Source organism: Mesorhizobium sp. DCY119 (assembly GCF_003590645.1).
Lineage (GTDB): Bacteria > Pseudomonadota > Alphaproteobacteria > Rhizobiales > Rhizobiaceae > Mesorhizobium_M.
Genome location: NZ_CP031834.1, coordinates 3,905,514 through 3,962,257 on the forward strand (window position 1 = coordinate 3,905,514; position 56,744 = coordinate 3,962,257).

A 56,744-nucleotide genomic window follows, 5' to 3' on the forward strand; every position below is an offset into this window, starting at 1 on the left:
TCGACGCCTTGGTCGAGCAGAAAGGCACTCACCGCGAGGTCGACCGCCTGCTCCGTCATTCCCGGATGGACCGCCGCCAGCCCCGCAGCCGCTGCTGCCTTTGCGATCGTCTGCGCTCTGACGAGACCCGCGGGGGGCACGTCCGAGACATCCGGTCCGGGCCTGTAGGTCCAGGCCGGAACGACACGTCGGGAGGAAGCGGCGGCGCTCATGCGGTCAACTCCTTGTCGGGCTTACTGGGCGAGATACTGGTTTGTATAGTAGGCTGAAGGTTCGAGAACCTCTGACACGACCTTGAACTTCTTCAACGCGTCGAGCAGCGCCACCCAGTCGGCTTCGTTCGAGACCATCAGGTCCGGTCCGATTTCACCGAAAAGCGGAACCGTATCCTTCCACTGCTGGGTTATGAATTTCTCGTCATAGGCCTTGGAATAGAGATCGAAGAAAGCCGCAACGCCCTCGTCGGGATGAGCAACAGCGTATTCGATGCTCTTTTGGGTCGCGCGCAGAAACGCCTTCGCCAGATCCGGATTGGCCTTCAGCCAATCGTCATTGCCGGCAATCATGAAGATCGGTGTGTTGGGCACGCCGTGCGCGGTGGCGGGAAGAAACTCGGCGCGCTGGCCGCCGGTGGTGGCCATGCCGGTGCCTTCCGCATTGGTGATGCCGGTAATCGCATCGACCTTTTTCTGGAGCAGAAGTGGCACGGTATCGTCGGTCGCCGCGACCGTGCTGACGTCATCGAGCGTCAGGCCGGCATCGGCGAGCATCATGGTCAGCTGCGCCTTGGTCCAGGCATCGTTGTAGATGCCGATCGTCTTGCCCTTGAGATCGGCAACAGCAAGAGGTGTCCCCTGCGGGCTCAGAATGCCCCAATTGTTGCCACGGCCATAGCGCGCGATCGCCGTTACGGGCGCCTGCTGCTCCTTGGCGAAGATTACGTCCATCACGGTCGTGAAGGCCACCTGCGCGCGACCGGTGCCCAGGAATTTCATCGTGTCGGCAACGGTCGGCGGCGTGACGATCTCAAGCTCGATGCCCTCTTCCGCGTAGAAGCCCTTCTTGCTTCCCAATATCCAGGGAACCCAGAAGCCATCGGGAACCGGCCATTCCTGAATGAAGGTTAGTTTGGTGAGGTTCTGTGCTGAGGAAGGTGATGGGGCGACTGCGAAAGCTGCCATGGCAGCCAACGCATAGCCGAAACTGCGGCGGGTGAGGTTCATGTCGCGATCCTTTGCGCTTGTCCGGTCGGCAATATCTATGGCTTGATATTGAACCGGTTCAATATTGGTTGTCAACGTCGATAGAATGAATTATTTCTCCGTTGCATTCGTGACTGAAGTCGTTCAGAACTTACGAATTGAACCGGTTCATTTTATCCCGCGCCCTGGAGATGCCAGCGCCGCGGTTGCGACGTAAGGGAGTATCCGTCTTGGCGAAATCCAACAAGAAAGTCTTGCTTGTCGGCGAGACATGGATGAGCTCTTCGACCCATTTCAAGGGCTTCGATCAGTTCGGCAGCGTTACCTTCCATTCAGGCGCCGAGCCTTTAATGAAGGCGTTGGAAGGCAGCCCCTTCGATCTTACCCATATGCCTGCGCATGAGGCGGTGGAAAAGATGCCCTTCAATCTGGAGGGTCTCAACGCCTACGACGCGATTCTGCTTTCAGACATAGGCGCGAACTCGCTGCTCCTGCACCCCGATGTCTGGTTGCGCGGAACCACCGTTCCAAACCGGCTCCAGCTTCTCAAGCAATGGGCGCAGGCTGGCGGCGGCCTCGCCATGATCGGCGGCTATTTCAGCTTCCAGGGCATTGACGGCAAGGCACGCTGGCACCGCACGCCGGTCGAGGACGTGCTGCCGGTGGAATGTCTGCCTTATGACGATCGGCTGGAGATTCCCGAAGGGTTCGCCGCTGCGATCGACGCCAAGAGCAAGCATCCCGTCCTTCAGGGCCTGAATGGCGAGTGGCCGTTGCTGCTTGGCGCAAACGAAGTGCGCGCAAGGCAGCGCCCTGATGTCGAGGTGCTCGCCCGGCTTCCGGAAGCCCAGGGCGGTCATCCGCTGCTGGTAACCGGGGAGTACGGAAAAGGCAGGACGCTCGTCTGGACATCCGATGTCAGCCCGCACTGGCTGCCGGCTTCCTTCTCCGACTGGCCGGGTTATGCCACGCTCTGGCGCAACGCTCTTGGCTGGCTCACCAGGAGCTGACCGGACAGACTGCAACACGGAGAAACACCATGCCCAAGCAGGACGAGGAAGCAGCCGTCACCGTCGCCGTCATCCAGATGGAACCTCGTTTCGGGGAGACAGCGCACAACGTCGCGCGAACCGTCGCCTTCATGGAAGAAGCGGCTGACAAAGGCGCGCAACTCGTCGTCCTGCCGGAGCTTTGCAACACGGGCTATGTCTTTCGCAACCGGGCCGAAGCACGCTCGCTTGCGGAAGAGATTCCCGAAGGAGCGACGACGAAAGCCTGGATGGAGGCGGCTGCGCGGCTTGGCCTTCACATCGTCGCCGGCATCACCGAACGTTCCGGTGAAAATCTGTTCAATTCGGCCGTCATCATCGGACCGAATGGATTGATTGGCCGCTATCGCAAGATGCATCTATGGGGCGACGAAGCGCTCTACTTCACACCGGGCGATCTCGGCTTTCCCGTGTTCGACACCCCCCTCGGACGCATCGGCTGCCATATCTGCTACGATTGCTGGTTCCCCGAAAGCTTCCGCCTGGCCGCCCTGCAAGGAGCCGAGATCATGTGCGTGCCCACCAACTGGGTGCCGATTCCCGGCCAGGACCCCAAGCGCGAGGCGATGGCGAACATCATCGTTATGGGCGCTGCCCATTCTAATTCCGTTTTCGTCGCCGCAGCCGACCGCGTCGGCACCGAACGCGGCCAGCCATTCATTGGCCAGAGCCTTGTCGTCAGCCACACCGGATGGCCGGTCGCCGGGCCGGCTAGCGCGGACAAGGAAGAAATCCTGATCGCCAGGGTCAATCTGGCCGATGCGCGGCGCAAGCGAAACTGGAATGCCTTCAACCAGGTTCTGCGCGATCGCCGCACCGACGCCTATGACGAGATGCTCGGCAGCGGCCAGCGGCCGGGATGGTATTGAGGGACCTGACGTGAGCGCGATCCACGCAGTAACGCTGACGCAGGAACTCGTACGCTTCGACACGCGCAATCCGCCGGGCAGCGAAGCACAATGCGCTGCCATGCTGGCCGATCTGCTGAGCAGCCACGGCCTTTCCGTGACTATCCACAATTTCGGCTCGGGCAGGAGCAACCTTGTCGCGCGGTTCCCCATCCGCGCATCGAAGGCAACGCAACCTCCGATCCTGTTCACCGGTCACATCGACACGGTTCCGCTTGGCCTTGCCGCATGGTCGCGCGACCCGTTCGGCGCGGAAATCGTCGATGGGCGACTTTATGGGCGCGGCTCCACCGACATGAAAGCCGGCGTCGCAGCGATGGTCGCTGCCGTCGTGGCAGAGGCAGACCGCCTGCATGAATGGTCGAACGTCGTACTGGTGATCACCGGCGGCGAGGAGACCGGTTGCGAAGGTGCCGCCGCATTAGTGAGAGACAGGATGCTCGATCCGGCGAGCCTGCTTGTGGTGGGCGAGCCCACCGGCAACAGCTTCGTCGCCGGCCACAAGGGCGCGCTGTGGCTGAAGGCCTGCTGCAGCGGGCGGACGGCGCATGGCGCAATGCCGCACCTTGGCGATAACGCCATCTACAAGGCGGCGCGCGCCGTGACAAAACTCGAATCCTTCGGGTTCAACGCCGCGCAACATCCGGTCCTTGGGTCTGCGACGCTGAATGTCGGGACGATTGCCGGCGGTTTGAACATCAACTCGGTGCCCGACCATGCCGAACTGACGATCGACGTGCGGACGCTGCCCGAAATGGACAGCGCCGCCCTCGCCGACCAGCTGTCTTTCACGCTCGGCAGCGACTGCAAAGTTTCGACGATCCTCGACCTGCCGGCGGTGTGGAGCGACCCGAAAAGTCCCGCCATGAAGCTCTTTTCCGAATGCCGCGACGCTGCCGCAGGCTGGACATCCGCTGCGGGCGGCGCAAACTTCTTCACCGACGCCTCTGTCTTCACTCCGGCGCTCGGCGGCGTTGAAACGATCATTTGCGGACCTGGCGACCCGGAAATGGCGCACAAGACCGACGAGTATTGCGAAGTGGCCAGAATCGGCGAGGCGGTAGAAATCTATCGCGCGATCATCGCACGGACTGGATTACAGGAAACGCCCTGACTGCCTTTTCGCAAGGCTTGCTTACTCGAAGCCTTCACTGAACTTAAATCAGTGCACAAACGAGACACGGATAGGCTATCTGGAGACGATAGCGCGAGTTTTTCGAAGACCGCCCGTCGCTCATCGACCGAGTTGGAAGTGTGACCTCAAGCCGCGTTCTTGAACCCATCCATCTGCGCCTTCATTGCCCGCTGAAATGCAGGTCGCGCTTCACAGCGCCGCTTGTAGGCGCTTAGCTGGGGATATGCATCGACGAGATTCGTGTGATCGAGAATGCGCAACACATCGGCCATCATCAGGTCGCCAACTGTGAAACTTCCTTCAAGATACTCTTTCCCATCGAGAGCACTCTCAAGCATCCCTAGACGATCGCGCAGTCGGATCGGAAGGCCCCTTCCTTGTTACGACAAAAGAACAAAATAGGAACAAATGCGTTGCGTCGATAAGCCGATTCGTGAGAGAAGTCCCTTCCTCAAGGAACTTTCACATGACCGCACCCAAGGCGACGGACGGCGAAGCTATGTCCAAATTGGAAACGGCTGCAGACCAAGCCATAGATTCATGTAGCGGCGATGCCCGCGCCGCTGTCATTACGTTTCTTACTGCAAACCGTTTTCTAGAACGTGAGTTCAAGTTGGTACAAGTCGCTGTTTCGTCAGGCTTTTCCCGCGGCTGGCATCACAGGAATCATTGATGAGCAGCAAACGCAACAGCTTCACTCCAAGCGTAAGCGCAAGCGTCATCGATCAGAAATGGCCTTATCAGGTGGCTCTGCCCGATGATATCTGCACTCAAGACAATTTCACCATCATCCTTGAATTCTTCGTCGCGCGCGGTTGGCGATACTTCACGCGCAACGTGCAAGCCATTTGGCCAAACGGGAAGTATCAGAGCATGCGGTTGTACTGTTTCGCCGATCGAGCTTCGGCAGAGGTATTTCAAGCTCATTTCGGGGGAGAATTCTTTGATCCAGCTCATGATCGTGACGGAAGTCGGGTCCGTGGTACATGGCGGCGAGACGGCGTATGGACTCGTCTTTTGGAAAGCGGCCCGCTGAAAGTACCACCCATCTTAAGAGACTGAGATACGCAGTTGACGCACAGACTAGTGTCGCCTCACTTCCAAAATTCGCAAAGAAAATCTCCTTCGAACCCGTCGCAATTTCACCGCCTTTTCCGCGGCAATCGCCCGCAAGCTTTCCAAACGGATCACCTGCTCTACCCAGGCGACGATCTGGCCATCGGAAAACTGACCGCCACGGCGAGACCAGGGTGACGGTCTTCAAGCGAGACGGACGCTCCGTGCAAATCCGCAATCGCCTTCACAAGGCTGAGCCCGAGACCGCTGCCGGGCGTCGATCGGCTATGATTCAGACGGTAGAGCCGTTGGAACACATTTTCGCGTTCTGCGTCCGGAATTCCGGGACCATCGTCGTTGACACTTGCAACAATGCGGTCATCTCGTCTGGTGACTGACAATTCGATTGCCGTGCCTTGGGGACAATGTCGAAGTGCATTCTCGACCAGATTGGCAAACAGCTGGGTCAACAGTTCCCGATCTCCGAGAATGCGTCCTCCCCTTTCGTCGGGAATCGTCGCCAAAAGCAATTTGCCGTCGTCTTCGGCAACGTCGGTGTAGATTTCAGCGATGGTCTTGATGACCTCATTGAGGTCGACTTCGGTGAAGCGCTCCTTGCGGGCGCCGGCCTCGATCTGGGTGATGCGCAGGAGGGCGTCGAACGTCTCGTTGATCTGGAGGCTTTCCGCACGCGCGTCCGCCAGATCGTCCGAAACCGCGCTCCCCGACGCTGCCTTTTCCGATGCGGCTTCCAGGATCATCTGAAGGCGGTTCAGCGGTGTCTTGAGATCGTGAGCGATGTTGGCGCTGACATTCTTCATACCGTCAACCAGCGCAGAAAGGCGTTCGAGCGCCGCGTTTACCTGACGCGAGACATCGTCGATATCGTCGCCATTTCCTAACAAGGGAATGCGCGCGTCGAGCCGACCGTGGGACACATCCACCATGGTCGCGGCAATTCCATCGAGGCGGCGCTGGATGCGCGATGCGAGCAAGGCTCCGCCGGTAATCGCCAGACCGGTGATTATCAGCGTCGACCAGCCAAAGCTCATCAACATGATCGACTCCAGCTCTTCGGTCTCCGAAAGGCTGCTGGCAACGATCAAACTATTTTCGCCGACCGGGCCGGAATAAGCCCTGAACATGGTCCCTGAAGGCGCTCCAGCCGCGACCCCGTCGAACATCGAAAAGCCGTGGGGAAAATCTCCAGCAGAAAAATTTCCTGCCAAATGTTTGCCATCCGGACCCGTCAGCGAGAAAAGCTGATCCTTTTTCGGGCTGAGTTGCGCGTGGTTGTCGACGCTGGACACAAGATCTTCGAGATCGCCTCCGGCATAGGTTGCCGACACGACCGCGTAGGTTTCCATGATGGACTGATCCAGCCTGTCCGCGAGATTGGCGCTCATCAGCCGATAGACGACAGCGCCGGACAGGACGAAGGCAAGCACGAACAGGAATGCGAAGGTCAATGCCAGCCGGAAAGGCGTGCTGCGAAGCAGGCTAAAGCGGCGCATGCAAGCTGTAGCCGGTGTTGCGGACAGTGTGGATAAGCTGGGTGTCGAATGGCTTGTCGACCTTGGTACGCAGGCGGCTGATATGTGTTTCGACCACACTGGTCCTGGGATCGAAATGAAAATCCCAAACGCGCTCGAGCAGCATCGTCCGCGTGATGATGCGTCCTTCACCGCGCATCAACACCTCCAGCAACCTGAATTCCCGCGGTTGAAGGTCGATCGCCTGACCCTTCCGCACCACGCGCCGCGTGATTAGATCCATTTCGAGATCGGCAACCCGCAACATCGTCTTCTGGTCCTGCGCTGGCGGCCTCCGGCCAAGAGCATTTATGCGGGCCAGCAGTTCCGAGAACGCGAAAGGCTTGACCAGATAGTCGTCTCCGCCGGCTTCAAGCCCTTCCACGCGATCGTCGACACCGCCCACCGCGGTCAGAAAGATCGCCGGCGTGCGAACGCCGGCCGCGCGAACCGCCCTGATCATCGACAGACCGTCCAGCCCCGGGATCATTCGATCCGCCACGATCACGTCATAGGCGCTACGGGTTGCGGCAAAGAGCGCGTCATGTCCGTTTTGAAGCAGGTCGCAGATATGTCCGGCCTCGGTCAGCCCCCTGACGATATAGTCGGCCGTTCTCTGGTCGTCCTCAACGAGAAGAAGTCGCATCCCAGCTCCGCCCTACTGCCGGCACATCTCAAAACCTAGCGCTTGCGCAATAATATATCCATCCATCGCGCTACGACCTGTGAAACCCCAGCAACGGCTCCATGAGTTCGAAGGTCCGATCCATCGCGTATGTTCCCACGAACGGGATCGCGACATGGCCAAACCAGAGCGAAAGCTGCCCTTCGGATGTTTCCTCTCCTGCCTGAGCGATCGCAGCGAGGTAGAGCGCTGCCGCCAGGCCGCTTCGGTCGGACCCCGCCCGGCAATGAATGAGCACGGGCTTGGGCACAGACTTCATCAGATCGATCAAAGCCAGGGAGCGGTCGGGCGTCAATTCCTCGCGAGCCGACATGGCAAAATCGATATGCTGGATGCCGAGATTTTTCGCGGCCTCAATCTCGGCATTGTACCATGCACTGCCTGTGCTCTTGCCGCGCAGATTGATGATCGTCGCAATATGATAGTGATCACGATACGTCCTGATTTCGTCGGGCGTCGGCTGCGCAGCCCGATAGGCCTCGCCGACAACGATTGCGTGGAAATTATCGTTCAGGTGAGTGCTAGCAAGCACGCAGCCGACAATCACAGCCGCGCCTATGAGCAGAACACACCAAGTATTGGCCCAACTTTGCCGCGATAGCCCCATGTAATCGTCTTTCTGACTGACGGATGACCAGCTTTCATTCGGTTTCAAGCAGGATCGCGTCGGCTTCGTCGGAAGCCCTCTTCAGTGTCATGTAGACAACGAGGGCAATGATGCAGCCAAGGAAGATCAGACTGGTAAAGGTGGTGCCGAAGCCAAGTCCGCCATATTCGGGCGGCTGCGAAAGCAGATCGCCGAACGAGGCGCCAAGCGGCCGCGTCAGGATATAGGCGAGCCAGAACGCCAGGATGCCGTTTAGTTTGAAGCCATAGTAAGCCAGAGCGATAAGCGCGATGACGCCGCCGAACATCAGGCCGGTGGTGAGGTAACCCATGTCGAAGGTTTCAGCGACCAGATCGCCGGCGGCAGTACCCAGCGAAAACGTCAGGAGTATAGCCAGCCAGTAGAAAATCTCACGCTTGGTCGTGAAGATGGTGTGGATCGACAGCGTTCTCTCGCTGGCATACCAGAGCGCGAATGTCGCGGCGAGCGCGACGCTGAACGCAATGGTCGTCGTTTCAAGCCGGACGCCGAAATTGTCGACGAGATTGTCGGTGATCAGTGTGCCGACAACGCTGATGAGAACGACGGCCAGCCAGTATGCCCAGGGCACGTAACGCTTCTGGGCAAACTGCAGAATAAGCGCGACAATCAGTATGCCGGTCATGATCAGCGAGGTGGCGGTCAGCCCGAGGCCAAGATTGACGGCAAGATAGTCGGCCGCCGTTTCGCCCATGGTCACCGCCATGAGCTTTATCAGCCAGAAGTCGGCTGTGACATTGGGAACCCGATTGACGGCCGGCGCAACACCTTGGGTGGCTGGCAACAGCATGGCGGTATCCTCTCTTTGAAGATGGTGCCCGATCGGGCCTACTTGCCCATGATTTTCATGGCCTGCGCGAAGAATTCGTCGGCGCGTTTGTCGTCATCGGCGTTGCAGCGCTCGATACCCTTGATCTCCAGTTCGGATACCTTTGTCTTGTCGGCATCGCTGAGTTTTGCGGCAGCCTCGGCCGCCCTGACGTCCTTGAGCACGTTCTCGCAAGGCGCAGGAGCCGCGAATGCCGATGAAACCGGATTGGCAATTGCAATCGAGCCAAGCGCGATGGCGAGAACTAGGTTTTTCATGAGATATTCCTCGTTTGACGCCGATGTCACCGGCGCTGTCCATTGAACTCCGGCAGACGCGAAAACTTGCCGGCATCAGGACGATAGGAGGTGGATTTCACACCGGCCTGTCCGGCGATTTACAAATTCGTAAGAATGCGCATCACAAGCCGAAAATCTCTTGCGACTGCCTCGCTTTGGGCACACAGGAAACATAAAGAGCGGCGACAGTCGGAAATCGCTGCATCCAAGGCGCCAGAAGGTGAAGAGCTCAAAATGACTTCCGCTTCCCTAAATCCAGCGCCAAAGCCGTTCGACCAGCGCAAGCGCATGGTCGTTGTTCGTGTCGCAGCTTTGATGGCGGTGTTGCTTCTGCTCTTTGCCGAGCCATTCCTGGCCGAAGGGTCGCAGGCGCATGAACTCGTGGAAATGTTCGGCCTCGTCCTGGTGCTCGTTTGTGTCGGCGGCCGACTTTGGAGCACGCTCTACATCGGCGGCAGGAAGAACAGCGAGTTGATCTCGATGGGACCGTTCTCGATGACGCAGAACCCCCTCTATTTCTTTTCCACGCTCGGCGCGCTCGGCATCGGGCTGATTTATGGATCGGTCCTGGCTGCCCTGGCCCTGGGTCTTGCCAGCTTCATCGTTTTTCGGGTGACGGCGGGAAAGGAGGCTGAATTTCTTTCAGGAAAATTCGGTGATGCCTATGAAGCCTACAGGCGCAAGACACCGCGTTTCTGGCCAAACCCGTTGCTCTTTCAAGACAACGCCGAAAGGCAATTCTCAACGCATGCCTTGAAACGCACCTTCTATGACGGCCTCTTTTTCCTGGCTCTCTTTCCGGCAATCGAGACGATCGAATATCTCAGGATGAACGGCTTTCTGCCGAAGTTGTTCGTTCTCTTTTGATCCGCGTAAGCTTCTGATCTGCGGACGCCTCAGGCGACGGCTTGGGCGTCGCTGAGGGACATCATTCCGGCTCCTGTTTCGAGCGAAGGACATCCCCGCTAACAGGCGCCCGAAGTGTCGGACTGGCCGCTGCAATCACCGCGCAGGCGCAGGCTGCAGCGGCGGCACGCTATGCATAACCGATCCTGGTGGTTTATGGCACCAAGCGAGCAGTCTGACCAAAATCTGCGCATGAGAAGTGGTGAGCTGTAGATCGCGATAAAAGCCGCGATGTCACTGCCCGATTCGTACAAACTATCGCCGCGCAGCTCCATCGTCTCGGCCGGCATCCCGTCATGAGCAAACACCCCGTGACGCAAAAAAGTACCGTCACGAGCCTCATTGGTCGTGACGGTACTTTGAAAAACTCACTCGAGCAATATAGGGAGGTCCGTCAGACAGGCCGCCAAAGCCAAACACTCCCCGCCGATAGCCATCGATTGACTTCGACAAGTTTTTTGTTTGTTTTCAATAGCTTGTTTCGTAGCCTAGCGTTTTCTTGGATACGTCCGGATAGGCCTGAATCATTCCCACTCTATTGTTTCAACCCATCATAACATACTGATTTCACAGGACAATTGATTTTTCAACAACAACTTTTGCCGTCAGAAATACCGTCAAAATTATCGACTATTGAATTTATTGAGGAATTTCTGATTTTCGCGAAGTTCTCGATTTCGGTGACTATCGACCACAATCGGTCGATTTTTTTCACCGCCAGTTCCGGGGCCTCCTTCGCACCCACCGAAAAGTACCGTCAGAGCATCGTCACCCTAGTAGCGAACGACCGCATTGCGGCTAGGTACGCTTCAGATTCACACTGCACTTTATGCAACATGAACCAAGCGCTTACGACCTGGCGATCTTGCGCACACGTCACCGGGCTTGGATTTGCGCCGGCAAGGACTCTTCCTAGATCCCATTGCGGACCCAATTCGCGAGCTCGGCATAATGAGCCTGCGGAGATGTGCAGCGCGCATTTGCCGTCATGCTTCGACCATTCACACACCTAGCTCAGTGCGAACACGAGCAACTATCGCCTCGGGTGTTCCTGCTATGTCGATGATGATCGGATTCTCGTCTGTAGCCGGCGCTTCAAGAGTTTGAACCTGGCTTTCGAGCAGAGAAGCCGATGCAAAGTGATTTTTGCGTGCCTGCAGTCGCTCGGCGATCAGCTCGATCGAGCCATGCAGGAAAAGGATGCGCAGGAAGCCAAGCCGCTGCCGGAACAGATCGCGATAGCGGCGCTTGAGCACCGAACAGGCGATGACGACCGGGCGTCGCTCAGCAAGCGCTGCATCGCACACGGCGTTCAGCCACGGCCAGCGGTCCTCGTCGGTCAGCCCGATGCCATTGCGCATGCGCTCGACATTGGACGCGTTGTGAAACGTATCTGCCTCCACGAACGACGCTCCCAGCGCCTGGGCCAGCCGTTGCGCGATCTCGGTCTTGCCGGTACCGGCAATGCCCATCACGACAAAGAAATCAGGTACGCCGCTGGTCGGCGACGTCTGAGCTAGGGTCGGCTCATCCATGCGATTCGTCATGGATAGAGACCCATCAAGCGTATCGGTCCCAGTGTCAGCACCGGGAGGAGTACCAACAGAAAATCGCGACGGTCAGAACCGGCCATCGGAGCCAGCGATCCCATGATCACATCCTCGTCGCGCATGTGCAGCAATGCTCGGGCGAGAGAGAGCCGATCAGATTCATTCTCATTGGTTCCCCGTTTCAAAACTCCGTTCCACGCTCCCTTCAGTGCGCGAATTCTACGCGTCCGCCTTCAGGCGGTTCATGCGCCTCAGTTCGACAATGGCGGCGCTATGATCGAGATCACCGCCGCCGTGATCGACGAGCCCGCGAAAAATGCGATCGACTTCCGTAGCGATCGGCAGGCGCAGTCCGAGCGACGCAGCAAGGGCCAGCGCGGTGCCGGTATCCTTGATCTGATATTTGGCGGGACCGCCGGGCGCGAAATCGCCATCGATCATGCGCCGCCCATGCTGGCGGAAGACGGTTGAATCGGCGAAGCCGCCAAGCAGCGCTTCGCGCACTTTCGCCGGACTGGCGCCGCCTCTTTCCGCGAGCAGCAGCGCTTCCGCGACCGCGCAGATATTGCTTGCAACGATAAGCTGATTGGCAAGCTTGGTCAGCGAACCCGTACCAACCGGACCAATATGGGTGACACGCCCGAGCGGAGCAAAAACCGGGGACAACGCTTCGATGGCGCCCTCCTCCCCGCCGGCCATGATGGCGAGCGTTCCGTCCTGCGCGCCCTTTTCACCGCCCGAGACTGGCGCATCCACGTAGTGGATGGCTTTGTCTTGCGCCCAAATCCCCTGCGCCTGCGCCGTCTCGACGGGTATCGAGCTCATGACTACGAGCGTCGTGCCCGGCGACATTGCGTCGACGACCGCATCCGGTCCGAACAGGACCTCGTCGCAGACCGGTCCCGAACTCAGCATGCAGATCACGACGTCAGTGAGCCGCGCCGCTTCAGCTGCGCTTGCCACAACGCCGACGCCCGAACTGCCCAAGGCTTGCGCCTTGGCCGCGCTGCGATTCCAGGCTGTCACTGCGAAACCGGCCTCCGCCAGCCGGCGGGCCATGTGCCCGCCCATGATGCCGGTGCCGATGAAGCCTATGCGTGATGCGGGTTTGTCGGTCATGCCGGCGCCTCCCGACGCCAGTACAGTTTCTAAAGACTGCGTTGCGGTCGCGAGCACGACCGCTGCGTCGCCGCGAAGCGTTTTCAGCTGCTTCGGGTGACGCGGCTTTCCTACCGGAGCGGTTGACGACGATTAGGCGGCGACGCTCGAGACCGGGCGGAACCGCTCCTCCATCTCGCGGCGCACCTTGACGACGTCGAGGTCGTTCACCAGTTCCACGTCGTCGAAGCTGACAATCTGGTCCTTCTTGATCGAGCGCTTGAGCTTGACATTGTGCGCCAGTCCGATCGGCAGCGCGGCGCGCTTAAGGCTGATCGACGCCGGGATGGCGTTTGCCCAAACTGCATAGCCGCCCTCGCCGTCCAGCATCTCGCCGGGCTGCATATCCTTCTTGGCTGTTGCCACGGCGTCGCCGCGGAATTCCTTTGACGAACCGGTCGGCTCGTTACGCAGCGCGGCCGAGAGTACGCTGATCGAGGTCTCCAGCCCGATGATGTGGAAGGGCCGCCACATCGACGCGTACCAGCCCGACGGATCGGTCAGCAATCCGTATTGTTTGAAGCAGGCACGCGCGTACTCATTGTGCGCCTTGAAGGTAACGAAGACGCCGTAGCGGATGTTGTTAAAGACCTCGCGGCCGTCCGGCTCCTGGCTGGCGGCGATATCGACGAGTCCGGAGCGGGCCATGCGGCCGCCATCGGCGGCGGGCCGAAAGACCTTGGCCAGGTCGTGCAGGCCGGCCGGCGGAAACGCAAGACCGTCGTCGGGGCAATCGAGGCCGGTACCGTTGGCGACGGCAGCCATTTCGATGGCCGCCTTGGTGCCGTCGGTGAAGGAGTTGTACATTTTGGGATTGAAGTCGCCCTTGGCAACCTCCTCCTCGGTCCAGCCGAAAAAGCCCCAGACTGTATCCGGCGTCGAATAGCGGTAGCGGGGCTCGAAGTTCATGCCCTTGCCGGCCGCCGTCACCTCGAAGCCGGTTGAACGTGCCCAGTCGACAAGCTCGCAGATGAGCGCTGGTTGGTCGCCATAGGCCATGGAGTAGATCACGCCCTTCTGACGCGCCTTTTCGGCGAGAATGGGCCCGACCATGACATCGGCCTCGACATTGACCATGACAACGTGCTTGCCTGCCTCGATTGCCGCCAGCGCGTGGCGCGTCCCCGCGATCGGATGGCCCGTCGCCTCGATCACGCATTCGATCTCCTCAAAGGCAAGCAGGGCGGCGACATCGTCGGTGACGAAGGTTGTGCCGTTCTTCAACGCCTCGCCGGTGTCCTTTGCATTGTAGCGCTCTGCAGGCCAGCCGACGCGCTGCAGGGATTCCCGCGCCTTGGAAACATTCAGGTCAGCCACCGCGACCATGTGGTATCCGGCGATGCGCTGCGCCTGCGACAGCACCATCGAGCCGAATTTGCCGGCGCCGATCAGGCCAACTCGCACCGGACGTCCACGATCCGCACGCGCGGCAAGCAGAGTGTAGAGATTCATGTCAATATCCTTCGCACGACCAAATTCGGCGCAGAGTCAGGTCTGGCGAGGCGTCAAAGGCTGCCCCGGGTCGTGCCGGGGCACGCAAGAAGGCGCTCAGCGCCATCTGCTGTGAACGTTGTTACCTCCCGGGCCGGCTGTGCCGCCGTTGGCCCGGCTACGTCTGCCGGACAGGCCCATTGGTATGAGGAGAAAACTGTTAGCGCAATTTAGAAGCTGAGCTCGATCGTTTAGCCTGACTAAAGATTTAGCGCCGACAGAATGTCATCAAGTCGAGACGTGGATAGCGGCTGCCTGGTTCGCAGCGCGGAGGCAATCAGGAAAGGCTTGGCCAGCAGCCAGCGCCGTGGCGAAACCGCCGACGAACACGTCTCCCGCGCCATGTGTGCTAACCACACGAACCGGAATGGCGGGAATCGCAGTCGGCTCCTGTCCGCGCGCAACGCCCACAACGCCGTCTCCACCGACCGTCACCACAACGGTGGCGAAGCGGTCTGACAGCACCTCGGCGGCGCCCCGGGCCGAGGCGAGATCAAAGACCGGAGACCCGCAGAATTGCTCGGCCTCGATCGCGTTGACGATCAGTATGTCGACGAGTGCCGCAAACCCGTCCGCCAGCGGGCGATAGGGCGCAGCGTTAAGGCATACTGGCACACGGACTTGTCTGGCGGCTTTCGCGGCGGCCAGGTTGACCGCTTCCGGCATTTCGTTTTGGAGGGCGAGAATGCTCGCACCTTTCCAAAGGGTGGAATCGCTCAAGTTTTCCGGATCAGTGGCAGCGTTCGCCCCGGAAACAATGACAGCGCCGTAGTCTCCACCCGCATCAGTTATGGCGACGCTCATGCCCGAACCCTGTTGGCCGATGCGCGCGACGCGGGAGGCATCGACGCCGGCGGCGTCAAGATTGGATAGGAGAAAGCGGCCGAAATCATCGTCGCCGACAGCACCAACCATGCGGACGTCGGCGCCCGCCTTCGCCGCAGCGGCGGCTTGGTTGCCGCCTTTGCCGCCGAATTTCGGCCGCCAGCCAAAGCCTGCGACTGTCTCGCCCTTGCGCGGACGGTCCGGCGCGTCGACCATGATGTCGTAGTGGAGACTGCCGACGACGACCACAACGGGGCGTAGCGAGGAAATCATGCGATGCGCCGCTTGGCGGCGACCGCGCTCATAGTCGCAGCGAGATTGCGCTCGGCGGCCTTCAGGTCGCGCCGCGCCACAGCAGCGAAGACTGCGTCGAAAATAATCAGCTGCGCGACGCGCGCCGCAGCATTCTCACCCAGTAGTGGCGAACCCTGAGCCGTCGAGCAGAGAACTACGTCGGCGATCGAGGCCAGCGGCGACGTCGCATAATTGGTGAGCGCGATCGTGCGTGCCCCGCGGCGGCGGGCAAGCTCCAGCGGTTCAATCACCGCGGTCGTGGCGCCGGAGTGGGAGAACGCGATCACCACGTCGCCTTCGCCGAGTAGTGAGGCAGACATAAGCATCATGTGAGCGTCGTCGAAGACGCTGGCACGCACCCCGATGCGCAAGAACTTGTGCGCAACGTCGCGGGCAATCTGCGCAGACCCGCCGATGCCGTAGAGGTCGCGCTGGCGTGCATTGAAGATCAGGTCGGCCGCCCGTTCGAAAGCGTTGGGATCGAGGATCGACAGCGTTTCCTCGAGCGCCTGGATTGACGTACGAAACACCTTTCGCGCGATCTCCGCGTCGGTGTCGTCCGGCGAGAGTTCCTGATGCAGTTCGGCGGTCGGCAGACTGTTGTAGTCTACCAGCCCAGCGCGAAAATCCTTGAAGCCGTCAAAGCCAAGTTTCTTGGCAATCTTGACGATCATTGCGTCCGAGACGCCAGCGTCCTCCGCGACAGACTTCAAGGGTGTATTGGTTCCGAAATCGCGCCGCGCGAGTATGCTGTCCACCACTCGGCCTTCGAGCGGCGTAAGGTGCGGCATCATCATGCGGATACGCGGTCCGATCGTTCGGGGATCGGTTGCTGAAAGGCTCATCCCTGGTTCCTCGTTCGGCCTTCACACTGTCTGGCGATATGAAATGCTATGATAATCCTCCGCCAGAAACGTCAGTCACCGCGGTCGCTCTTCAGGCGCCGACCAATGCCTCGTTGACGATCCGTTGGCTCGCCACCGCATCCTGACGCGCCAACGCGTCCGTCAGCCGATTATCGCCGTCGAGTCGTTCGGCGATTGCCAGCAGCCGTCGCACGGTTGCGATGTTGGCCTCGCATTCCGCCACGGGGTCGAGGCCGCTCGTGTCCGGAAAAGTATCGAAATAGAGCGCGCCATCATATCCGTCCTTATGGATCTGGCGCAGCAGTTCAAGCGTCGAACGAAGATGCACCGCGCCGACCATCAGCCCGTCGTCGCGCTTGGCATAGCCGTCGTTGAGATGCACACCCAGAAGCCTGCTGCGCCGGTGGATCAGATGCGCGGCAAAAGCTGGCTGTTCACCTGCGTAAAGCGCATGTGCGAAATCAATGGTGACACCGAGGTTCGGCGCGCCGGCTTCCGCGATGGCAAGCAGCGTGGTTGCCGCATCCCGCAAGAGAGACTGGGCGCGTGGCTCGTCCGGCTTGTATTCGATGCTGATCCGGCAGCCGGGGTCATGTTCTGCCACCTCCCGTATTCCAGCCACCTGCCAGTCCCAAACCTGGCTATAGTCGAGCTGGAAATTGTAATCGAACCCATCCTGGCCGAGCCAGATCGTCATCAGATCGGTGCCCATGGCGCGCACGGCATCGATGCCTCGCTTGGTAAGGTCGATGGCCTCACGCCTCACTGCTTCCTCCGGATTCGTAAAGGCTCCTCGTTTGAAGGCCTGATTTGTATAGTACCGCATGGCGAGACCGTTGATCGACAGGCCGAGCTCGCCGATGCGCCGCGCGATGTCCGCGGGCTCGTCGGAGACGTGATCGGGAAAATTAAGATCCAGATCGGTGAGGCCATCAACGGTCGCTGCTCGCTCGGCCATCTGCATCATGGTTGGCTTGCCGACTAGGTCCGGCCAGTGCAGGTGCGGTGCGGAACCGAAGGAATTCAGTCGAGTGGCGAAGCGCGCGAGCATGCAATGTTTCCCATTTTTTCACACAAAAACAGAAAACCGTGAAGTTCTCAAGTGAGACCGTGGTGCCGATCTGATTTGTGGGCGGGAGTTCGCCGCCTGCGAGCCAGGTGCTGGTCACGGGTATTGGCAAAGAGTCGCCAGGCGGCGGTGCCGGTCTGTCGGCTGTTGTGCCCGACCTCAGCTCTCGTCACGTTCCGCTCGCAGCCAGTCGAGGAACAGTCGGACTTTCTTTTGACGCAGATGATCGCGCGGGCATACGATCCATTGCGTGATGATCCGAACGGAAGGCGGCTCGACGACAGGACAGACGAGTCGTCCGCCACGCAGTTCGCGTTCCATCATCATCGTGCTTTCGAGCGCGACCCCCATTCCGTCCGAGGCGGCGTCGATAGCCATGTGGCTGCGGTCAAACAGCACGCGGCGCCATCTTTGGACGGGTTGAATTCCGGCCAACTTGAACCAGGCCGGCCATTGCGCCTGCGATTTTACCGAGTGGATCAAGCGAAACTGCATCAGATCTTCCGGGTGAAGGCTTGCCGCAGCGGCCAGCGCAGGCGAACAAGCGGGAACGAAGGTTTCTTCCGCCATTCCTTCGACAAACAGGCCGGGCCACCGTCCGTCGCCATGACGAATCTCCAGATCGACAAGTTCGCGGTTGAAGTCGGTTGGCTCGTTCGTACCGTCCAGACGGATCTCAAGCTCCGGATTTCGATCAAGGAAGGAAGCAAGACGGGGCAGCAACCATTTGTTGGACAGCGTCGGGGTCGCACGTATGGTCAGCGTCGTGACCGAACGGTAACCGCGGATGGTGCTCGTCGCCTCCCCTATTCGTTCGATCTCGTCCGTAATGGTGGCGAAATATCGTTCCCCCGCCTCCGTCAGCACGACGCGGCGGCCCATCTTGGTCAGCAGCGTCACCCCTAGCTGAACCTCAAGCGCCTGAATCTGCTGCGTGACCGCTGACGGCGTCACGCCGAGTTCCTCCGCGGCGCGTGAGACACTGCCTGCCCGCGCCGCGGCATGGAAAACCCAGATCGCTCTGACCGGAAGCTGCATGCCCAACCATTCCTTTGACAGCTACATACCTCCTTTAAGCGCACCTAACAATTTGAATAGGGTTTCTAAATTGCGCCTAACAGATCGAATGCTCTAGTTTTCAACTTGTTCCAATCCGGTGAAGTCGTGAACTGCCGGAACGCTCAGGAGGAGCGCGGTGAACGGACCCGGGTTCCGGGCGAGGCTATGAAGAAGCGCTGGAGAGTCCGGTGCGTAGTTGGGAGGAGATTCGATGACATTACGTATCCGCGGCGTTCTTATCGCCACGACAGCGCTTGCTCTATTGGGCACGGTGCCCGCCGCTTTCGCTGAAGATAGCTGCTCGGCCTATCCAACCGCTAAGATGGATAAGATCGAGTCGACCGCCGTTGAGACAGAGTTCGGCGCGGTGCCCGTGCCGAAGAAGGAACTGCGCTTCGCCTACGTGACCAAGACATTGATCAACGAGTTCTGGCAGGATGTCGCGGCCGGAGTGAAGGATGAGGCGGCAAAGCACAACATAACCGTCGACGTCCAGGCGGCCAAGGACGAGAGCTCCATGATCGAGCAGCTCAACCTTGCCCAGACCGTGCTGTCGCAGAAGCCGGACGCGCTGCTGCTGTCGCCGCAGTCCGACTCCAATCTCGTGCCGGTGGTCGAAGCGGCGCGTGCCGCCAACATCCCGACCATCATCATCGACGATGCGCGAACGGAGGGCGCCAGCACCTATGTCGGAACCGATCAGATTTCGATCGGCGCCAAGGCCGCCATCTTCCTGCACGAAACCTATCCGGACGGCGGCAAGGTCGCCCAGATCGAGGGCGCAGCCGGTTCGCCAAATGCGCGCCTGCGCATCCAGGGCTTCAAGGAAGAACTCGCGAAATACTCCAATCTCGAGCTCGTCGCCAGCCAGCCGGGCAACTGGGACCGCCTGACCGCGCTCAATGCCACTGCCAACATCCTGCGCCAGACTCCCGATCTGGCCGGCATCTACGCCAACAATGACGGTATGGCGCTGGGCGTGGTCGAGGCGGTGACAAGCGGCAGCAGCCTCGACAAAGTGGCGGTTGTCGGAACCGACGGCATCCGTGAAGCCAAGAAGTCGGTCGGCGCGGGCGAGATGCGTGCGACAGTGGCTGAGTTCCCCTTCGAAGAGGGTCAGCTCGGCGTGCAGATGGCGCTGCGTCTCCTCGGCTGCCAGGCCATCCCCCAGTGGATCGTGTCGCCCCAGGCGGTTATCACCAAGGAAAACGTCAAGGATTTTCCCGATCCAAAAATCAACTGAACCTCCCATGCTGACCGGCATCACTAGGGAGGGCGGCGAAAGCCGTCCTCCCCTTCTTCTCATGACGGGGATCGCCAAGCGTTTTGCAGGCGTGCACGCGCTCAAGGGAGTGGATCTCAGCTTGCGTGGCGGCGAGGTGCACGCTCTGCTGGGCGAGAACGGCGCCGGCAAGTCGACGCTGGTGAAAATCATGTTCGGCATCATACAGCCGGACGAAGGCAGAATCGCACTCGATCCACTCGGTACTGTACGCATCGACGGCCCACGCGATGCGCTGGCGATGGGCATTGGTCTCGTCAGCCAGGAACTGAGCCTCGTGCCTCAGCTCGACGTGGCTCAAAACATCTTTCTTGGCCGCACGCGTGGACTTCGGCTGGTGCCGCGCGGTGACTTCCGCCGGCAGGCGCGCAAGATTCTCGACGATCTCGCCCCGCATTTGAAGACGGACACCCCGGTCTCCGCACTCGGCATGGCCGATCGCCAACTGGTCGAGATCAGCCGCACGCTTGCTCGCGGCGGCCGCATTGTCGCCTTCGACGAGCCGACCTCCAGCCTGACGCCGGCCGAGCAGGAAAGCCTCTTTGCCGTTATCCGTCGGCTGAAGGCGGCCGGGAAGGCTATTGTCTACATTTCGCACCGGATGAACGAAATCCGCGTTATCGCGGACCGTGTAACGATCTTGCGTGATGGCGAAGTGGTGGCGTCCGGTCTTATCGGGGGCTATTCGGAGGCGCGGCTGAATGAGCTCGTTGCCGGCCGCGAACTGTCGCGCGAGATGGGCGCCGATAAGCCCGCACCTGTCCGAACCGCGGCCGTGCTCGAGTTGCGCAAGCTTTCGACGGCGCGCGTTCATGAGATCGACCTCGAAGTCGGCGCCGGAGAGATAGTGGGACTTTCGGGCCTCGTCGGTTCGGGACGTTCGGCGATACTTCGCGGATGTTTCGGCATCGATGCACTGACCGGAGGCGAGATCAACGTAGGCGGCAAGGCCGTCAGGCTCGAAAAGCCGGCAGACGCCATGACCTGTGGAGTCGCCCTGATCCCCGAGGATCGCCGTGGCCACGCGATCGTGCCTATGATGGACGTGGAGCGAAACTTCGGATTGGGAAATCATGATCGCTTTGCCTCCTTTGGCGTGATCAAGGGAAGCGAGAGACGCCGCTCGGCACGCCGCTACGTGGATGAATTGCGCATCCGGCCTCCGTCGATTGCGACCGAGATGCGCAACTTGTCGGGCGGCAATCAGCAGAAGGTAGTAATTGCTCGGTGGCTAGCGACGGGCGCTCGCATTTTCCTGTTCGACGAACCCACTCGCGGCATCGACGTTGGGGCGAAGGCGGAGATCTATGCGCTGCTGCGCCGCCTCGCCGCCGATGGGGCAGCACTTCTCGTCGTATCTTCCGAACTGCCCGAACTCCTTCTGATCTGTCATCGGATCGGCATCGTCAGCGGCGGACGGCTGCGCACCATGGTCGAGAACGATGCGAACCTTACCGAGGCAAAGCTCATCGCGCTCGCTGCAGGAGAAGACAAGCTGTGACCGATCTGACTTCTTTACCCCGGCCGGATGCGACTGATCAGAAAGCCGCCGCGGCACCCCGACGCGGCGACCTGTTGCGCAACGCCAGCGTGGCGATCGGTTGTGTGACGCTTTTCCTGGTGTTCTCGGTGCTCAACGCCACCTTCTACCAGCCGTCGAACCTCCTCGACATCATGCTCCAGTCCTCGATCAACGCAGTGATCGCGGTCGGCATGACATTGGTCATCATGACCAAGGGTATCGACCTGTCCGTAGGATCGATCGTCGGCCTTTCGAGCATGATCGCGGCCGATATGCTCTCCTACGGCCTGTTGGCGGGCATCGGCGCAGGTCTGCTTGTCGGGCTCGCCTGCGGCCTTGTGAACGGCATGCTGATCGCCAAACTGAGGCTGCCCGATTTCATCGTGACGCTGGGAACGTTGAGCGTCTATCGGGGCGCCGCCCTGATCTACACCGACGGTCAGCCGATCTATGGGCTTTCCAAGGAATTCCGGGCTATTTTCGCGGGACGCATTCTTGACGTCCCCACGCCGGTGATTCTCGCGCTGGTCATTGCCGCGCTGGCGTTTCTGCTGGTCCGCTATACTGCGCTGGGCGAACAGATCGTCGCCGTCGGCGGCAACGAAGAGGCGGCTCGGCTCTCCGGCGTCAACATCGAGCGCGTCAAGATCACGGTCTATGCCGTGTCGGGCGTTCTTTCGAGCTTTGCCGGCTTCGTCCTGATTGCCCGCATCGGGGCCGCCGAGCCGATCGGCGGCAACGGCTTCGAGTTGCAGGCGATTGGCTCCGCGGTCATCGGCGGCGCGAGCCTGTTCGGTGGCATCGGCAATCCGCTCGGTTCGCTGGTCGGGGCGCTCACGCTCGGCGGACTCCAGAACGGGTTGACGCTTATGAACGTGCCGTCGTTCTGGCAGTACGTGGCCTCGGGCGTCGTGGTCATTCTCGCCGTCTTTGCCGATCAGTGGACACGTAAGCGCGGATGAACGGGACGACGACCGACGAAAGCTGCGCCATCGTCGACACGCACCAGCATTTCCAGAGCCTGTCCGACGCCGCCTACCCTTGGCTCGATCCCGACCGGCCCGAGCCGTTGGAAGGCGACCTCACGCCGATCCGCCGCGACTACCTGCCTGCCGACTATCGCCGCGACATGGCGGGGCTCGGCATCATCAAGACGGTGCACGTTCAGAACGGCCGCAACCCGAGCGACCCGCTCGATGAAACGCGCTGGCTGAGCGACCTTGCCGATGCGTATGGCATCCCCGACGCGATCGTCGCGTATGCCGACTTGGCCGATCCGGACGTCGGGCGCTTGCTGGAAGCACATGCCGCGTTCTCGCGCGTGCGCGGCGTTCGCCAGATTCTGAACTGGCACCACGAGCCACGCCTGCGCAGCGCGCCAAGCGCAGATCTGATGGAAAATTCGCAGTGGCGGGCCGGGTTCGCTCGCCTTGCTCCGCTGGGATTGAGCTTCGACCTGCAGATCTACTGGCCGCAGATGGATATGGCCCTCGCGCTTGCCCGCGACTTTCCCGAAACTGCGATCGTGCTCGAACATTTCGGCATGGTCGCCGACCGCAGTACGGAGGGCTTGGCGGGGTGGCGCGCTGCGGTGAAGCGACTTGCCCAGGCACCAAATGTCAGCGTCAAGCTTTGTGGCTTTGGTCTCGGCGATCCGGCTTGGATCGTCGACGGCATTCTGCCACTGCTCCACTATGTCATTGACGCGTTCAGCCCTGCACGCACGATGGTCGGGACGAACATTCCGGTCGATCTGCTTTTTGGATCATCAGAGAAAATCTTGGCCGCAATTCGTGCCGCCGTTGCCGATCTGTCGGAGCAGGAACGCACAGCGGTGCTCCGTACAAACGCGGAGCGCATCTACCGCATCTAGAAAAAGGCCTCGGCGGCTTCGTGTACTTGTTATCCCACTGACCCACTCTATAGAAAATCAACAGGTAGGTGGCTGGTTCGCGAATCCATTTCCCTCGTATGTCCTTATGTGGCGTGACGAACTAGATCGGGAAAAGGCGCGGTGATCGATTCGCAACGTTCCTTGCGCTCCTCATTCGCAGCTCTCACCGACTCGACATGACGAGTGGTCAAGCTCTTCCGCGTCGGCTTTGATCAGCGAAGCGTCGACATGGCCGATTTTCGCCTTTGGCGATCTTTGCGTCGATGGGCGCCTGGACCGTGCGCTCGAAGATCCGGAGAAACCATTCCTCGACCCAGCGCTCGCGGATGCGTGTCTGCGAAGAGCCATCGGGAACTGGTTCATACATGCCATATCGAGTTCAGCCGTCTCCACTTTATTGCGCCGAACCAACTAAGTCGCGGTCGGATAGTCGGCATAACCCTCGCTACCCGGCGTATACCAGGTCTCTTCATTGCTTGCGGCGAGGGGGACGCTCCGACGGATACGTTCCACCAGATCCGGGTTGCCGACATAGGAGCGGCCAAACGCAACCAGATCGACGCGACCAGCCTGCAGCTCGGTCTCAGCGGATTCCGGCGTGTACCCGGCCGCTCCGATCAGCCGCCGCGAGAAGATCTTGCGCGCGGTATCGATCACCTCGGCGTCGAGGGCGCTCGCCTTCATCTGGACGTTGCCGCTGACGACCGGACGAATGACGTGGACATACCCGATGCCAGACTTCTCGGCGACCCGGAGCATAGCTTCATATTTGGCTTTGGGATTTTCGTCATCGATCTCGTTGAATTTGCCATAGGGCGACAAACGCACGCCGACGCAAGCCGGATCGTAGACGCTGGTCATGGCCTTGAGCACTTCTTCCATGAAGCGAACACGCCTTTCGAGCGTACCGCCCCAGTCGTCGGTGCGCAGATTGGTATTCGAGGAGGCGAACTGATCAACAATATAGCCGTTGGCGCCGTGCAGTTCGACACCGTCAAAGCCCGCCGCCTTCGCGTTTTCGCACGCCTTTCGATACGACTCGATAACGCCCCGGATGTCCTCCTCGGTCATCACGCGCGGCATCGGATTCTCTGTGAGACCGCCGGCGGCGTCGGTGTAGATCGGCATCTTGGGCTGTACCGCGGACGGACCGATCGGGTAGCAACCCTCGGGCTGGTTGTCCGGATGTGCGATGCGGCCGCAATGCCAAAGCTGAATGATCGCCTTGGCGCCGCCGGTGTGGATTTGATCGACCACCTCACGCCACTTGGCAGTGTGCTTTTCCGTCCAGATGCCCGGGGTGCGCGGATAACCGGTCGCCTCGGGGCTTACCTGAGTGGCCTCGCAGATGACAAGGCCAGCGCTGCTGCGTTGCCCGTAATATTTTGGCGCTTCTTCGTTGGGGGTGAAGTCCGCCTGAGCCCGGTTGCGGGTCAAAGGCGGCATGACGATGTGGCTCGTCAGGTCCCAAGGTCCAAATTTGGCCGGTGACAGAAGTTTTTCGTACACGATGAGTTCCTCCCCATTCTGCTTCGGGCGCCGTACGCGCCCTCTTGCTGTGCGCGGAACGAAGCACAGCTGAATATGTTGGTCAATACCTAATTCATTTGTCTTATGATAACTCGTGCTGCGCCGCCATTCGCCTGTGGCGTGGCCAGGAAGGCGACAGACCCCCAAGATTGGCCCAAAGCGCGCTATCGAGTGGATTTGTCCTAATTGTATGAATTCGCTATTGACGAATAGATTGCGGTATGAGTTCATGAGTTGCGCGCTTTCGGCGCGCACAGGGAGGATGAACACGCATGGCGGTGGTGGTCGGCTGAGGGCGCCCGCCCGGTAATCGCAATCGCGATAGCCGGCGTCGAGCACTCACGGACGCACCCGTCTTCGAGATCGCCCGCGGTCTCCGCGACCAGGCCGCATGCGACATTTGCAGTTCATCCAGATCGATCGTTGGACCGCCAATGCGGGGCTGGGAGACATCGCCTGCCCGCGCCAGTGGCGGAAGCTGGCATGAATGCAACAAAGCGATGTCACAACTGATGGATGACATTGATGACTGAGATCATATCGAACGCCCGTCTGCAGCAACTGCTCGATGTTGAGGAAATCCGTGCGCTTCGCATCAAATACAGCCACGTGTTGGACAGCGGGAAGGTTGAAGGCTTTCACGACGTATTCTCCGAAGATGCCGTTCTGGCGGTGACCGTCGGCAAGATGGAAGGCATCGACGCGATCAAGACCGGCCTGGCCGGCGCCTATGAGACCTATGATTGGAAGAAGAAGAAGCACTATCCGTTCATGCACGCGGTGACCAATCACTCGATCACCATCACCGGGCCGGACACCGCCGAGGGGCTTTGCTATCTGCTCGACTTTGTTACCGGACGCGAGGCAAATCGCCATCCTGTCTTGCTGCTCGGCCTTTATGCCGACACCTACAAGCGCATTGATGGCAAGTGGAAGATTACCCACACCAACCTGGACGTGCCATGGGGCAGCGAAGACGCCTGATCGGTCCTGCGCCGACGAAAAGTGTGGTCCACGGCTTCCCGGTTCAGTCAGGCAGGGCTCGGCTTGCCATGCTGCCGAACCGGAAGCCGGTGACCGTTCTTTCCACGATCTCTGACCCAAAGCCAAAAGCGTGCGCGGGCTGACGCCGCGCGCGCTTTGGTCCGCGTTTCGCGGAACATTCCGGGATTGGAGTGCGGCCGCACCCGGCGCCGTTCGTCCGGCCGACGCTAGAACAGATTCGGCATGCCGCTGGTCTCGCCGCCATCCGCGACGAATTCCGCGCCAGTGCTGAATGAGCTGTCGTCCCCCGCAAGAAAGACCACCAGCTTGCTGATTTCCTCGGGACGTCCAAGCCGGTTCATCGGAACGTGCTTGAAATCGGGATACAGCCCGGCGACCATTTCGGTGTCTATGTTGCCCGGATGAACCGAATTGACGCGAATGTTGAAGGGCGCCAGTTCGATGGCGGCTGCCTTGGTCAGGCCACGAACGCCGAATTTGGACGAGATGTAGGCCGGAACGCCGCTGAAGCCCTTCAGACCCGCGGTCGAGGAGATGTTGATGATCGAGCCGCCGCCCGCGGCCTTCATCAGGGGAATGACCGCCCGGATGCCCTTGAACACGCCGCCGAGATTGACCGCCAGAACCTGTTCCCATTCCTCGTCGGAACAATTCTCGATCGCGGAGAATCTGAGGATGCCGGCATTGTTGACGAGCACGTCGAGACGTCCGAAGCGCTCTGCCGCGACTTTGACCGCGGCGGCCCAATCCTCCGTCTTGCTGACATCCAGGTGGACCGCAATGGCTCGGCTCTCCCCGAGCTCCGCGGCAAGCCGGTTGGCCTCGCCGTCGAGCACGTCTCCCAGGACCACTTTCGCGCCGGCCGCAGCGAAGGCCCGCGCTTCGTTTGCGCCCATGCCTTTTGCTGCGCCGCTGATCAGGACAACCTTGTCCGAAACGCTCATGTCTGCCGCCTCCTCCTGCCGCTGCCCCACGCAATGCCGGGCTTTCCACCGCCCGCTACTTGATCGTCCAGCCGCCGTCGGCGAGGTAGACGGCGCCATAAACGAAGCTTGCCTCCTCGCTCGCGAGAAACAGGACCACATTCGCCAATTCGACGGGCTGGGCATGACGCCCAGCCGGCGCCTGGCGCAGGGCGTGCACGACCGGCAGCGTCTCGTCATTGAGGATCTTGGCGGTCATGCCGGTTTCCACCGCGCCCGGAGCGACGGCATTCACGCGCACGCCATGGTGGGCAAAATCGAGGGCCATCTGGCGGGTGAAGCCCACGACGCCATGCTTTGCCGTGGTGTAGGCGACACCGCCCCCGCCGGCGATGAAGGCGGCAATCGAGGCGATGTTGACGATGGCACCGCCGCCGGCCTCGATCATCGATGGCAGCAACGCGCGCGAGACCAGCCACATGCCCTTGAGATTGACCCCCATGATCCGGTCCCACAGGGCCTCGTCGGTGTCGAGGGCATTGGCATAGTCGTCAAGAATGCCGGCATTGTTGAGAATGACCCGGACGGGACCCAGGGCCGCGATCGTTGCCTTGGCCGCGGCTTCGACGCTTTTCATATTTGCGATGTCGACGTGGAAACCATCCGCGCGTCCACCGGCGGCTCGAATTTCAGCGACCGTGTCGTCGATGCTGCGCCGGTTCACGTCCCAGACCGCGACATGCGCGCCTTCGTGGGCGAAACGGTTGGCGCTGGCGCGGCCGATGCCGGAACCCGCGCCGGTGACGACGGCGGTCTTGCCGACGAACCGCTGTCGAGGCGGGTTGCTCGGATCTGTCGCAGTGGTGCTCATTTTGAATCCTCCGGGCTAGGTGACGCGACCCGTCGTGGGTAGGCCGTATTCTCTGGAGTTGTCGGGCGAAGGGCGCGCTAATTAGGTCCTTGCCGGCCTTCCGGCGCCGCTTCGTGCTCGCCATCGGACCGCAAGGCGCTGCATCGCAATGCCGACCGGCGAGTCGCCATTGGCGATGTCGACCGCGAGAAACGCCAGCAGGACCGCGCCGGTGGTAATGTTGGCTGCCCAGTTGGGGGCGCCCAGCAACTGCAACGCGGCCAGCAGGAGCTGCAGCGTCACCACGCCGACGAACACGCCCGCCATGGTGCCGCGGCCGCCATAGACGCTGACCCCGCCGATCAGGGCGGCCGCCACGGAAGCCAGCAAGAGCGTTTCGTAGCCCGTCGGGGTGGCGCTGCCGCCGCGCAGCGACGCCAGCGCGCCGGCCATCGCGGCAAGCCCCGCCGAGACCGCAAATGCGAACACCAGCGGCCGGGTCTGCGGCACGCCCGCAGCGCGGGACTCCTTCCGCGCGCCGCCGATGGCGTAGAGTTCGCGACCGATGCGGGTGTAGCGCAAAATCAGAGCCAGAAGGATTATCACCGCGATCATCAGAAGGCTGAACGTCGAGAAGATGAAATAGCGCGCGCGCAACGCCATCGAGATGGACAGGTCCGACAGGCTCAACGTGATCGTGCGCTCGTTGGTCATGATATAAGCGAAGCCGCGAATGCCGATGTACGTGCCCAGCGTGAAGACCAGCGACGCGATCTGTAGTCTGGCGATGGCGAAGCCTTGCAACATGCCGAACAGGATCGCCGGGACCATGGCGGCGACGACCGCGACGACGGCGCCATATTGCGACATGCTGATCGCGGCGATGCCAGCGCAAGCGGCGACCGAGCCGACCGAGAGGTCGAGTTCGCCGGCAAGCATCGTCGCACCCAGGCCGGCTGCGATCAGGCCGATCAGCGCGCACGATTCAAGAATGGCGTAGGCGTTGCCGGTGGTGGCAAAGTTCGGCACCGTGAACGCAAAGCACAGATAGACCAGGAGCCCCAGCGTACCGCGTTGGACGACCGGATTGCGAAGGAACGAATTGGTCATCACCGGGTCCTCCTTCTGTTGCCGGCCAGGTGGAAGCCGACCACGATCAGAACGATGAGCGCGCCCGTGATCATGGTGCGTACGCCCGACGACCAGGCAAGCAGCAGCATGTAGTTCTGGATTGTCGCGATCACGACGGCGCCAAGCGCGGTCTGCACCGGGGAGCCCCGGCCGCCCTGGATCGCCGTGCCGCCGATCAGCACCGCGGCGATGATGTCGAAATCCAAGCCGGAGAAGCCCATGACGCGCGCTTTGGAGAATTGCGCGGCGGCCAGAACACCGACGACGGCGGCCGCGAGGCTGGCGATGATGAAGACCGTGATCGTAACCCGTGCAACCGACAGGCCGGCGGCCCGCGCAGAGGCGCTGTTGGCGCCCAGCAGCACGGTTTCATGGCCGAACCGCGTCTTGTTGATCGCCCACCAGGCAATGGCGACGGCGATCACGAAGGCCCATGTCTGGGTCGGCACGCCGATGATCCTGGCATTGCCCAGCCAGGCCACCAGGTCACTGTGGATGGCGACGTTGACGCCATTGGTGGCAAAGCCCGCTAGGCCGGCCAGCAAGGCGCTGGCGCCAAGGGTCGTGATGATGGGATTGGCGCCCATGGCGATGATGGCGCCCTGGACGGCGCCGATGGCGATCGCGACGACAAAGGTCAAGGTCAGCGCTAGATAGAACGGCATTCCGTAGGACATCGCGACCGCAAGCGTGATGCCGGTGAACATCACCGTATTTCCCAATGCCAGGGAGAAGAACCGGCCGGACAGCGTGATGAAGGTTGCGCCCAGCGCGACGATCCCCGACATGGCCGCGGCCCGCAGAATGGACAGGCCGTTGTCGGTGGTCAGGAATGCCGGATTGTGCATGCCGCCAAGGATAGCCAGGACAATCAGGACAGCCAGGATCAGGCCGAACCGTGCAAAGCGGTTCAAGGTCCGGCTCCGGTGCGGAATGGATGCTGTCGCCGCGTTGTTCATCATGCGGCCCTGTCGTCCGAGTGGGTGATGTCCTTGAGCAATTCGTGGCTCGTCACCTCACTCGGGGAAACGGTCCGCACCTGGCGGCCCCGGTACATCGAAATCACGGTGTCGGCGAGGCCCAGGACCTCATCGATATCCGACGAGGCGAACACCACGGCCATGCCTTCGTCCGCGAGGCGGCGCAGATGGCCGTAAATCTCGGCGCGAGCGCCCACGTCGACGCCGCGCGTGGGTTCCGACACCAGCAGAACGCGCGGTCGAATGCCCAGCCATTTGCCGAGCGCGACTTTTTGCTGATTCCCACCGCTGAGCGCACCGACCTTGTATTCGGCGCGAGTGGGATCGATCGTCATTTGCTTGGAGATCCTTGCAGTGACCTCACGCACCCTGCGCCGGCTCACCAGCCCATTGGGCGACACCTGCCGCATGGACGGCGCCACCAGATTGCGGGCAACGGTCAGGTCGGCGAATATGCCGTCCAGTTTGCGGTCGCTTGAGCAATAGGCAATTCCCGACCGCATGGCCGTCGGGAGCGTATGTGCCGGCGGCAGCGCCCGGCCTCCCACTTTTATGGAACCCGATTCGACCACGTCCGCGCCGGCGATGGCGCGCAGCAGCGCTTCAGAACCGGAGCCGACCTGACCGGCGACGCCGACGATCTCGCCCGCGCGGACGGAGATGGATTGGCGGTTCTTGAGAGCGCGGGTGGTGACGCCCGACAATTCGAGAACGCTCTCGCCGAAGCCGGACGAGCGCGGCGGGAACATCTCCTTCAGCGGGCGGCCGATCATCTGTTCGATGACCTTTTCGAGGGTCATGTCGCACACATTGACCGGTGCATGGCTTTCGCCGCCGCGCAGCGTGGTGATGCGATCCGCGATCTCGAACACTTCGCCGAGCCGGTGCGTCACGTAGATGACACTGTGCCCGGCCCTCGCAAGCCGTACGACCGTGGCCTTGACCAGTTCGATGTCCGCGTCGGACAGAGCGGCGGTCGGTTCGTCCAAAATCAGGATGCGGGCATTTGTCGCCAGCAGCCGCGCGATTTCGATAAGCTGGCGCTCGGCGACGGCGAGCTGCTCGATCCGTGCGGCCGGGTCGAGATAGGTCAGGCCGACCGCATCGAGATAGCCACGCGCCTTGCTGGCCAGACGCGAACGCGTCCACGGTCCGGAAAATGGCACGCCGCCCAGAAAAATGTTCTCGGCAGCGCTCAGTGGCCCGATGACGCTCAACTCCTGCTCTGCCACTGCGATGCCAGCCTCGTGGGAGAGTTTGGTGCCGCCCAGCAGCGTCGACTTGCCATCGATTGCAATGGTGCCAGAATCAGGCGACTGCAGCCCGGCAAGGATTTTCACCAACGTGCTTTTGCCAGCGCCGTTTTCACCAAGCAGGGCCATTACTTCCCCGCGCCGCAGTTGGAAATCCACGCCCTTCAACGCCTGCACGGCGCCGAAGGACTTGCAGATGCCCTTCATTTCCAGGACCAGCTGGCTTCCCGCTACACCCGACATGCTCATCGCTTCTGGTTTGTGCGTTCGGTTCCTGTGGGACGCGCGGTGATCAGCGCGCCCCGCAGGTGATCACGACCGAGCGCGCCGGCTCAGCTGTAGTTGCACAGTTCTTGCGCGGTTTTGCCCCAGATCACCGTGTTCTTGTATGCGTCTTCGGTGCCTTCCAGGGCAGTGTTGGGCATGAAGTTCCAGCGATGCGGTGGCTCGTCAATCGACGGAGGATTGTCCGAGGACAGGTACATCTCGTCGTCGATGACCTTGCCCGTGTTGATGAAGGCGGCGAGCGCATACATCGCGGCGGCCCCTTCGATGTAGGGCGATTGAACGGACGAGCCGACGATCTCACCGGCCATGACGGCAGCATTGGTGGTCGGGTTCATGCAGGTACCCCCGACAAACAACGCGTCCTTGCCGGGGACGATGCCGCTTTCCTTGGCAGCCCGCATAGCGCCAAAGGCTAGGGCGTCGTTCACGCCATATATCCAGTTGAACTTGCCCTTATTAGCCGGAATGATTTGCGAGCCGACCGAATAGCCTTCGTTCTCCAGATAGCCACCCGAGTTGACGTCGGCGAGGATGTGCGAACTCGGGAACTCCTTCTCCATCACGGAACGGAAGCCCTCGACGCGCTGCTGTGCAGCGGTGTGTCCGGCGACAGTGTTAACTACCAAGCCGTCGCCGAGTTCAACGCCAGCCTTCTTGGCCCCGGCGATCAGCAGTTTGGCGGCATCGACGCCGCTAAGGAAATCGTTGACGCCGCCGTAGACGTCGAACAGATCCTTCTGCTCGGCGGATGGAACTTGGTTGAGAATCGCCAGTGGAATGCCGGCCTGTTTGATGGCCAGTTCAGAGGCCACCGCGGCGGCACCCGAAACCGGGTTCAGCACGATGCCGATCGGCTTGTTGCCCGTGGCCAGCATCTGCTGGATGGCAGCATCCTGCTGTTCCTGAGACGAAGCTTCGACATAGGTGAGATCCCAGCCGAACTTCTTGGCAATGTCGGCGGCGCCCACTGCGTTCTGGCCGAAATAGGGGTTCTCACGGGACTGGCCGAACATGATGATCGACCCGGAGGTCGGCATCTCGGCCAGTGCGCCGCTGCAACCGATGGCCATGGCGACAGCCGCGGCCATCCCCGCGACGAATTTCCGCGGACGCGACTTTGCGGCCGAGGCATTGGACAGTCTGGTATTTTCCATTGCTGTTTTCCTCCCTTTTGGATTGGCAATTGACGCCGTGCGCCGGCGGCGCGACGGCCGATTAGCCGGCTCGACCGAGGACCTCCCAGACCACTTTGATACGGGTGAGCGTCAGTGACGAAATCCGCCACTTTCCATCGATGCGCCGGTACTCTTCCTGGTAGTGTCCGAAGCCGTGCATGACCTCGTTGCCATATTCGAGGCGGTCGTAGAGCGACCACCGGCCGGTGGCGTAGTCTTGAGAGTGAGCGTGGATTTGCGGATCGTGCCCCTGGTGGACCGCGACAATCTCGCCAACGGCACCAGCGATAACCTTCGCGGTTTCAGGGCCGCCAACGACGACCCAGGAGTCCGGGTCGATGCTATCTTCGGTCACACCATGATGCCCGACATGGTGTTGCGGCTCGCCGCTGAAATCCACCCGTGCATCGTCGGTGAAGATGTCGACGATGCCGTGCCAATCCTTGAAGTCGACCGCCTGAAAGTACCGCGACTTGAGGAGCTTGATCTCCTCGATGGCCTCCAGGCGCGCAATGGGATCGAGGGCCGAACCACGTCCGCCCTCGCCAGCTTCTGACTTTGAAGCCGCCATACCCTTATTCCTCCCTGAGGCTGCGCCTTGCTTTCGTCGCGGTGAGCGCGACAGCCTCTAAACGTTCTGTCGATCTGAAATAAACATTGGATAACTCATTCGTCAATGGCTGATTCGAATCGCGGCGCATTTTGTTGGCATCTGCGGTATTCATAGGTAAGCCGTATGCCGCCCAAAAATGCCCTGCAAACAGGCAGCAAAAAGGCCAAGCGGGCTGAAGCCGAAGTCTAGGCGTGGCCCCCGCCGGGCGTATTTACAACCAAGCAGAAAGCTTTGTGGCCGTCATGGCAATGGTCATCTAATTCGATAAATACAAATAGATTCGTCCAAAATGGCGCCTCCGGTGTGCTGTATATTCGAGGATTTGCGTTAAAGGCGGCATTGGCAACGCGGCAAGATCGGGACGCACTAACTCGCTGCGTGCGCAATTGTCGGCGGCGCCTCAAGTCATGCCGCGCCGGCCTCGTTCCAGGCTTGTCCGAGAAGCAAAAAGCTTATGAAAAGCAGTATGATTGTCACTATGAAGTTGAAGCTCCTTATGTCGACGTACCGAACCAGCCAGACACCCATCCAGCTCGAAACCACCGCGAGAGGAACAAACACCGCGCTCGTCATCAGTTGATCGAAACTGAACAGGCCAAGCGCCGCGTAAGTGGGAAGCTTCATCGTGTTAAGCGCTGCGAAAAACATCACGCTCGTGCCGACATACACCTCCTTGGAAAGCCGCTTAGGCATCACGTAGATCTGGAAAGGCGGCGACCCGGCGTGGGCAATGGCGCTAGCAAAGCCGCCCGTCGCACCCGCACCGGCGCACAACAGTCGATCGAACCTGTAGGTGACCGCAAGCGTGGGAACGCCTCGGCAATAAACGATGACCTGCCAGATCGAGAAGATGAGCGAGACGAGGCCCAGCGCGAGCTTGACGCCCCATTCCGGCACGGTGGAGGCCAGGACATATGCGGCGAGGACACCGACCGCGCCGCTCGGGATCATCGTTACGAGAATCCGCTTGTCGAAGCTGCGCCGATACAGAAATACGGCAAGCGGGTCCTGCACCAGCATGACGGGCAGCATCAGTCCCGCGGCGGTTATCGGATCGGTCACGGCGGCGACCATGGGAGTGCTGACCATGCCGATACCCGCGAACCCGCCTTTCGACAGGCCCAGGATCGTCACTGCGACCGCCATAACGATGTAGAAGGTCAAGCTCGCGTGCATTGCAATTTCCGGATTGCGGGCGCGGACGTCAAGCTGGATCAGCAGACAACCGCGATTCGGAAGAGCTGGCCGGGATCGGTAGCAACGTCAAAAGCGTATTCCGTGCCGTTCGTCATGGTGGTGTTCCTGAGGTCCGACAGGAAGGCTCTGTCGGAAGCTTCAGCGCCGTGGATCAAGGGGAGACGTTTCCGCCGGCCGTACGCCATCGGCGCCGCGTTTGCCGTCGAGACCCCCGAAACTAACTGTGGAAGATCCTCAGGACCGTCGGGATATGTCGGATCGTGACGGCAACAACGATCGCGAGCGCCTGCACCAGGAGTTGCACTGACGTGTCGGCGCCTAGTGCGAGCACCATCTGACCCAGCTGTGCCATGAACAGCGCGGCCATGCCACTCGCGATGACGCTGCCGCGTCCGCCAGAGAACGGAGTGCCGCCGACAACCACCGCCGCGATGGCCGGCAGCAGATAGTCGTTTCCGGCGATGTGTGAAGCCGTCCCGATGAAGCCGGTGAAAAGCATTCCGGCCACAGCGTAACAGATGGCCGCGACGGCGTAGGTCGCAACCTGATAGCGCAGAGTCGGAATTCCCGCCGCGGCGGCTGCGGCCGGGTTGGCCCCGACAGCGACGAACCGACGCCCGGCAATGGTGCGCTTCGTGACGACACTTATGACGATGATGAAGAGCAGCGCGAGCACCACGGTCATTGGAATTCCGAACAGCGAACTGTGCGAGAACGCGGCCAGGCCCTCGGGCGCTGTCAGATAGCTCCCGCCTGACACCGTGCGAACCGCGCCGAGGAGTATGGCGTTTGTCGCCAGGGTCGCGACTATCGGGGTGATGTTGACCCTGGCCACCAGCAAGCCGTTCACGGTGCCAATCCCGATCGCAATGAGAAGGGTCAGCGGCACCGCGAGCAGCGTCGATCCCGAGAGAAAGCCGATCTTGGCGAAGAGAAGCCCGGTGATAGTCATTATGCCCGGCAGGGACATATCCAGACCCCGCTGCTGGATGACGATCGTCATCCCGACGGCTGCAATCGCAAGGATTGCGGCAAAGGGCAGCATCGAACTGATGGCAGCCATCTTGACAACGCCCGGCGCAACGAAGGCCGAGACGATGAACAGCGCGACTGTCCCGCCCCATATCCAGGAAAACTCGTTGAACAGGCTGCGGAATTCGGAAGCCGTACCCTCTGAGGCCATGATCGGGTCCCGCCCTAGCGCGCGCGCAGTCATACCTGAACTACTTTCTGCCGGCTCATCGAGTAGAGGGCAACGGCCGAGAGTATGAGGAAGCCGAGCAGATATTGCTGCCACTCCTGGCTGAGCTGGAGGAAGACGGTCACCGAACTCACCTGAACGATGAATACCGCCCCCAACAGGGCGCCAACAAATGATCCGCGACCACCAAACAGGCTGGCGCCGCCGATGACAACGGCCGCGATGGAACCGAGGGTGTAGTTCAATCCGGCACGAGGATCGCCGATGCCGACCTGGGATATCATGGTGATCGTGGCAAGGCCGGCAAACAGCGAACAGCCCACATAGGCGAGAAGCCGCGACAGGACCGGCTTGACGCCGGCAGTCCGCGCGGCTTCCGGCCGGGAGCCAAGCCCTCGAAGGGCAATGCCCAGCGACCGGCGGTACAGGGCGAACTCCAGAACCAAGGCAATGAGGACCGCGACGATGAAACTGACCGGGAAAATGCCGATCTTCTGCCCCAGCGTCAGCATTATCTGGCCGTCGATCATGCCTGCCGGGATCGGCCGCAAGATGAGAGAGATGGCCTGTACGGCCATGAACGTGGCGAGGGTCGCGACCATCGGATGCAGCTTGAGACCGTCGACCAGGAACCAGTTGATGACGCCGACCGCCAGAGCCACGGCCATCAGCAGGGACCATCCCAGCAAATGGTCGCCGACGCCGGCGCCGTTCAGCAGGAAGAATGAAGCCACGACCTGACAAAGCCCCATCAGCGGTCCGACAGACAGGTCGATGCCGCCGACCAGCATCAACAACTGCTGGCCATAGCCGACCAGCGCGAGAGTCGCCGCCAAGGTCATCATCCCTGTCAGGCTGCGCGGCGACATATAGAAGGGATTCCACAATCCCGCGAACGTACCCAGCATCAGGATTGCCGCAGCCACCATGATAAGGGGCGCGGCATTGCCTGCCGCCCACCGCCAGAAGGCCCCAACGTTCTTCTGGTGCTTGTCGCGCTGTCCGGTCGACTTCAGAACCGACGAGGTAATGTTGTCTTCGGTGACCCTTTCCCCCGAAAGCATCTCGACGATGCGGCCGCGCGAGAAGATCGCGACGCGGTCGCTCAGTCCCGCAACTTCCTGGGCGTCCGAGGAAACGACGATCACGGCGATCCCCTCGCGCGCGGTTTCGCGCAGGATTCTGTAGATTTCCGATCGCGCGCCGACGTCCACACCCTGCGTCGGTTCATCGACCAAGAGGACCCTGGGCTTGGCGGCAAGCACGCTCGACAGAACGACCTTCTGCTGGTTGCCTCCTGACAGCGATCGGATCGGCGTTTCTCCGCTCGGCGTCTTTACCGCGAACTGGCTGATTGCGTCTCGTGTACGCTCATCCTCACTGTGCGAGCTGATGATCCCGGCGCGAACATCCTTCCAAAGACTGCGTATCGAGAAGTTTTCCCGCACGGTCAGTTCGGAAAATATGCCTTCGCGGTGCCGGTCACCGGGCAAGTAGCTTATGCCCAGCTGTCTGGCTTCCTGGCTGGAACCGATCGTGACATCGTTGCCCAGAATGGTCACCTTCCCGACGCCGCGATAGATACCGGCAAGGGCGCGCATGAATTCGCGCTGGCCGTTTGCGTCGATTCCGGCAAGGCCCAGTATTTCGCCTTCGCGCAGCTGCAGCGACACGTTCGCAAAGCCGGGGCCGGAAAAGCCTTCCGTCGCGAGGATCGGCTGGCGCTCGCCCACAATCGCCTTGTCAGGGAACGTCCTGTCCAGCGAGCCGCCGACGATCAGGGAAACGATCTGATCCTCGGACAGCTCCTTGACGTCGAAGGTGCCCTGACCTTCGCCGTCGCGAAGAACCGTCAGACGATCGGCAATCGCCTGCACCTCGCGAATCCGGTGCGAGATATAAATCACGGCTGCCCCGCGCGCCGTCACCAAACGAACCCGTTCGAAAAGGCGCTCGACATCTTCGGCGGCGAGATGCTCGGTCGGTTCGTCAAGCACGAGCACCTTCGGCTTACATGACAGCGCCTTGACGATCTCGACGATAAACCGCTGCTCGGGGTTCAGGATCGCAACGTGTTCGCTCGGGTCTATGGAAACATCGCTGCTCCAGTGCAAAAGCAGGTTGCGGGCCCATGCGTTCAGGTTCGACAGCGGAGGCCGCAAGGATTGCGGCAGGCCAAGATACAGATTCTCGGCCACCGAAAGGTCCGGCATGAGCGCGGGCTCCTGGCGAACGATCGCGAGACCAAGGTTGCGCGCGATCTCCGGGTCGCCCCGCATGACCTCGCCGGAAATTCTAACTTCGCCTTCGGTAGCGACCAGCGCGCCCGAAGCCACCCCCATCAGGGTGGATTTTCCGGCGCCGTTCTCACCGACGAGACCGTGCACCTCGCCGGCGCGAACGTCAAAAGTGACCTGATGAAGCGCACGTACACCGGGAAAGTGCTTGGACACCCCGCGCATCTCGAGAAGAAGATCAGACGCGGACATCTTTGCCTCCGGACCTGCGGCGGATCCGGACGACGATCGCGGATCGGAGCGTACTCGCGCGCTGACTCGACGCATGTTGTTCCTCCCGAACGGCGCGAACTTGGACCTGGGATTCGCGATCCACGCGCCCGAATGCCGATCCGACACCTCTGCTCTGGCATCCTCCCCTTCTATTATCCAATAGCGAATTGATTTGTCAATAATGGATGTCCTGAGATGCTCACTAGTAAATCGTGATGTGTTGCCGCTGCGGTCGGGCCGCACCCGTAGGCACCCTCTGCTCTCCCATAGTCGGGCAGAATCGCAGACGATCACGAAAACCCCTTGGCATGCAAAGGCGATTTGCTATAGTCGAATAATTTCGTCACTACCAAATGAAATTCGCGTAGTCTACAGTGACCCGATGCGCTGCGAGACGGCCGGGAGGAAACATGCAGGGAATTGACCAGGCGATGGCCGTCGTCACCGGCGCTGCGCAGGGGAATGGCAAATCCATCGCCATGGGTCTCGCCGAGGCCGGTGCACGCGTCGTCGCCTGCGATATTCAGGAGACCGAAGTCATCAAGGTCGCCGAGGAGATACGCGGCCGCGGTGGCGAAGCCATCGCAATCGCTCTCGACGTCACCAGCAGGCAGAGTTGCGAGCACGTCGCCCGCGAAGCGCAACGCCAATTCGGAACGCCTGCCAAGATCCTGGTCAACAATGCCGGGATCATTCGCCGGGCGGCACCGGACGCTCCGACCTTCGACGACGACTGGTCAGCAGTCATGAATGTAAACGCGACCGGCTCGATGAATATGGTCCGCGCCTTCCTGCAGCAGCTGAGACAATCGAAAGGCCGCATAGTCAATTTGGCATCGATCATGTCGGTCGTGGCAAATCCGGGCTTGGTTGCCTACGCCGCCTCCAAGGGCGCGGTGCTTCAGATGACGCGGGCGCTCGCGCACGACCTGGCGCCCGATGACATCCGCGTGAACGCTATCGCGCCCGGTGTGATCGAGACCCCGATGACGGTTGCAACCCGGGAGAACCCGGAAGCGATTGCCCGCTTCATGGCGCACACTCCAATGCGAAGGCCGGGCAGGCCTGACGAACTGGTCGGGCCCGTTCTGTTCCTTGTGTCGGATGCATCGAGCTACGTGACCGGAGCGCTATTGCCGGTCGATGGCGGCTATCTGGCCGCGTGACGGAGAAGCAGGATGAAACGTGAAGTCGTCGATGTGCTCGTTGTCGGGTCTGGAGCGGGCGGATTGTCAGCCGCCGTGGCCGCCGCTCATCGAGGGCTGCAGGTGATCGTCACCGAGAAAGAGCCCGTATTCGGAGGCACGACAGCGCGCTCCGGCGGCTGGATGTGGATTCCCAACAACGCTCCGGGCAAACGGGCCGGGATAAAGGACAGCGTCGAGAAGGCGCGAACCTATCTGAAACATGAGACGGGAGAGCACTACGACTCGGCGCGGGTGGATGCCTTCCTGGAAGCCGGCCCGAAGGCAGTCGAGTTCTTCGAGAGCAACACGTCGCTCCAGTTCGATCTGGGTCCGACATTTGCCGACTATCATCCGACTGCACCCGGTGGCATGGACGCCGGCCGCTCGATCGTCGCGCGCCCTTTTGATGGCCGCAACCTAGGCAAAGAAATCAAACGTCTGCGCCCACCGCTTCGTGAAATCACGGTCCTGGGAATGATGATCGGTTCGGGCAAGGAACTGCTCCATTTCTTCAACGTTACACGCTCGCCGATATCGGCTCTCTACGTGACCCGCCTGGTTGCCAAGTTCGCGCTCGACGTCGCCTTCCATGGCCGCGCGATGCGACTCATGAACGGAAACGCGCTTGTCGCCCGGCTGGCCAAGTCGGCCTTCGACAAGAAGGTTCCGATTTGGACGGATTCGCCAGTAAAGTCTCTCATCCACGACGAGAGCGGACGAGTCACCGGCGCAGTTGTCAATCGCCCATGCGGACCGGTCGAGGTTCACGCGCGCAAGGGAGTAGTATTGGCCGCGGGCGGATTTCCGCAGGATGCGGTGCGGCGCAAAGAGACCATTCCGCACGCGCCGTCGGGCCATGAGCATATCTCGCCCGCGCCTCCGGGCAACACCGGCGATGGCCTGCGATTGGGCGAGTCCGTCGGCGCGATCGTGGATACCTCCCTGCCTAACGCGGCGGCATGGGTTCCGATCTCGCGTCCGCCGATGCGCGATGGCCTGCTGGGCACCTTCCCTCATTTTGTAGATCGATCCAAGCCCGGCGTCATCGCCGTGACCCGCTCTGGCAGACGCTTCGTAAACGAAGCTCACAGCTATCATGACTTCTGTCAGGCTATGATCAAACGCTGCGCAGAAGAAGGCGGGTCCGACGCCGAGATCGCGGCGTGGTTCGTCGGCGACCACCGGGCGTTCCGTAAATATGGCCTCGGATTCGCGAAACCCGCTCCGGTCCCCTACAAGCACCTAATCGAAAAAGGCTATTTGTACCGCGGCAAGACCCTCGCCGATTTGGCAAGCCAGATCGGCGCCGATCCGGACGAGTTCGAGCGCACGGTCGCCAGATTCAACAGCCACGCCGTCGGCGGCGAGGATCCGGAGTTCGGCAAGGGCTCAACCGCCTACAACCGGTCGTTGGGCGATCCAGCGCACAAGCCAAACCCGTGCGTGGCGCCCATCAGGGACGCTCCGTATTACGCTGTTCGTCTGTATGTCGGCGACCTCGGGACCTTCGCTGGTCTCAAGACCAATGAATACGCACAGGTATTGGACAAGAAGGGCAAGCCGATCAGCGGTTTGTACTCGGCCGGCAACGATGCCGCCTCGATCATGGGCGGCAACTATCCCGGCGGCGGGATTACGCTGGGACCGGCCATCACCTTCGGCTATATCGCCGCCCGTCACATGTCGGGCGCCAACAACTGACCGAAGCTGGACGCAAACGACAGCCCCGAGACCTCAGGTCGCGGGGCTGTTTTTCTGTCTGCGTGCGCTTATCCCTGTCGTGATAAGAGCATGACCGCGAAAACCAGCGGAAGCCTGGCTTCAGGAGGTTTCCAACGCCCTCGTACAGCCATCGCGTGTGTCCGGCCGGCAAAAAAACGGCAGGCCGGCATGTGCTGAATTGCGCCCGGATCCGTAGTGCCGCCTGGGCAGCGATCTTGGGCCGCCGCTTAGCCCTGAAGTGCGCTCCACATCTCGCGGTCGCGTTCCGCGGTCCAGATACGCGGCGTATCGATGCCGCGGGCTTCGTCAAAGGCGCGTGATACGTTGAAGGGCAGGCAGTGCTCGTAAATAGCAAAGTCCGCGAACTTGGGATCGCAAGATTCGCGCACCGCGTCCCATGCCAACTTGAGCGATCCCCCGCGCGCGACAATGCGCTTTACAGGCTTGTAGGTCGAGCGGACAAAGTCGGCCGTCGCCTCGATCGCCTTGGCCACCATTTCCTCGCCGACCAGAGCACCGCCCCTTCCCGGCGCGATGGCCTTGGGCTCATAGGCAGCGATATTGGACAAGGTCGATTCCCAGTCGTTGAAATGGCCGTCACCGCAATAGCAGGCCGAGTGGTATTCGACGATGTCGCCAGTAAACATCACCTCTTGATCTGGTACCCAGATCACCGAGTCGCCTGCAGTATGCGCGCGCCCCAACTTCGTGATTTCAACGCGGCGCTTGCCGAGATACACCGTCATGCTGTCGGTGAATGTCGTGGTCGGTCGCGTCAGACCGGGTATCTCCTCATGACCCTGGAACAGGCGCGGAAATCGGCCGAACTCGCTGTCCCAGTCCTCCTGGCCGCGTTCCTCTACCATGGCCGCCGCCACGTCCGACATGATTATCTCGCGGGCGCCATAGGCGGAAGCTCCAAGAACGCGCACGGCGTGATAGTGCGTCAGGACAACGTGCGTGATAGGCTTGTCGGTAACGGTCCGCACGTAGTCTATGACCTTGCGGGCGAGCCGAGGTGTTGCCTGTGCCTCGACGATCATGATGCTTTCGTCGCCGATGATCACGCCGGTATTTGGATCGCCCTCGGCTGTGAAGGCATACAAGCCCTCGCCAACTTCGGTAAAGCTGGTTTTCTTGTCTTCCATGTCGCTTTGCGACGCGAATGCCTTGGACATTTTTCTCTCCCTATTCCTGTGCCCAGTCGGGCAGGTCGCCCGCTGGAATGATCTTGCCTGCGCAGTCACCGAAACCAATGCGATAGCCATCGCCATGGGCCGCGCCCCGGAGCACCAGCGTGTCACCGTCTTCGAGGAACGATCGGGATTCTCCCGTGTCGAGTGAAATCGGTTCTTTCCCGCCCCAGGACAGTTCGAGGAGCGAGCCGCGGTTTTCCCTGGATATGCCCGAGATCGTGCCCGAGCCCAGCAAGTCGCCCACCCGCATCGAGCATCCGGACGTGGTGTGGTGGCAGAGCTGCTGCGCCGGCGAATAATACAGCTGATCGAAATTGGTTCGCGAGATCACTGTCTCGGACTTGCCGTCGGGGGCGAGCGTCACTTCGAGCTCGATTTCGTAGATCATAGGGCCGGGCTCGCGCAGATAGGCGAGAAGCGGCCGCTCTCGTTTCGGCGTCGAAGTACGGAACGGCTCCAATGCGGCCCTGGTCACGATCCAGGGGCTGATTGTCGTGGCGGTCGCCTTCGACTGGAAGGGTCCCAGCGGTTGATATTCCCATGCCTGGATGTCGCGGGCCGACCAGTCGTTCAAAAGGACGTAGCCAAAGATCATCTCGTCGGCCTGCGCGACAGACACCATGCCGCTCGAGGGCTGGCCAACGATGGCGCCCATCTCGAGTTCCAGATCGAATCGGGCCGAGGGCGCGAAGCGCGGCAGCGCGTCGTCCGGCCCTTTCAACTGCCCCCATGGACGTTTCACGGGTGTGCCTGAGACAACGACCGAAGATGCCCGCCCGTTATAGCCGATCGGGATCGACAGCCAGTTCAGCGGCAGAGCGTTCTCGGGGCCGCGAAACATGGTGCCGACATTGAACGCATGGTTCCTGCCCGCGTAGAAGTCTGTGTACTCCGTCACTCGGAACGGCATCAACATCCGGGCCTGTGATTGCGCGACAAGACGAGGCTCAATTGAAGTTCTGTGCGACTCGTCGGACAGCAGTTCGGTCAGCCGGGCGCGCAACGTGACCCAGACCGCCGGACCAGCCGCCATAACCGCGTTCCATTCCGGTGCCGCGAAGAGGGACGGATCCAGCTCATGGTCAATCTTTTCGACATCCAGGATCATTTCCCCGATGGCGACCCCCAGCCTGGCTCCCTTTCCGTCATCGAAAACACCATACGGAAGGTTCTGGATCGGAAAGTCAGTGTCGCCGCTCGCAGATGACACCCAGCTCCGGGTCGCCATCAATCCTTGATCCCCGGCCTGCCGTCGAACTTCTTCTCAAGGCTATCCCAGCAGTCGATGTAGTCGTCCTGCAGAGGCGCCTCCCTGGCGGCGAACTCGGTCAGGTGCTGCGGGAAGCGGGTCTCGAACATGAAAGACATGGTGTTGTCCTGGAATGCCGGCGTCATCGGTTCATTCGAGGCGTGTTCGAACGCGTTCCGGTCCGGTCCATGCGGCAGCATCATGTTATGCAGAGACACGCCGCCAGGGACGAAGCCCTTGGGCTTGGCGTCGTAGACACCATAGATGTTGCCCATCAACTCGGACATTATGTTCTTGTGGTACCAAGGCGGACGGAACGTGTGCTCGGCCACCAACCAGCGTTCGCGGAACAGCACGAAGTCGATGTTCGCCGTGCCCTCCTGCCCTGAGGGCGCCGTCAGCACTGTGAAGATCGACGGGTCCGGATGATCGAACAGGATGGCGCCCACCGGCGAATAGGTCTTGAGGTCGTACTTGTAAGCGCAGTAGTTGCCGTGCCAGGCGATCACATCTAACGGCGAATGGTCGACAAAGGTCTCGTGGAACTGCCCGCACCATTTGATGACGACGCGGGACTTGGCCTTGCGGTCTTCGTAGGCGGCCACCGGGCATTTGAAATCGCGAGGATTGGCAAGGCAATTGGCCCCGATCGGCCCACGATTGGGCAGATCAAATTTCTGTCCGTAGTTCTCGCACACAAAACCGCGGGAGGGGCCTTCGAGTACCTCGACCCGATAGACCAGACCGCGCGGAATGATCCCGATCTCCTTGGGCTCGAGATCGATGATCCCCAATTCGGTGGCGAAACGAAGCCGCCCTTCCTGAGGAACGATCAACAATTCGCTGTCGGCGGAATAAAAATACTCGTCTTCCATCGACCGGTTGACCAAATAGACATGGCTGGCCATGCCCACATGGGTGTTAACGTCGCCAGCAGTGGTCATGGTGCGCATGCCGGTGATCCAGGTCAGCTCTTCTTCCGAATGCGGAACCGGGTCCCAACGATACTGGCCCAGCGAAATCACATCGGGATCGACGTTTGGCGCCGACCGCCAATAGGGCACGTCGATCTTAGCGAAGCGCCGCACATGTTTGACCGAGGGGCGGATGCGATAGCACCAGGTTCGCTCGTTCTGCCCGCGCGGCGCGGTGAACGCCGTACCGGACAGTTGCTCGGCATAAAGGCCGTACTCGCATTTTTGCGGGCTGTTCTGGCCTTGGGGAAGAGCGCCGGGAAGCGCTTCTGTCTCGAAGTCGTTGCCAAATCCCGGCATATAGCCTTCGTGGGTGCCATTGGCGGTAGCGGCACGGGCCATGGCGACGGGCACATGATGTTTGGTCATGAGAACACCCCTAATCGAGAAGATCGGATTGCCGCAAACAAACCATAAAATGGTTCTTCTTGCAACGACATATGCTAATTTATTCGCTATTATCAAATCTTCGATCAGGCAAATCGGGCTGGTAGGTTTGTGCGCCGCGCTCCGATTGCGCAATAGCCCCGGCTGCGCTGCTGTCACCCTTCGACGAATCCGGAGAACAACAAATGGCCGCCCACAGAAACAGCAAGATCAGGGTCTACGACTACTGGAGGTCGTCGGCCAGTTACCGGGTGCGCATCGTCCTCGGGCTGGCAGGGCTCGAATGGGAGTCGGTTGCCATCGACCTTGTTGCCGGCGAGCAACGCGAGTCCGGCCACCTCAAGCGCAATGCGCAGGGGCTGGTGCCGGTCATCGAACTGGACGATACGCTGCTCAGCCAATCTCTGGCGATCATCGAATATCTCGATGAAACACGCTCACTCGGCCTGCTGCCCGAGGATCCCGTCTCCCGCGCGCGCGTCAGAGCCCTGTCCTATGCCATCGCAATGGAAATCCACCCGGTGTGCAATCTCAGGGTTGCCAGATTCGCGACCGATCATTCGGGCGGGAACATCGATACAAAAACCTGGATGCAACACTTCATCGGTGCGGGACTGGCCGACTTCGAGGCGCTACTCGAAGGCGGGAGATTTTGCTTTGGCGACACGGTCACGATGGCGGACATCTGCCTCATGCCGCAGATCTACAATTCCATCCGCTGGGAGGTGGATATGACGCCGTTTCGTAAGATCGGCGCCATTGTCAAACATCTTGAGCTGCTGCCGGCATTTCGTGCCGCCCATCCCGAAGCCGTGCGACGCTAGGGAATCGCGACGGAAAGCGACTGCCGGCCCTCGACGAAAGCGATGCAAAATCCAAAACCGAAGCAGGTTGCACATCCTTGATTCAGGCAGTTCGCCTTGCCGGTCCAGGCCCAACGTCCGCCACCGCTAGCGGCCGGGAGGCGGCCCGTCGGTCATTGCAACGCGGGCACGAGGGAGGCGACCATTGATGCGAAAGAAGCAGGACCAGAATTCTGGCCCTGCTTCTTCAGGCTTTGTCGTCTTGGAGGATTATTGCGCAAACAGTTGCTTGAGCTTATCGATCGGCAGCGAGGATGCGAGATCTGCGTCCGGCGGCATCGACGGATCGCACTTCGGATCAAGACCCTCCTCGCTGTTGGCAAACGGAAAGGCGACAAGTGCGCGCGGCTCAGGGTTCTCCACGCCGGCACGGGCGGCCATGGCGGCACGAAGCGCGAACCGGACGTCGGCGGTCGTTCCGCTTAGAGCAAGCTGGGGCCAGGCCTTTCCGGCGGCCTTGGCGTCCATGTACTTGCAGCTGTATTCATTGTTCGTCGCAATGAAGGCCATCGCCGGCATCGGCAGACCTGCGGCTTCATAGGCCTTCATCGCGGCGAGGCTGGTGACGCCGTAGTCGGAGCCGATTGCATCGATCTGCGGGTATTTGGCGATCAAACCCGCCACTGCCTTCTGGGCATCCGCCGGGTTCCAGTTGGTGACGATGAAGTTGTCGTCGAGCAGTTCAACATCGGGATAGGCCTTGAGACCTTCCTTGTAGCCATCCAGGAACGTAACGGACGAAGCTGAACCCGGAAGACCGCCGAGGAAAACCGTCTTTCCTTTTTTGATGGTCTTACCGACCCATTCTCCGAAAATTTTACCCGCGGCGTACGCATCCTCATATGGGTTGGCCACGTAGTCGACACCCATCTGGCCGCCGAGATTCGAGAAATATGGAACCATCGTCACGCCGGCTTGCGTGGCAGCCCGATAGGCCGGGATGGCCGCGTCACCGAAGTCCGTAAAAGTGACGATGACCTCATATCCTTGAGCAGCAAATCCGTTGATGGCCGCGTTGTAGGCCTGAGCGTCACCGCCGGCATCGGAATAGACGACCTCGGTGATATTGGAACATTTCGAGGCTTCGTCCTTGATTTCGGCGAAGGCGGTCTTGCGCCACGAATTGCCGCCGTAGCCGTCGATCAAGGCCACCCGCACAGGCTCGGTGCCGCAGAACGGAGTGATATCGCCATGTTTATTCACGAAGACAAAATCATCTGCGAATGATGTAGTAGCAGACAGGGAAGCAAGCAGAATGGAGCCGGCGCCCAATGCCTTGCGGCACTTATCGATAGTAGACATGTTTCTCCTCCAAAAGGCCCTAGTCGCTGCCTATCCCGGGTCTTGGCCCACTGACGCAGGAACATTTACGATTTCCGCCTCGCTTCGGCCGCTTCGTCGCCGGTGCGGAACGTTTGGGAGAGGGACGGATTTGCACCGTCCCCGAATTCGCTAACCGAGATAGGCCGCCACCGACTTGATCTCGGTGTAGATCTCCATCGCCGGCTTGCCCATCTCGCGGCCCCAGCCGGATTGCTTGTAGCCGCCCCAGGGCATGTTTGCGTCGCTCTGGTTGTGGGTGTTGATCCAGATGATGCCAGCCCGGATGCGCGCCGCCAGGCGATGTGCGCGGTTGATGTCCTTGGTCCAGATGCTGGCGCTTAGACCATAGGTTGTATTGTTGGCCTCGCGCGCCAACTCATCGATATTATCGGAACTCATCTTCATGGCGCTGATCACAGGGCCGAAGATCTCTTCCTTGTAAACGCGCATCTGGGGCGTGACATCCCGCAGCAAGGTCGGCTTGACAAAGTAGCCAGCCATGCCCGCATCACCCCCAACGACCATGTTGGCACCCTCGTCGAGGCCGGCCTGTAGCAGCCCCGTGACTCGCTGATACTGTTTTTGCGAAACGATCGGTCCGAGGTTGGTTGTTTCGTCGAGCCCATGACCCAGTTTCAGGCCCTCTGAATAGGCGGCGACGCCTTCGATCACCTTGTCGTACACATCTTCGTGGATGTAGAGGCGCGAGCCGGCGGTGCAGGCCTGACCGCTATTCAAGAAGACAGCTTCGGCGGCTCCGGGAATTGCGGCCTCGATGTCGGCGTCGGGAAAGATGAAGACCGGGCTCTTGCCGCCGAGCTCAAGGCTTACGCGCTTGAGATTGCCCGCTGACGCACGCACAATCGCCTGGCCGGTTGCCGTGGAGCCGGTGAACCCAACCTTATCCACGCCATGGTGATCCACCAAGGCCGCGCCGACTTTGCCGTCGCCGGTGAGGATATTGACCACGCCGTCGGGAATACCGGCCTCACGGCAAATATCCGCGAAGCGCATCGCCGACAAAGGCGTATCCTCGGCCGGTTTTACGACGACGGTGCAGCCCGCGGCGAGCGCCGGTGAAAGCTTCCAAGCCATCATCAGGAACGGAACGTTCCAGGGTAGAATCTGCGCCACCACACCGACGGGTTCGCGCACCGTGTAGACATGCCATTCACCGCCCATATTCACGGGCATTGTGGTGCCGTCGATCTTGTTGGCCCAGCCGGCGAAATAGCGGAAATGGTCTGCGGCAAGACTGATGTAAAAGTTCTTGACCACAGCGTAGGGTGAGCCTTCGTCGAGAACGTCAAGCTCAGCCAATTCAACCGAATACTTGTCGATCAATTCAGCCATACGCCACAGGATCTTCATCCGCTCGTTTGGCTTCATCCGCGTCCACGGGCCATTGTCAAACGCCTCGCGCGCGGCGCGAACCGCCAAGTCGACGTCGTCCCTGTCCGCATCCGCGACGTTCGAGATCACTTTGCCGGTGGCGGGATCGACCACGTCGCGACGGCCTCCCTTGACCGCGTCACGCGCCTTGCCGCCGATGAAGAGTTGATGCTTCTGCTTCAGAAATGCTCGCGTGTTCTCGCTTACGAAGTCGAGGGGATTATCGATCGAAAACATCTTGCCCATGTCAAACTCCTAGCAGTTCTTGCAGTTTCCCGGCGTCATGCGGCCTCACGGATCATGTCAGCGGCCTTTTCGCCGATCATGATCGTCGGTGCGTTGGTGTTTCCGCTGGTCAGCGTCGGCATGATCGAGGCATCGACCACCCGCAGACCCTGGATGCCGTGCACGCGCAGCTTGTCGTCAACGACCGCCATGGGATCGGTGCCCATCTTGCAGGTGCCAACGGGATGGTACACGCTCTGGCAGTCCTTCTTGATGTATTCGTCGAGATCCGCATCCGACTGCGCCTCCTTGCCCGGCGCGTATTCCTCACCGCGAATGTGGTCGAAGGCTTTCTGCGTCACGATTTCGCGCGACATTCGCAACCCATCGCGCAGCACTCGTAGATCGTCGGGCACAGATAGGTAGTTCGGGTCGAGCTCGGGAAGCACAAATGGGTCGTCGGACTTGGCCATGACGGTGCCACGGCTCTGCGGGCGCGAAATATTGAAGTAGGGCATGAAACCCTCTTCGGGGATGATGTCGCGGCCATGGTCGCGGTACATGATGTTGTTGAAGTGCCATTGAACGTCAGGAGCCTCGAGGTCCGGCCTGGTCTTCAGGAAGGACATGACCTCGACGCCGTGGCCCGCGACCGGCCCGCTGCCGGTGGTGTAATACTGCACGAGCGCCAGAGCCGCGGCGTAGGGCTTGGTGGCCTTCAGGAGCGAAACCGGTTTTGTCAGCCGTACCTTGAGCGAGCTTGCGACGTGGTCCTGAAGGTTGCGGCCAACGCCCGGCAGCTCGTGCTGGACCCTGACGCCGATGCGGCTCAGGTGTTCGGGGTCGCCTATCCCCGAGATTTGCAGAACCTGCGGCGAGTTGAAGGTACCGCCGCAAAGGATCACCTCCTTGTCGGCAAATACGGTCTTCTTCTTGCCGCCCTGGACAAACTCGACGCCGATTGCGCGACCGCTCTTCAAGAGAATCTTCGACACCATCGCCCTGGTGTGGAACGTCAGGTTCTTGCGGTGCTTGATGGGCGTGATGTAGCAGCGCGACACGCTCGACCGGACCCCGTCCCTTACGGTTCCGTCACACGGGCCAACGCCATATTGCTCGCCCGAATTCAGGTCGTCGTTGAAGGGATAGCCCGCCTGAATGCACGCGTCACGCCAAGCGACGCAGGGTTCGGCCAAGATGGGGTTCCGGGTCGTCTTCAGTGGACCGTCGAAGCCGTGGACGTTCTGATCGCCGCCACCGCCCCAGTTCTCGGCCCTTTTGAAATAGGGCAGGATGCTGTCATAGCTCCAGCCCATGTTGCCCATCTGCGCCCACTGGTCATAGTCCGTTCGGTGGCCGCGGGTGTAAATCATGCCGTTAACCGTTGTGCAGCCGCCTATGCTTTTGGCGCGCGGAACGAACATGACGCGGTTGTTCACATGTTTTTGGGGCACCGTGTGATAGCCCCAATCCAGGGCAAGCGTCTGCATTAGCCGGAAGTAACCCATCGGCATGTGGATCCATGGGCTCCTGTCCCATCCGCCGGCCTCGATAACGGTGATCTGAATATTCGGATCAGCGCTCAACCGATTGATTAGGACTGCGCCGCCCGATCCAGCGCCAATGATGACGTAATCTGCCATTGCGGCTCCTCCCTCGTGGTGCATAGTCCGCAGTGACCGAAACTCCTGCCCACGGTCGCCGCAGATGACTTGCACCAAACTTTCTCATCGTTTGCCATGGTCAAATCTCTTAGTCAATGATTAATATCATGCGCCAGTGATCGGAGGCATCAATGGGAGCGCTACTCGAAGTCGCATTCTGCCGCAGCGGCTCACGGGCATTACCCAGGCGAGCCGCCCGTGCTGTTGCACTCGAAGCCTCAAATAGGACGGCCGGCACTTCAAATTCGGTTGCCGCACGCCGGCGCGTCAAACTAGAACAACTGCAAAAACAGGTTTCCCGATGGGCGTGCAATGGATAACGACTATGTCTATCAACAATCGTCCAGCGGCCCTGGAAAGAACGTAACCCAGGGACTCCCGAAGCCGCTATTCGCGCCGGGGTCGAAGATGGAGGTGAGAAGCGATTATGGCCGGTGGAGCACGCGGAATACAATCGATCGAGGTCAGCGGCCGAATATTGCGGTCACTCGTAGAGGTTTGCGAACCGATGATGTTGAAGGATCTTGCGAAGGCTGCCGGCCTGGTGCCCGCCCAATGTCACGCCTACCTCACCAGTATGCGCCATGTCGGTCTTGTTCATCAGGAGATGGACACGGGCCTGTATCGCATGGGTCCCTTTGCAATGCGCCTGGGAATCGGCTGGCTTAGAAGTTCGCCGCTCCCCTCTGCGGCGATCCTCGAGCTCAAATCATTGACCGATGAGCTTGGTTTCATGTCTCTCATCGCCATCTGGGGAGAATTCGGTCCGACAATTGTGCATATCAATGACGGCCTGTCTCCAACAGCTCTGAATATTCGGCAGGGCACGCTTTTTTCCGTCACGGGAACTGCTACCGGGCGCGTTTTCGCGGCATTCGGAGACGCCGGGAATCTGGAAGGCCAGATCGCTTCGGAACTCCGCGGGGCCGCCCGCAGCCGCTCGCTAGGCCCTGCCCTGACCCGGGAAAACTTCGAAGCGCAGGTGCAACTGACCCGCAAGGTTGGATACTCCACCGCAAGGGGAGCACCCATCCCCGGGATCAACGCAGTGTCGGTGCCGATTTTTGACAAGGACGGCAAGTTCGCGTTTGTCGGTACACTGATCGGTCCGTCCCCAGAAATGGCAGTGGAAAGTGATTCAGCGGCGGTGCAAAGGCTGCTGGCGACCGCCCGGTCGATCACAGACGGATTTTCTAGCGCGGAAAAATCTCGAACCAAACAAGAGACGAGCCAGCTTGCGCAGGCGGGAGCTAGATTGTGACGCCGCGCGCGCAACGACAGCGCATCGACGGCGATGGGGCGATATCGCGAGGTTTGACATGATTCCTTTGACCAATGGCGACCGGGCGACGGACAAGAGAAGCGAAGGTCGCGGCGTGCAGTCGATCGAGTTGGGAGCGAAGCTGCTTTCCGTGCTCGCTGAAGAAGGCGAGCCCTTAATGCTGAAGGATCTTGCGCACGCTGCCGGCTTTGCGCCCGCACAGGCGCATGCCTATCTCGTCAGCTACCGAAAGATCGGCCTCGTTGACCAGGAGCTCCACTCCGGCCGGTACTTGCTTGGCAGATTCGCGCTGGATATCGGCATCACGCGCATGCGGACCGCCGATCCAATACGCCTCGCAAGCGAGGCCGTGCGAGAGCTTTCCGGGCGTACCGCTTTGAATGTTGCCCTCGTCGTCTGGGGATCGTTCGGGCCGACGGTCATCCAGGTCCAGGAGAGCGGAAGCCAGCTGAACATGAACACGCGGCCGGGCACGGTGTATTCCATGTCCAGCACGGCGAGCGGCCGTGTGTTTTCGGCCTTTATGCCGGAAAAGGTTGTCAAGGAGGCTATTCGGAAAGAACAACGCGAGCCACCCGGCAGCGGGCGGGTCGGGACGCACCGCTTCCTTTCGAAGAAGGATCTCGAGCAGATCCGCGCGTCCGGTTACGCATCAGTTGACAACCCTCCTGTACCGGGGATCAAGGCCATTTCGGCGCCGGTCTTCGATCACATCGGGCAGCTCGTGCTCGCAATCACCATCATCGGCCACGATGAATTGATGGATCGGAAATCGGAAAGCGATTTCATTCCCGCCCTGCTGGAAACCACCAAACAACTCTCTGCGGATCTCGGCTACAGCCACAACCTGCAGACATAGCGAGGCTAAAGCGGTCCATCTTGAATGGGATCGTGATCCTGGCCTTAGCGTGCGCGGGCCGGTGACCGCTCACGGATGCGAACCCAAGCGATTCCTTCAGACTATCTGGCGCGTTTCGACGAAGTAGGGTGTGATTTCGTCAAGGAAAACCAGCGCGTGCTTTTGAGTTTGCGCCACGATGTCGCTTGCGTACAGCGCCGCCGCTTCCTGCTTGTCGCGGAACCAGAATTCGACGATTCCGTCGATCGGCACCTCTTCATAGCTTGCGCTGATTGTTCGCTTGCCGTGATATCGGTCCACCACGACGTTCTGGACATATCCCAGGACATTCGGCCACTGCCGCACCCAGGAAGCGTGAACGTTTAGCCACTCGCGCCGGAATTGCTCGACGGATACTTCCGGAAGGCGCTTCAACAGAGTCATGCGCTTCACAAAGGGACCGTTTCCCAGGTTCAGCGGAACGACGACGTGCTTTTCGCAAGCGACGAGATGAACATCCTGCAGAAAGTCGACCTCGTCCTGCAAGGCGCCTGAAAACGCCGGGGAAGATACAGCCGACATCATGTCGTCGATGTTATCGAAATGCAGTTCGGAAAAGCCGTCCAGGTTCCAAGATCCGCGCGCGTGATCGATGCCAAACTGCTCCTTGTTCACAACGAGATGCTGATAGTAGGCGCGCAGCCCCGGAAACTTGGCCGCCAACGGGCCGTGCGAAATGCGCCAGTGCCTGTCGAACTCTTCAGGCGACAGTTTGGGGTTGCGTGTCAGCAAGCCAAAGCGGCTAATCATCTCCAGATCTCCTTTGCGTCTCAAAATTGGTCCAGGAAGCGCCGCACTACAGGCTCGCGTGTGGCGAGCCGCGCGCCTTGTCGAAGACGCAAAACCCCAAAGCTCTCGGTGGCGGGCAACAACCGCTCGGCTTCGGCCGGCCAGTATGTGCGCAACGCTTCACCTTCGACCGCGACTAGGTGGGCTTTTGCACGTAGCGCGCGATATCGACGCCCAGCCTGGACTCCCCATCGGTCATGTCCGAGACCATCTCCGCGAAGTGCTGCGGGCGGTAGCCGATCAACGGCACGTTCAGGCCGAACGTCCTCTCCAGCTCGAAAGTTTCCGCCGAAGCCAATCCGGTCAAAGGCATCGGTTGCAATCAATACGAGCTTTTCAACGCGGCTTTCCTCCCGCGAAACGATGTCAGAACGCGCCGAAGGCCATCTTTCAGCTGACGCAAGGTATCTGAATCATATTCGACATTGCCGAATGCGATTGCAATAGCAAAACGTCAAAATTTTCCTGATTTGACGATCCGGTGGTGGCGCGGCGCATGCTCGTCTCCGACGCGTCGGCTTCGTCAAAGAAGCGAGCGTCTTCCTTCAGGCCGGCATCCTCAAGCGTGACGGCGGCCCCAAGCTTCGCGACGTTGATCCAAACAAATGCTACCCTATAGTCTGCTACAGCTCGTCCTTATTTGGTGAGGATGGATCGGCTCGACCGAGCAACCCTCGGACGCCTATTGTAGGGCGAGCCATTTCACCGACACATCGCCGCCGCATCGTCTCGGTCCGAGCCTACCCGCCCGAAGTCAGCTTTCGGCTCGACTCCAATTCGCCTCTCAACTCGCGAGATAGCCGCCATCGACTGGCAGGATCACGCCGGTAATGAAAGCGGCAAGAGGGGAAGCCAGAAACAGCGCGCTCCCAGCCATGTCTTCGGGTAGGCCCCAGCGACCCAGAGGCGTCCGGCCAAGGATCGCGCTCGAGCGAACCGGATCGGAGCGCAGTGCTTCTGTCAAAGGTGTGGCGATCCAACCGGGGGCAATGGCATTTACCCTTATGCCGTCCGGCGCATAGGCTATGGCGAGCGATTTCGTCAATTGCGCTATGCCGCCTTTTGATGCGGCATAGCCTGGCACCATCCCGCCACCGAAGAAAGAAAGCATCGATGCGATGTTCAGGATCGTCCCTGAACCAGGCTTGAGCAACGGCCTGGATGCGGCAGCCACGCGCATCGCACCGTTCAGGTTCACATCCAGCACAGCTTCGAAAATCTCCGGATCGTGTTCCTGCCCCCGCCGGATGATGCCTGCGGCATAGATGACATGGTCGAGCGAACCGAGCCCGGCGACGCTGGCCTTGACCGCATCGCCGTCTCGCACGTCCAGGCGTACCGCTTCTGTACCCGGCGTCGCTGCGGCCGCTGCCCTCACCTCATCTTCGGTAACCCCGGTGATCGTCACGAGCGCCCCTTCCGCAATGAACGCGCGTGCAATGGCATTGCCTATGCCCGATGTCCCGCCGACGACAAGCACCCTGTTGTCCCTGAAACATCCAACCGGCCAGCCGCTCATGACATCACCGGATGAATTGATCGGCGAAATCGGCTCCCAGGCCGACTTCCGCGAAATGCCGGCGGCACATGTCTATCTTGGTGAATACGTCTTCGTAGCCTAGCGGTTTCCCCCAGGGGTCGACGTAGTACATGATGCCGTTTACCTGGAAATACGTGATCATTTCCTCGACGCCGTCAGGAACAACGAGAGTATGGGTCTCACCCGGGGGTTCGAAGACATATGAGCCCTCTTCTGCGACCCAGTCGTGCTCCAGGTAATGCCAGCGACCCTTCAGCACGAAACCGTGGACGGCATTCGGATGACGATGCCGGGAGAGAACCCCGGAACGGCGCACCTTCAGGAGGTTCATCCAATACCCTTGAGAGCGATTGAGGCACAGCGGACGGAACCAGACATTCTCCGCCTGCGGCACCCACAGCCGCTCATCGCTTGGAATGGCCTGCGGGATAACAATCTCCGCCAGGGCATCCGGCGGATTTGGCAGCTGGTATGGAATTCTTGGATCGGAATCCGGATTAACGGGTGGCATCGCGGTGCTATCCCTTCAACAATTCAACGAGGTCTGGCAGAGCCAAATGAAGCAGCCTAGCGCCCGGCCCGGTTCACCAGTCGATCCGATCAGCGAAGCATTCTTCAGGCTCAGATGCGACCGAATTCCGCAAGCAGGTCTTCGACGGTCTTACCCTGCTTCACCCAGAGGCGGGTGGCTTGTTCGCGATCGGCCTGCTCCTTGGCCAGTGCGACAACTTCTTCGGCACGCGCTCGCGGGATCACCACCACGCCCATCAGATCGGCCACGATGAAATCGCCCGGATTCACGACGACACCACCGCAAGCGATCGGCACGTTGATCGAAAGTTCCTCTTTGCGGCCAGAGAACATCGTGTGGGTGCCGCGCGGCGTGATCGCGCGCGTCCAGATCGGCCAGTTGATATCCTCGAGCTCATCGGTGTCGCGCCCTGCCCCGTCGACAATCATCGCGCGGATGCCGCGGTTTTGAGCCAGCCCGCCCATCAGCCCACCACAGACGGAGGTGTTCAGATCGCCGCCTGCGTCCACGACGATCACGTCACCGGGATGTCCCATCTCAAGCGCCTTCAGCGGATCGACCAGGTCGCCCTTCGACAGCTGTACGGTAATCGCCTGACCGCAGACCTTCGCACGAAAAGCCGGCTTGATGCCGCTGTCCATCACACCGGTGCGATACTGCACATCGGCGAAAACGGCCGCGGCGGAATAGCATTTGATGACATCATCGAACTTGGCCAGCAGATCGGGAGCGCGTTCGAAATCGTGAAACAGTTTCAGCATGGGACTGTCCTTTGGGCGCGTACGGCCAGCGCGTCGGCGTTCACCGGATTCTTGGGGGCTTGCCCTGTCAGCACGCGGGCAACTTCGCTCGCTGCTATTTCGCGAGCCGAGCGGATAGACTCTTCCGAGTAGTACGCGGAATGCGGCGTGACGATCACGTTCGGCAAGCTGAAGATCGGATTGTCGGCGGGCGACCAGACGGCCCTTTTGGCCGGTTCTTCCTCGGGATCGTCCAGACCCGCACCGGCAATCCACCCCTCTGTCAGAGCCTTGTAGAGCGCCTTGTTGTCGATGGTGGGGCCGCGCCCGGTGTTGACGATCAGCGCGCCGGATTTCATCGAGCGGAACTCGGATTCCGACAGAAAATGCTTGGTTTCCGGCGTCATGGGAACCTGCATCATGACCACATCGGACTGCGCCAGAAGAGTTTGCTTGTCCACCACGCGGGCGCCATGCGACTCGGCCACGCTTGCAGGAAGGTAGGGGTCATACACAACGATCTCGAGCCCGAAGGAACCGGCGCGTGCAGCGATGGCCTGCCCGATTTTCCCGAACGAGACGATGCCCATCACCTGCCCTCGCAGTCGGTGCAGCGGGGCGGCGGATTGCCACCGCCAGACGCCTTGATGGGTGGCGCGATCGTAAGGGAACAAGCCACGCGCGAGTGCCAGCCAAAGGCTGATGGCATGATCGGCGACCTCTTCGGTGCAGTAGTCACGCACGTTGGTGACGAGGATGCCCTTTTCAGTCGCGGAACCCACATCGACGATGTCGACGCCCACGCCATAGCGAGCGATGACTTTGCATTGCTGCATCGCCGCGATGGTCTTGGCGCCGACCCGTGCATACTGGTTCATGATGGCGTCGC

The 56,744-nt window shown here is 60.6% G+C and carries 54 protein-coding genes (2 of these 54 cut by a window edge); 16 read left to right on the forward strand and 38 right to left on the reverse strand.

Translation table 11 applies throughout. The features are described from left to right. A protein-coding gene (locus tag DZG07_RS18960; protein WP_119819610.1) for a M24 family metallopeptidase crosses the window boundary here: on the reverse strand, positions 1-212 show its beginning. The gene continues 505 nt to the left of window position 1, outside the view; 212 of the gene's 717 nt are visible here — the first part of the coding sequence; its start codon is at positions 210-212; its stop codon lies beyond the left edge, outside the window. Positions 213-233: 21 nt separating this feature from the next. Further along, positions 234-1,223, reverse strand: coding sequence for an ABC transporter substrate-binding protein (locus DZG07_RS18965; protein ID WP_091914597.1), 990 nt, complete (start codon positions 1,221-1,223; stop codon positions 234-236). Between the two features lie 209 nt (positions 1,224-1,432). Here DZG07_RS18965 and DZG07_RS18970 point away from each other — a divergent pair, with 209 nt between their 5' ends. Genes DZG07_RS18970 through DZG07_RS18980 form a run of 3 tightly spaced genes read left to right on the forward strand, consistent with a single transcriptional unit; the run spans position 1,433 to position 4,273 of the window. Further along, positions 1,433-2,212 carry a glutamine amidotransferase gene (locus tag DZG07_RS18970; protein WP_281004504.1) on the forward strand — a complete coding sequence of 260 codons (780 nt, stop codon included), beginning with the start codon at positions 1,433-1,435 and terminating at the stop codon, positions 2,210-2,212. A 29-nt stretch (positions 2,213-2,241) separates the two neighbouring features. Continuing rightward, positions 2,242-3,120, forward strand: coding sequence for a nitrilase family protein (locus DZG07_RS18975; RefSeq protein ID WP_119819616.1), 879 nt, complete (start codon positions 2,242-2,244; stop codon positions 3,118-3,120). A gap of 10 nt (positions 3,121-3,130) precedes the next feature. Then, a complete protein-coding gene (locus DZG07_RS18980) occupies positions 3,131-4,273 on the forward strand; it encodes a M20 family metallopeptidase (RefSeq protein WP_245429518.1) in 1,143 nt (380 codons plus the stop codon). Positions 4,274-4,419: 146 nt separating this feature from the next. On the opposite strand, the gene DZG07_RS18985 is transcribed toward DZG07_RS18980, so the two are convergent. Further along, on the reverse strand, positions 4,420-4,656 hold the full coding sequence (locus DZG07_RS18985) for a glutathione S-transferase family protein (protein ID WP_348626424.1): 237 nt from the start codon (positions 4,654-4,656) through the stop codon (positions 4,420-4,422). Between the two features lie 104 nt (positions 4,657-4,760). Between DZG07_RS18985 and DZG07_RS18990 the strand changes: the two genes are divergently transcribed. Both DZG07_RS18990 and DZG07_RS23945 read left to right on the forward strand, forming a co-directional pair. Next, positions 4,761-4,967, forward strand: a complete 207-nt coding sequence (locus DZG07_RS18990; RefSeq protein WP_119819623.1) for a hypothetical protein — start codon at positions 4,761-4,763, stop codon at positions 4,965-4,967. Next, positions 4,967-5,356, forward strand: coding sequence for a hypothetical protein (locus DZG07_RS23945; protein ID WP_133304760.1), 390 nt, complete (start codon positions 4,967-4,969; stop codon positions 5,354-5,356). Before DZG07_RS18990 ends, DZG07_RS23945 begins: the two co-directional genes overlap by 1 nt. 134 nt (positions 5,357-5,490) lie before the next feature. Here the strand turns inward: DZG07_RS23945 and DZG07_RS19000 are convergent, their stop codons facing one another. From DZG07_RS19000 to DZG07_RS19020, 5 genes are all read right to left on the reverse strand, one after another. Beyond that, positions 5,491-6,864 carry a HAMP domain-containing sensor histidine kinase gene (locus DZG07_RS19000; RefSeq protein ID WP_119819629.1) on the reverse strand — a complete coding sequence of 458 codons (1,374 nt, stop codon included), beginning with the start codon at positions 6,862-6,864 and terminating at the stop codon, positions 5,491-5,493. Next, entirely contained in the window at positions 6,851-7,528 is a 678-nt protein-coding gene (locus DZG07_RS19005) for a winged helix-turn-helix domain-containing protein (protein ID WP_119819632.1), read from the reverse strand. The genes DZG07_RS19000 and DZG07_RS19005 overlap by 14 nt, the downstream gene beginning before the upstream one ends. Positions 7,529-7,598: 70 nt before the next feature. Beyond that, entirely contained in the window at positions 7,599-8,222 is a 624-nt protein-coding gene (locus tag DZG07_RS19010; protein ID WP_133304761.1) for a tyrosine-protein phosphatase, read from the reverse strand. Continuing rightward, positions 8,209-9,003 (reverse strand): hypothetical protein, encoded by a 795-nt coding sequence (locus DZG07_RS19015; RefSeq protein WP_119819638.1) that lies wholly within the window; start codon positions 9,001-9,003, stop codon positions 8,209-8,211. The genes DZG07_RS19010 and DZG07_RS19015 overlap by 14 nt, the downstream gene beginning before the upstream one ends. A gap of 38 nt (positions 9,004-9,041) precedes the next feature. Continuing rightward, the gene (locus tag DZG07_RS19020; protein ID WP_119819641.1) at positions 9,042-9,299 is read right to left on the reverse strand and encodes a hypothetical protein; all 258 of its coding nucleotides are present in this window, start codon (positions 9,297-9,299) and stop codon (positions 9,042-9,044) included. A 90-nt stretch (positions 9,300-9,389) separates the two neighbouring features. Between DZG07_RS19020 and DZG07_RS19025 the strand changes: the two genes are divergently transcribed. After that, the gene (locus DZG07_RS19025) at positions 9,390-10,187 is read left to right on the forward strand and encodes an isoprenylcysteine carboxylmethyltransferase family protein (protein ID WP_348626392.1); all 798 of its coding nucleotides are present in this window, start codon (positions 9,390-9,392) and stop codon (positions 10,185-10,187) included. Between the two features lie 1,040 nt (positions 10,188-11,227). Here the strand turns inward: DZG07_RS19025 and DZG07_RS19030 are convergent. From DZG07_RS19030 to DZG07_RS19065, 7 genes are all read right to left on the reverse strand, one after another. Continuing rightward, on the reverse strand, positions 11,228-11,761 hold the full coding sequence (locus tag DZG07_RS19030) for a gluconokinase (protein ID WP_119821880.1): 534 nt from the start codon (positions 11,759-11,761) through the stop codon (positions 11,228-11,230). 234 nt (positions 11,762-11,995) lie between these two features. Next, the gene (locus DZG07_RS19040; RefSeq protein ID WP_119819649.1) at positions 11,996-12,895 is read right to left on the reverse strand and encodes an NAD(P)-dependent oxidoreductase; all 900 of its coding nucleotides are present in this window, start codon (positions 12,893-12,895) and stop codon (positions 11,996-11,998) included. 132 nt (positions 12,896-13,027) lie between these two features. Continuing rightward, complete coding sequence (locus DZG07_RS19045; protein WP_119819652.1) at positions 13,028-14,386, reverse strand: Gfo/Idh/MocA family oxidoreductase; 1,359 nt, start codon at positions 14,384-14,386, stop codon at positions 13,028-13,030. A gap of 267 nt (positions 14,387-14,653) precedes the next feature. Beyond that, positions 14,654-15,523, reverse strand: a complete 870-nt coding sequence (locus DZG07_RS19050) for a PfkB family carbohydrate kinase (protein ID WP_119819655.1) — start codon at positions 15,521-15,523, stop codon at positions 14,654-14,656. Next, the gene (locus tag DZG07_RS19055; protein ID WP_119819657.1) at positions 15,520-16,389 is read right to left on the reverse strand and encodes a MurR/RpiR family transcriptional regulator; all 870 of its coding nucleotides are present in this window, start codon (positions 16,387-16,389) and stop codon (positions 15,520-15,522) included. Before DZG07_RS19055 ends, DZG07_RS19050 begins: the two co-directional genes overlap by 4 nt. Before the next feature lie 91 nt (positions 16,390-16,480). Next, entirely contained in the window at positions 16,481-17,461 is a 981-nt protein-coding gene (locus DZG07_RS19060) for a sugar phosphate isomerase/epimerase family protein (protein WP_119819660.1), read from the reverse strand. A gap of 177 nt (positions 17,462-17,638) precedes the next feature. Then, positions 17,639-18,517 (reverse strand): LysR substrate-binding domain-containing protein, encoded by an 879-nt coding sequence (locus DZG07_RS19065; protein ID WP_119819662.1) that lies wholly within the window; start codon positions 18,515-18,517, stop codon positions 17,639-17,641. 232 nt (positions 18,518-18,749) lie between these two features. Here DZG07_RS19065 and DZG07_RS19070 point away from each other — a divergent pair, with 232 nt between their 5' ends. From DZG07_RS19070 to DZG07_RS19085, 4 genes are read left to right on the forward strand one after another with little or no spacing between them, the layout of a single operon-like run. After that, positions 18,750-19,781 carry a substrate-binding domain-containing protein gene (locus tag DZG07_RS19070; protein ID WP_119819665.1) on the forward strand — a complete coding sequence of 344 codons (1,032 nt, stop codon included), beginning with the start codon at positions 18,750-18,752 and terminating at the stop codon, positions 19,779-19,781. A gap of 7 nt (positions 19,782-19,788) precedes the next feature. Then, the gene (locus tag DZG07_RS19075; RefSeq protein ID WP_119819667.1) at positions 19,789-21,321 is read left to right on the forward strand and encodes a sugar ABC transporter ATP-binding protein; all 1,533 of its coding nucleotides are present in this window, start codon (positions 19,789-19,791) and stop codon (positions 21,319-21,321) included. Then, positions 21,318-22,304, forward strand: a complete 987-nt coding sequence (locus DZG07_RS19080) for an ABC transporter permease (RefSeq protein ID WP_245429519.1) — start codon at positions 21,318-21,320, stop codon at positions 22,302-22,304. Before DZG07_RS19075 ends, DZG07_RS19080 begins: the two co-directional genes overlap by 4 nt. Then, complete coding sequence (locus DZG07_RS19085; protein ID WP_119819670.1) at positions 22,301-23,215, forward strand: amidohydrolase family protein; 915 nt, start codon at positions 22,301-22,303, stop codon at positions 23,213-23,215. Before DZG07_RS19080 ends, DZG07_RS19085 begins: the two co-directional genes overlap by 4 nt. A 432-nt stretch (positions 23,216-23,647) precedes the next feature. Here DZG07_RS19085 and DZG07_RS19095 read toward each other — a convergent pair whose 3' ends face one another. After that, on the reverse strand, positions 23,648-24,745 hold the full coding sequence (locus DZG07_RS19095; protein ID WP_162931660.1) for an alkene reductase: 1,098 nt from the start codon (positions 24,743-24,745) through the stop codon (positions 23,648-23,650). A gap of 546 nt (positions 24,746-25,291) precedes the next feature. Between DZG07_RS19095 and DZG07_RS19100 the strand changes: the two genes are divergently transcribed. After that, positions 25,292-25,750 (forward strand): nuclear transport factor 2 family protein, encoded by a 459-nt coding sequence (locus tag DZG07_RS19100; RefSeq protein WP_197716874.1) that lies wholly within the window; start codon positions 25,292-25,294, stop codon positions 25,748-25,750. A 227-nt stretch (positions 25,751-25,977) separates the two neighbouring features. Here the strand turns inward: DZG07_RS19100 and DZG07_RS19105 are convergent, their stop codons facing one another. The 10 genes from DZG07_RS19105 to DZG07_RS19150 all read right to left on the reverse strand — a co-directional run bounded on the left by DZG07_RS19105 (position 25,978) and on the right by DZG07_RS19150 (position 37,946). Continuing rightward, positions 25,978-26,715 carry a glucose 1-dehydrogenase gene (locus tag DZG07_RS19105; RefSeq protein ID WP_119819682.1) on the reverse strand — a complete coding sequence of 246 codons (738 nt, stop codon included), beginning with the start codon at positions 26,713-26,715 and terminating at the stop codon, positions 25,978-25,980. A gap of 55 nt (positions 26,716-26,770) precedes the next feature. Next, the gene (locus tag DZG07_RS19110; protein WP_119819683.1) at positions 26,771-27,565 is read right to left on the reverse strand and encodes a glucose 1-dehydrogenase; all 795 of its coding nucleotides are present in this window, start codon (positions 27,563-27,565) and stop codon (positions 26,771-26,773) included. Positions 27,566-27,646: 81 nt separating this feature from the next. Next, positions 27,647-28,654, reverse strand: coding sequence for an ABC transporter permease (locus DZG07_RS19115; RefSeq protein ID WP_119819686.1), 1,008 nt, complete (start codon positions 28,652-28,654; stop codon positions 27,647-27,649). Continuing rightward, complete coding sequence (locus tag DZG07_RS19120) at positions 28,654-29,637, reverse strand: ABC transporter permease (RefSeq protein WP_205557140.1); 984 nt, start codon at positions 29,635-29,637, stop codon at positions 28,654-28,656. Before DZG07_RS19120 ends, DZG07_RS19115 begins: the two co-directional genes overlap by 1 nt. Then, a complete protein-coding gene (locus tag DZG07_RS19125) occupies positions 29,634-31,085 on the reverse strand; it encodes a sugar ABC transporter ATP-binding protein (protein WP_205557142.1) in 1,452 nt (483 codons plus the stop codon). Before DZG07_RS19125 ends, DZG07_RS19120 begins: the two co-directional genes overlap by 4 nt. Positions 31,086-31,240: 155 nt before the next feature. Beyond that, positions 31,241-32,350, reverse strand: coding sequence for a sugar ABC transporter substrate-binding protein (locus DZG07_RS19130; RefSeq protein ID WP_197716877.1), 1,110 nt, complete (start codon positions 32,348-32,350; stop codon positions 31,241-31,243). A 61-nt stretch (positions 32,351-32,411) separates the two neighbouring features. Continuing rightward, complete coding sequence (locus tag DZG07_RS19135; protein WP_119819691.1) at positions 32,412-32,942, reverse strand: nuclear transport factor 2 family protein; 531 nt, start codon at positions 32,940-32,942, stop codon at positions 32,412-32,414. Between the two features lie 447 nt (positions 32,943-33,389). Then, entirely contained in the window at positions 33,390-34,148 is a 759-nt protein-coding gene (locus tag DZG07_RS19140) for a sulfite exporter TauE/SafE family protein (RefSeq protein WP_162931661.1), read from the reverse strand. Between the two features lie 250 nt (positions 34,149-34,398). Beyond that, positions 34,399-35,397, reverse strand: coding sequence for an ABC transporter permease (locus DZG07_RS19145; protein WP_119819697.1), 999 nt, complete (start codon positions 35,395-35,397; stop codon positions 34,399-34,401). Then, positions 35,394-37,946 carry an ATP-binding cassette domain-containing protein gene (locus DZG07_RS19150; protein ID WP_205557143.1) on the reverse strand — a complete coding sequence of 851 codons (2,553 nt, stop codon included), beginning with the start codon at positions 37,944-37,946 and terminating at the stop codon, positions 35,394-35,396. The genes DZG07_RS19145 and DZG07_RS19150 overlap by 4 nt, the downstream gene beginning before the upstream one ends. A 356-nt stretch (positions 37,947-38,302) precedes the next feature. Here DZG07_RS19150 and DZG07_RS19155 point away from each other — a divergent pair, with 356 nt between their 5' ends. Both DZG07_RS19155 and DZG07_RS19160 read left to right on the forward strand, forming a co-directional pair. Continuing rightward, on the forward strand, positions 38,303-39,058 hold the full coding sequence (locus DZG07_RS19155) for an SDR family NAD(P)-dependent oxidoreductase (protein WP_119819700.1): 756 nt from the start codon (positions 38,303-38,305) through the stop codon (positions 39,056-39,058). A gap of 12 nt (positions 39,059-39,070) precedes the next feature. Continuing rightward, positions 39,071-40,780 carry an FAD-dependent oxidoreductase gene (locus DZG07_RS19160; protein ID WP_119819703.1) on the forward strand — a complete coding sequence of 570 codons (1,710 nt, stop codon included), beginning with the start codon at positions 39,071-39,073 and terminating at the stop codon, positions 40,778-40,780. Between the two features lie 248 nt (positions 40,781-41,028). On the opposite strand, the gene DZG07_RS19165 is transcribed toward DZG07_RS19160, so the two are convergent. The 3 genes from DZG07_RS19165 to hmgA are packed head-to-tail and all read right to left on the reverse strand — an operon-like array spanning position 41,029 to position 44,562. Next, positions 41,029-41,979, reverse strand: coding sequence for an MBL fold metallo-hydrolase (locus DZG07_RS19165; protein WP_119819706.1), 951 nt, complete (start codon positions 41,977-41,979; stop codon positions 41,029-41,031). Between the two features lie 10 nt (positions 41,980-41,989). Next, entirely contained in the window at positions 41,990-43,225 is a 1,236-nt protein-coding gene (fahA, locus tag DZG07_RS19170) for a fumarylacetoacetase (protein ID WP_197716880.1), read from the reverse strand. Then, positions 43,225-44,562: a homogentisate 1,2-dioxygenase gene (hmgA, locus tag DZG07_RS19175; protein WP_245429658.1), complete on the reverse strand. Its 1,338-nt coding sequence runs from the start codon at positions 44,560-44,562 to the stop codon at positions 43,225-43,227. Before hmgA ends, fahA begins: the two co-directional genes overlap by 1 nt. Before the next feature lie 230 nt (positions 44,563-44,792). Here hmgA and maiA point away from each other — a divergent pair, with 230 nt between their 5' ends. Continuing rightward, positions 44,793-45,431 (forward strand): maleylacetoacetate isomerase, encoded by a 639-nt coding sequence (maiA, locus tag DZG07_RS19180; protein WP_119819715.1) that lies wholly within the window; start codon positions 44,793-44,795, stop codon positions 45,429-45,431. A gap of 249 nt (positions 45,432-45,680) precedes the next feature. Here the strand turns inward: maiA and DZG07_RS19185 are convergent, their stop codons facing one another. From DZG07_RS19185 to DZG07_RS19195, 3 genes are all read right to left on the reverse strand, one after another. Continuing rightward, positions 45,681-46,772, reverse strand: coding sequence for a substrate-binding domain-containing protein (locus tag DZG07_RS19185; RefSeq protein ID WP_119819718.1), 1,092 nt, complete (start codon positions 46,770-46,772; stop codon positions 45,681-45,683). Positions 46,773-46,922: 150 nt separating this feature from the next. Continuing rightward, on the reverse strand, positions 46,923-48,431 hold the full coding sequence (locus tag DZG07_RS19190; RefSeq protein WP_119819721.1) for an aldehyde dehydrogenase family protein: 1,509 nt from the start codon (positions 48,429-48,431) through the stop codon (positions 46,923-46,925). Positions 48,432-48,466: 35 nt separating this feature from the next. Continuing rightward, positions 48,467-50,128, reverse strand: a complete 1,662-nt coding sequence (locus DZG07_RS19195; RefSeq protein WP_245429659.1) for a choline dehydrogenase — start codon at positions 50,126-50,128, stop codon at positions 48,467-48,469. Positions 50,129-50,501: 373 nt separating this feature from the next. Here DZG07_RS19195 and DZG07_RS19200 point away from each other — a divergent pair, with 373 nt between their 5' ends. Further along, the gene (locus DZG07_RS19200) at positions 50,502-51,335 is read left to right on the forward strand and encodes an IclR family transcriptional regulator C-terminal domain-containing protein (protein WP_119819727.1); all 834 of its coding nucleotides are present in this window, start codon (positions 50,502-50,504) and stop codon (positions 51,333-51,335) included. 58 nt (positions 51,336-51,393) lie between these two features. Beyond that, entirely contained in the window at positions 51,394-52,215 is an 822-nt protein-coding gene (locus DZG07_RS19205; protein WP_119819730.1) for an IclR family transcriptional regulator, read from the forward strand. A 96-nt stretch (positions 52,216-52,311) separates the two neighbouring features. Here DZG07_RS19205 and DZG07_RS19210 read toward each other — a convergent pair whose 3' ends face one another. The 6 genes from DZG07_RS19210 to DZG07_RS19230 form a co-directional block, all read right to left on the reverse strand. Further along, on the reverse strand, positions 52,312-53,004 hold the full coding sequence (locus tag DZG07_RS19210) for an EthD domain-containing protein (protein WP_119819733.1): 693 nt from the start codon (positions 53,002-53,004) through the stop codon (positions 52,312-52,314). A gap of 175 nt (positions 53,005-53,179) precedes the next feature. Next, positions 53,180-53,356: a hypothetical protein gene (locus tag DZG07_RS23950; protein WP_162931662.1), complete on the reverse strand. Its 177-nt coding sequence runs from the start codon at positions 53,354-53,356 to the stop codon at positions 53,180-53,182. A gap of 471 nt (positions 53,357-53,827) precedes the next feature. Beyond that, positions 53,828-54,523, reverse strand: coding sequence for an SDR family oxidoreductase (locus DZG07_RS19215; protein ID WP_348626394.1), 696 nt, complete (start codon positions 54,521-54,523; stop codon positions 53,828-53,830). A 43-nt stretch (positions 54,524-54,566) separates the two neighbouring features. Then, complete coding sequence (locus DZG07_RS19220; RefSeq protein ID WP_119819738.1) at positions 54,567-55,094, reverse strand: 2,4'-dihydroxyacetophenone dioxygenase family protein; 528 nt, start codon at positions 55,092-55,094, stop codon at positions 54,567-54,569. Between the two features lie 110 nt (positions 55,095-55,204). After that, the gene (locus DZG07_RS19225) at positions 55,205-55,876 is read right to left on the reverse strand and encodes an RraA family protein (protein ID WP_119819741.1); all 672 of its coding nucleotides are present in this window, start codon (positions 55,874-55,876) and stop codon (positions 55,205-55,207) included. Next, positions 55,870-56,744: the 3' portion of a C-terminal binding protein gene (locus DZG07_RS19230; RefSeq protein ID WP_119819744.1), read on the reverse strand. 145 nt of this gene lie beyond the right edge of the window; the window shows 875 of its 1,020 coding nt (coding positions 146-1,020); the start codon falls outside the window, past its right edge; it ends in the stop codon at positions 55,870-55,872. Before DZG07_RS19230 ends, DZG07_RS19225 begins: the two co-directional genes overlap by 7 nt.

Coding starts and splice junctions, on each gene's coding strand:
- DZG07_RS18965 (WP_091914597.1), bottom strand. CDS start 1,223: ATGAACCTCACCCGCCGCAGTTTCGGCTATGCGTTGGCTGCCATGGCA.
- DZG07_RS18975 (WP_119819616.1), top strand. CDS start 2,242: ATGCCCAAGCAGGACGAGGAAGCAGCCGTCACCGTCGCCGTCATCCAG.
- DZG07_RS18990 (WP_119819623.1), top strand. CDS start 4,761: ATGACCGCACCCAAGGCGACGGACGGCGAAGCTATGTCCAAATTGGAA.
- DZG07_RS23945 (WP_133304760.1), top strand. CDS start 4,967: ATGAGCAGCAAACGCAACAGCTTCACTCCAAGCGTAAGCGCAAGCGTC.
- DZG07_RS19000 (WP_119819629.1), bottom strand. CDS start 6,864: ATGCGCCGCTTTAGCCTGCTTCGCAGCACGCCTTTCCGGCTGGCATTG.
- DZG07_RS19005 (WP_119819632.1), bottom strand. CDS start 7,528: ATGCGACTTCTTCTCGTTGAGGACGACCAGAGAACGGCCGACTATATC.
- DZG07_RS19015 (WP_119819638.1), bottom strand. CDS start 9,003: ATGCTGTTGCCAGCCACCCAAGGTGTTGCGCCGGCCGTCAATCGGGTT.
- DZG07_RS19020 (WP_119819641.1), bottom strand. CDS start 9,299: ATGAAAAACCTAGTTCTCGCCATCGCGCTTGGCTCGATTGCAATTGCC.
- DZG07_RS19030 (WP_119821880.1), bottom strand. CDS start 11,761: ATGGATGAGCCGACCCTAGCTCAGACGTCGCCGACCAGCGGCGTACCT.
- DZG07_RS19040 (WP_119819649.1), bottom strand. CDS start 12,895: ATGACCGACAAACCCGCATCACGCATAGGCTTCATCGGCACCGGCATC.
- DZG07_RS19045 (WP_119819652.1), bottom strand. CDS start 14,386: ATGAATCTCTACACTCTGCTTGCCGCGCGTGCGGATCGTGGACGTCCG.
- DZG07_RS19050 (WP_119819655.1), bottom strand. CDS start 15,523: ATGATTTCCTCGCTACGCCCCGTTGTGGTCGTCGTCGGCAGTCTCCAC.
- DZG07_RS19055 (WP_119819657.1), bottom strand. CDS start 16,389: ATGAGCCTTTCAGCAACCGATCCCCGAACGATCGGACCGCGTATCCGC.
- DZG07_RS19060 (WP_119819660.1), bottom strand. CDS start 17,461: ATGCTCGCGCGCTTCGCCACTCGACTGAATTCCTTCGGTTCCGCACCG.
- DZG07_RS19065 (WP_119819662.1), bottom strand. CDS start 18,517: ATGCAGCTTCCGGTCAGAGCGATCTGGGTTTTCCATGCCGCGGCGCGG.
- DZG07_RS19070 (WP_119819665.1), top strand. CDS start 18,750: ATGACATTACGTATCCGCGGCGTTCTTATCGCCACGACAGCGCTTGCT.
- DZG07_RS19075 (WP_119819667.1), top strand. CDS start 19,789: ATGCTGACCGGCATCACTAGGGAGGGCGGCGAAAGCCGTCCTCCCCTT.
- DZG07_RS19085 (WP_119819670.1), top strand. CDS start 22,301: ATGAACGGGACGACGACCGACGAAAGCTGCGCCATCGTCGACACGCAC.
- DZG07_RS19100 (WP_197716874.1), top strand. CDS start 25,292: ATGACTGAGATCATATCGAACGCCCGTCTGCAGCAACTGCTCGATGTT.
- DZG07_RS19105 (WP_119819682.1), bottom strand. CDS start 26,715: ATGAGCGTTTCGGACAAGGTTGTCCTGATCAGCGGCGCAGCAAAAGGC.
- DZG07_RS19110 (WP_119819683.1), bottom strand. CDS start 27,565: ATGAGCACCACTGCGACAGATCCGAGCAACCCGCCTCGACAGCGGTTC.
- DZG07_RS19115 (WP_119819686.1), bottom strand. CDS start 28,654: ATGACCAATTCGTTCCTTCGCAATCCGGTCGTCCAACGCGGTACGCTG.
- DZG07_RS19120 (WP_205557140.1), bottom strand. CDS start 29,637: ATGATGAACAACGCGGCGACAGCATCCATTCCGCACCGGAGCCGGACC.
- DZG07_RS19130 (WP_197716877.1), bottom strand. CDS start 32,350: ATGGAAAATACCAGACTGTCCAATGCCTCGGCCGCAAAGTCGCGTCCG.
- DZG07_RS19135 (WP_119819691.1), bottom strand. CDS start 32,942: ATGGCGGCTTCAAAGTCAGAAGCTGGCGAGGGCGGACGTGGTTCGGCC.
- DZG07_RS19145 (WP_119819697.1), bottom strand. CDS start 35,397: ATGACTGCGCGCGCGCTAGGGCGGGACCCGATCATGGCCTCAGAGGGT.
- DZG07_RS19150 (WP_205557143.1), bottom strand. CDS start 37,946: ATGCGTCGAGTCAGCGCGCGAGTACGCTCCGATCCGCGATCGTCGTCC.
- DZG07_RS19155 (WP_119819700.1), top strand. CDS start 38,303: ATGCAGGGAATTGACCAGGCGATGGCCGTCGTCACCGGCGCTGCGCAG.
- DZG07_RS19160 (WP_119819703.1), top strand. CDS start 39,071: ATGAAACGTGAAGTCGTCGATGTGCTCGTTGTCGGGTCTGGAGCGGGC.
- DZG07_RS19165 (WP_119819706.1), bottom strand. CDS start 41,979: ATGTCCAAGGCATTCGCGTCGCAAAGCGACATGGAAGACAAGAAAACC.
- fahA (WP_197716880.1), bottom strand. CDS start 43,225: ATGGCGACCCGGAGCTGGGTGTCATCTGCGAGCGGCGACACTGACTTT.
- hmgA (WP_245429658.1), bottom strand. CDS start 44,562: ATGGCCCGTGCCGCTACCGCCAATGGCACCCACGAAGGCTATATGCCG.
- maiA (WP_119819715.1), top strand. CDS start 44,793: ATGGCCGCCCACAGAAACAGCAAGATCAGGGTCTACGACTACTGGAGG.
- DZG07_RS19185 (WP_119819718.1), bottom strand. CDS start 46,772: ATGTCTACTATCGATAAGTGCCGCAAGGCATTGGGCGCCGGCTCCATT.
- DZG07_RS19190 (WP_119819721.1), bottom strand. CDS start 48,431: ATGGGCAAGATGTTTTCGATCGATAATCCCCTCGACTTCGTAAGCGAG.
- DZG07_RS19200 (WP_119819727.1), top strand. CDS start 50,502: ATGGCCGGTGGAGCACGCGGAATACAATCGATCGAGGTCAGCGGCCGA.
- DZG07_RS19205 (WP_119819730.1), top strand. CDS start 51,394: ATGATTCCTTTGACCAATGGCGACCGGGCGACGGACAAGAGAAGCGAA.
- DZG07_RS19210 (WP_119819733.1), bottom strand. CDS start 53,004: ATGATTAGCCGCTTTGGCTTGCTGACACGCAACCCCAAACTGTCGCCT.
- DZG07_RS23950 (WP_162931662.1), bottom strand. CDS start 53,356: ATGCCTTTGACCGGATTGGCTTCGGCGGAAACTTTCGAGCTGGAGAGG.
- DZG07_RS19220 (WP_119819738.1), bottom strand. CDS start 55,094: ATGCCACCCGTTAATCCGGATTCCGATCCAAGAATTCCATACCAGCTG.
- DZG07_RS19225 (WP_119819741.1), bottom strand. CDS start 55,876: ATGCTGAAACTGTTTCACGATTTCGAACGCGCTCCCGATCTGCTGGCC.